Below are 51881 nucleotides of genomic sequence, written 5' to 3' on the forward strand. Positions count from 1 at the left end.
GCTCGCTTGTGTCTTTATCTGGTTGCCCCTGATTTGAATTCTATACACACCCTATAAATTTGATTTTTTTTGCTAGTAAGCCATTCACCGTTAAAAATAAAATAGATGCGCTGTAGATATGCAATATATATTAAGGGCAGCTGGACTATTAAAACAGTAGTGCAATGTATGAAAACGCAACGGTTTGTAAATAACTATATGTTTATGCATTGGTATGCACACATCATAATCACATAGTTACTGACTGGATAAATAACTTAAAAATCAGTTATTTATACTTACCTATCTTAATAAGCAAACATAGTCAAGTGAATGATATTCCTGCTTAATGAGCACTCATTTTCTAGTTTTTTATTCGTGGAACTGACGAATGCCTGCGACACTGACACCGCCGTGCGCTAATGCTTGGTCTATCATACTAGGAGCCAAGCCGCCCAGACCAATGACTGGCATGTCAGCTAACTGTGCCAAAGCTGACCACGCCTCCCAGCCAAGTGGCACCGTGTCAGGATGCGTCTGAGTCGCTAGTACAGGTGATAAAAAGACACCAATCACGGGGGGTAGTTGCTGCTTTATGCGCAGACTTGCCAGTTTGTTGGCAGCATGAATGCTGGCAACATCATGACAGCTGACTATTAGTGGATGCTCACTCGATACGTCGGCCAATTGCTCAGACTCTGTAATATCTTGAGTACCATTGAACCATGCCATTAATACTGAATGCGTCAGGTGTCTAGCGACAATCGAACCAGTCGTTTTTGCCTCTACCATTGCATCGGTACTTGTCGTCTTGGAGCGCTGACAGTCATTTTCGTACGGCAAAATCGCTAGAATATCTGGACGCACATCCATTAGCTGCTGGGCAATATATTCTAACTCAGATGCTTTTAGTCGGATATAAACCCAAGACTCTGTTGCTAACTGTTCTCGATGATAGTGCAACCATGCTTGCGGCGAGCTTGAATCTGTATCGAAATGCGCAAGAGGATAAGTAATCGCTATATTCTCAGGAAGTTTTAGCCATTCTAAAATAGTGCTATTGGCAACGGGCAAATGATAAGCTCCTGCCAGTAGCTTAGATTTTTCAACCCACGTCATTGCTTGGCCTTCTAATCCATACTCGCAATGCTTGTGCTGTTCATACTGCTGTGCGGTCAGCTCAACCTGATAAACCTGCAAACTCACTTGCTTATCACCATAGTCATGATGCAAACGCCCAAGCTTCACCATCATATTTTGATGAATATCGATCCCTGTTTCTTCAGCAACCTCCCGAATCAATGCCTGCTCTGCTGACTCATCAGCTTCTATTTTACCGCCTACAAACTCATAGCGATTGCCCTGATGCTGGGCCGCATCTCGGAACCCAAGCAAATACTTGTCTTCATAATGAATAACCGCAACCGCAACATTGACGGTGGTGATGTTTTTGGTTTTTGATTGGCCGCTCATCTCATTTGGCATAATTCTACCTTTCATTTCTCTCTTCATTATGACTTTTTAATCGCTTGCTTCTGCGTATATAACTTGGCAGCTATGATAACGTGGCGACTGTCTTTATGGTTCCTATCGTTTTTATGTATCTTATAAATTCCGTGTTTCTACAAGGAGAAAGTCCTCTATTCTCGCTTTGTGACAGTAGCCTTAGATAAGTTTACACAATGACTGCATTTTATTTTATCAATTACCTTGCAAATTCCGTCAATCTAAATGATAATGATTATCGTTAAAGTTCATTAGAACATAGCTAATTTATTAAGCCACTTCTTATCAAAAGGAATTTACCATGAGTATGGTTATCTCTCGTTATCTAAACTGCCGTGAAAACCGTCTACCAACGCTACAGTCGCAGCATCTATTTGCCCTGACCAAAGAAGTACGTATCGAGCATCAAGGCGAAGAGTATCGCTTACGCCTCACTCGCAACAATCGGCTGATTCTGACCAAATAATTTTAAACTAAGCTCACGCCATTTATAAAAAAACGCCTTCATTACAAGGCGTTTTTTGTTGGATAGCAATAAAAATCGTTTTCAAATAATGTCAGTTATAAATTAACCGTCTACCAAATGCGTCATTTAAAACTGCCAACTATAGACCACGTCTACCGCATTCTCGGCGGCTGAACTGGCTTCTACGTAGATACGGCGGGTCAACTGATAGCGAACAGATAAGCTATTTTGAGCATTAAAGACACCCACGCCGTAGCGGATATACAAGTCAGGGGTTACATAACCTGTGACATTGACATTGGTATCTTCACTGCTGCCTGAGGCATCCACTGTCAAGCTCTGTAAACCAAAGGCCTGTCCGATTTGATTGGTCAGACTGCGCGTACCACTCAGACCAAAGCTTAGTCCAGCAGCGGCTAGGTTATTGGTCACTTGTGATTTAAACCCTTGCTCACTGATTTGAGTGGCGCTCTTATTATTGATTCGTCCTGTCACCAGCGCATTCATCGCTTGCTGCTGCGTCAATCCTGCATTATTGAAAACGACGATATTGGGGTTTTCGGTATTGCCTTTTACGCGTAGACCCACTGTTTTACCGTTGATGGTTTTTGCCGCTTCAATACTCAAGTCGGGCTTCATGACATCGCCATTAAAGCGTACTTGACCATAATTTAGCTCTAGGCTTTGACCGAAAGCATTGATATTGGTACGACGTGATACTTGAACCACTCCTTTTGCACGCATGATGCCCGTGCCATTTTGATTGATATTAATTGCACCAGCCAATGGAATAACGGCACCAAAACCACGGAAATTGATGTCATCACCCAAATCAACACCGATATCGGCATTGATAGACCAAGGTTTTGATATTGCCAATACCTCATCAATGTTGCCGATCAAACGCCGATCCAACACAACCACATCTTCAGATTGAGTCACAATATCTTCGCTGGCTTCTGGTGGACGAATGGTAGCGGTTGGCACGCTGATAGCGCCTTTAATATCCACATAGCGATCCGTTGGACGTACGATGATGTCGATATCAGGATTGATCTCAGCCACGAGTAGTGGCGGCTGCGTAATCACGAGCCCTTCACCAACGATACTCAATTTGGCCTGTAGTTTTTGCTGCCAATTGACCGTACCGGTCAGTGTGCCTGTTCCTGTACCACTTTTGAACGTACCATCGATAGTCGCTTGCGTACCGCGGATTTTGGCCTGTGTATTGACATTGGTCAGATTCACTGGCAAATCCAGCATAGCGATACGGCCATCAGAGAGCTTGACGTCTCCGTAGAATTGCGGCTTGTCTAACGTACCGCCCAATCCACCAGCCATGGTGACATTACCTTTTAGTACTCGCATACCTGGGAAGAAAGGCTTAAATATCGCCAAATCAAGCTCATTTAATACAAGCGCACCAGAGATGGGTTTCGGTGTTTTATAAGGATCAACAACGACCTCAGCGTAGCCACGAGCACCGCGCCCCGTATTGATATCAGTACGCAGTTTGATACCTTCAGGTACAGACAGTGCAATGAGTGATACACGCTTATAAGGCAATGTAACCGGCGTACTCTCACCATCTTGAATCAAGCCGATTTTGCCATTGTCTGAATAGAGTGTCGTATTAATGGTTGGTGGACGACCACGTTGCCAACCGACAACCGCTTTACCATTGATCTTGCCGTGCCAATCAATATCTTTTGGTAAAAATACTGAGAATAGCGACGTATCTAAATTCTGCAATGCCACATCGACCTCACCACTGGCTGGAGAAGCCACTAAATTCTTGCGTAAGCATAGCTTGCCCGTTTGGTCCGTGGCTTGCCAACAATGTGCAGCCAACTGTACTTTGAGATCTGTATTATTGCCATTTTGATTATTAGGCAAATTCACAATCAGCTGTGCTGGCTGTAATTGATTTAAGGTAGCGTATCTGGATTCAACGCGGCCTTTACCGATGACCCCTGACCAGCGTAACGTGTTTCGATCGAACCCACCTTTAAGCCTAGCGCCAACATCAAGCTGCTGATTGGCTACATTTAGATCAACGATATGAGATTGCTCAGTCCCATTAAAGGAGGCTTTTACACTATCGAAGCTTTGTCCCGCAGCATCCAGACCTTCAGCGCTGACGATAAGCTGGCTTGGGCTATTGGCTAGATTAACCAGCTTGCCACGTATACGACCTTGACGCAAAATAAAGCCCGGTAGTGCAATCCGCTCACCGACCAAATCGATATAAATCGTTGGTAGTGCCTGACCTACTGGTTGAGACAAAGTCGCTCCACCAGTGACTTTGCCAGCAAGCTTATCTGACAGCTGATCTAGGCTTGTGATATTGATTTTGGTCTGTAGCTGTTTGGCATTGCCGTTGGCAGTCACATAATTGTCGCCCCAGCGCAGCACCAAGTTATCAGCATTCAAACTGTCCACCAAGGCATTCACTTGCTGATATTGCGCTTGGGCATCTTGCGTTTGTAGACGCTTAAAATAGCTGGCCAAGTCTTTTGGCAGGCGCAGTTTTGCAGCCAAGCTGCCTTTGGCACTGAGCGGCTGTCCTTTTAGCATACCACTCAGATTGACTTGTCTGATATTGACGGTCTGCTGCGTATCGCCCCAACGTCCATCTGTCTCAATCCTACCAGTGATACGGCTTGGGGTATCTTTTAGGAAATAGCCGATGTTGAAGCGATCCATCACGGCACTAATGTCCCATGCAACGCCTTGACGCACATCAACCTCTCCTTTGGCATCAATACTACCTGCCGCGCCCACATGACGCAGACGGTTGATACGGATCAGCTGACTATCACCGCTCGCGTTAATATTCAGCTTACCTGCTGGTAACTGCTCAGCGTCCAAAACACCATCGAAATCTACAGCGAAACTCTGTAGCGTGCCTACCGCATTTGTGTTGCCTTCGGTAGCAGGCTGCCATTCACCACTGGTTTTTAAGTCACCTGTGATAATTGCTGGATTATTCGGCAAAAAATACCCTAAATTAAACTGATCGAAACGTCCATCGACCGTCCAGCCAATATTACGACGCAAGTCAATGACACCTTTGGCATTCACCGCACCAGCTTCGCCATCATAATTCAATTTACGGATACTAATTAATTTTGGCGTACCAGCTGCGTCAATGGCAAAGCGACCTTTTGGTACATCCGCTGTGTCAACTTGACCATCGAAACGCGCATCAAATACGGACAGCTCACCACCCACGATATCGACACTGGCATCACCGCCACCTGTTATACCAATAGCGCGTCCATTTTGCGTGGCATCCAGTTGTGCTTGCAGGTCTGTACTATTAACCGTGATGATGTGACGTTGACCGCCAACGCCGTTTTTAGTGATATTTAACAAGCGACCACGAGCACTCACACGCCCTCTTAGACGCTCAAGTGGTAAGTCACTACGGTACTCTTTAGGCAATAAACCTTTGGTCAATGCATCGATTTTCCACGTCAGTGGGCGGTTTTTATTTGCTAGCCGAATCTGCCCAGTTCCTGATAGGTCGCCTACGATGCCATCATAATTGAGTCGGTTGATATCAATGACATCGCCCGCTTTACGCAAGCGCACATCATAGTTGCCTTTGGGCGCCGCATTGAGCTCATTAATCACGGCATTGGCATCTACTGAGACAGTAGAACCACGGACGATCACATCGGCCTGACCACGCGGGCTATTGATGTTACCAATATTAGGCACATCACGGCGGGTCAGGTTTTGCCATCTTGCATCAATATACCAAGGCGCTGTTTGTTTAGATTTAGCAGACGTCTTGCCGCGCACTAGGTTGGCGTTGACATATTCGCCGTCACGCTGACGTAGGTCTACATCAATCTCTGTATTACCTGTACTGTTTTGCTGCTGATAACGTAACGATAATCTACCATTGAGCGTTTGAGGAGCATACGCTTTAAAATCAGCATACTCATCAGGAATCGCACGTCGAATGTCAAAGTTACTACCAGCCGCACGTACTGTCGCATTAAAGCTCTCTTTCCAGCCTAAGATGCCCTGAAGCAGCAAACGTCCAGAGGGAACGTCGGCTTCTAAGCGGTCAATACGCAATTGACTGTCTGCAATGACGCCGCGCCCTTGATAATGTCCCGAAGGAATATCTTTAGAGGTCAGCTCTGTATTGATACGCAGCCGTATCTCAGAGATAACGCCTGATGCCGTAGCCATACCGCTTTTTAGATGAATATTTTGGTCATCTGCATAAGGCACCAAAATATCATCCCACTTCAGTTTTGCCTGAAACGGTGATCCTGTATCCAGACCCTGAACGACAAAATCGCCGCTAACGTCGCTGTCGTTATAGCGACTACGCACGTTACCAACCGTACGTTTTAGCGAGCCTGTTGCCGTGATATTCAATGGATCGATATAAGCTTTTTCAAGCGCCCTCACCTCTACAATCGCGCTCAGATCCAGTGGGTAGTCGCCTTGTAAATCTGCCTCACCTTGTAAGGCACTGACTTTTACAATATCAGCATATTGTAAGCTGCCTCGACCGACCGTCACAGTGCTGCCAACCCATGTGAGATCGCGAGCCGTAGTATTGTTGATAACAATAGGCTCTTTGGTCACTTGCTTATAAATAATTTTATTGATTTTTGCGTGATCAAAACGTAGATTGACTGGTAGCTTTAGCGTCTTATAATCAAACGGCTCGCCAGTCGGTGGTTTCTTATTGAGAATTTCGATGGTCTGTATATCGGCATCACTCAGGTGTACTTCTTTTGCAAATACCGCACGCCAACCTATTTTGACATAGGCTTTGTCTACTAATACCTCAAGATCTTCAGTGGCTTCAATATCGATATCTGTCACCCAAATACCGTCACGCAGATTACCACGCCCATATTTGAAATCGATACCTGTCTCAGCGCTGACTTTTTCTAAAATGAATTTAGTACCCGCATCAGTACCTGCTGCATAAAAGAATATCGCAAACATGATCGCTAATACGATAATGACCAGCACCAGTAGTTTGAGTAAAAATGATAGCGGATACCAGCGCCTAACCGCACGAGCATCGCGCTGTGCTGGATCTTCATCTGGTGCATTGTTAGGCGGGGTATTTTCTGTCTGCATGACACTCAACTACGTTAAAAAATGATGACCAGCAATCGGTACGATGGGTAATGAATAAAACGGTTCAAGCGATCTGTGTTCATATGTAGGAAGTAAGCTTTTACAATGGCGAGCCAATAAAGAAGTGTAGTCGCACAGGAATATCCTCTTCTGTCACACCTGCGGCGACATCGACACGCACCATCCCAACAGGAGAGGCCCAGCGCACACCGATACCAACGCCAACTTTGGTTTCAGCATCAAAGTCTTTGTCGTACGCATTACCAACATCGGTAAAAAATGCGCCACGAAAGCCCGGTTTGAACTCATAGTTATACTCTGCACTACCAACCGCCAGTACTTGCCCGCCTGTCAGATAGCCTTTATCATTTAGTGGCGATAAGCTCTCGTAATCATAGCCACGGATGCTTTGGTCACCACCTGCGAAAAAGCGCAATTTATAAGGCACGTCATAAAAATCATCTGCCCAAATATAACCACCATTCAGACTACCAAGCACTTGGTGTTTTTTGTCATCGCCAAAGCTATAAAGTCCGCTCACGCCAGCACGCACGATGGCCAAATCAGTATCACTCAGCGCTTTGTCAGCACCTGCTTCAATCGAATAATACTGACGCATACCGCGCGTTGGATTGGTCGCACTATCCGTGTCGGTTTTATTCATGCCATAGCCAAACAGCAATGCTTGCTGCTTGGGGTTTGACGAGGTAAAGCGGATAGGTAAATCATCCCGCGCAGCGCCGTCAACGCCAGTCTCTAGCTCATCTAAACGATACCGTACAGAGTAGCTACGATTCCAGCCATTGTCACGACGGATATTGCGGGCCAAAGCCGCTTTTAAAGTGGTGGTAGACAAATCAAAATTACCTTTGCCTTGGTCAATGACTTCTTCTTCATAAGTCAGACGCCCATCCAATTTATCATTGAGTGGATGATTCCAAGGGCGGCTCGCATAGACAGCGACGTTTTTGCTGATTCTGGACACTTCGGTTTCTGCACCTGCTTGATAGCCCTGACGGTTAAGCAAATTATAATCGATCTTGGCGGTTGCTCGCACGCCTGTGTCAGTACCATAACCCAAACCAACCTGAGCATCACGCGGCTTATCAGCGTATACAAAGACATACAACGGTACTTTTTTGCTTGTGGCAACGTCTTGCGGTGTTTTACGTCCTGCCAGCGTTGGCGGTACGAAATCCTCATCAACGGTAAAGTCTGCATCATCAGGGAATATTTTTTGGGCAACATTGCTAATTGAATCACTAATTTTGCCTAATAAGTTATCCGCTTCTTGGTCTTTTTCATCCAGCACACGGTCATCCGGCAGGCGGCTTAGACGCTCCGTTTTTTGCTTAACGGCCTGTAGCTTATCAAGCGTTTCTTCATCAGCCTCAAACTCGATAGCAGCAATATCAGCTTCGTTGACCGTCTCGCCACTACCGTCACCCAAGGCACTTTCACTCTCTACGCCAGTACTACTACCCGTATCTTCTGTACTAGCCAAACGATTATTGGATACTGCTAGAGTAGCATTATCTCCAGTCATATCTGAGATGCCATCATTATCAACATCCTCATCCAATATAGCATTGCTATTGGCAGGCGCGTTGTCAAATGCCAGTGTACTGGTCTCACTACGGTCATCTGGCGGCAATATTGATTCAACGTTGACAGCGTTGAAATAGCGAGTCGCTGATAAGTCATTACTAAACTTTGTCACTGACGGACGATAGAATGGGTCACCCGGCGCAAACTCATACAACTGCTGCAATAACGACAATTCTACTGGGAGTTTGTCAGGGTCTTGTGTCAGCGTATTGGTTTCTTTGTCATAGGTAAAAAAAACAACATCATCAAACTCATAGCGGTCGCCTGTGTTGTAGACCAAAGACATGTCCGCTTTGTTGTCTGGTAAGATAATATCGACAGATTTGTTCAACCAATACTGATCAAAATACCCATAGGTATTACTCAAAGACTCAAGCGCGGCTTTGCTACTCTTGTAGACACGATGATTAAAGACATCCCCTTCTTGCGGCGGTAATTCTTTTTCAAGCGCGACAAACTCTGCTTGCTCACCGCCCTCACCGCGGATATCCACGATACGACTATCGACAATAACAGGCTCGCCCAGCTCTTCGATCACCACATTGATCGTATCACGCGTAGGCTGACGCAGGCTGAGAGTGACATCATAATAACCCACTGCTTTGGCGGCATCCAATGCCGTTTGACGCAAACGTGGTAGCGCTGCGGTAAAATCAATGACCGACTGTACTGTCGTATCATCAAGGGCCGCTTTAATGTTTTTCATTGGCTGAATATCGTCGTCAGCTTTGATGAGTTTTGGTTGACCATTTGCCGTGTCTTCGGCGCCAGCTTGTTGTATATAAACTGTGGTCTCCACACTTGGTAACGCCATCACACCACCATTGAAAAAGCGATTATAGAGACGCTTGACAATGTTGCTTTTATTACGTGCAAGTGGTTTTGACTGGTCAGCTTGCTCGATGCTTTGATTGACGGCCTGAGTATCATTCTGATAATCCGGTAGGTAGTCTTCAGGATCAATCACATCTGAGGGCGCATCTCCTTGGTTAGGTATCGTGTTATTACCCGCTATTATCTCGCTATTGACTTCATTTGCTGTATTGACATTGCCACTACTGACAGTATCACTCACATCGATCGGGCGCGACATAATTTCAGTTGTGGCTGCCTGTTCTGCTGCGGCCTCACTTCTACCCAGTGTGTCAAGATTGCTAGGCATAGGCAAGTTGGTCGCATCTAAGTCAACATCTAGACCAATGGGCGGCGCAGTGTCATCGAGAGTAGCAACTGGGGCGTCAAAAGCACGATCATTAGTGCTATTAATGCGGTCGATATCTTGGGTGTTTTGTAAATCGAGCGCCGCCAGCTCACGGTCAATTTGCTCAGGCGTCATCATCTGATAGCCTTGCTGCTGTATGGCAGCGGCCTGCTGCAACAAGTCATCATTAGACGGCTCTATCGGTGCGTCATCTACCGTATACATATCATCATCGACATTATCCAAATCTTGTCGAACCTCATTTTGGACCGTGCCTTTTTGAGTGCCGCTGTTTTGAGTGCGATTATTTTGGGTAGATGGCGGATTAGCATCAGATTTTTTGATGCCCAAATTTTGCTCGCTATAGTCATCTAACACGGATTGATCGATGATGCCTTGTTCCACAGCCTTTTTGAGACGCAATGCATCTAAGGCCGCGTCTAGCTGGGTGTCGTCATCTGATAGTGTGGCTGATGTATTAGTAGTCGCTTGGCTATTAGAGCCTGGATTGCCAGTCGATTGATCAGCGATATTGGTCGTGGCAGTATCCGCCAATGCGCCCGTTGTCATACTAACCAGACTGGTGGCGAGCGCTGTACAGAGCGCGGAGCGCTTAAAACGAATACGCGACGCGTCAGTAGGAGAAGGTTGAATATTGGTACTGTGTTGAATATTTGCTCGGCTACGCTGCTTCATTGATAGGTGGCGTGCTCGAGTTGAAGACAGCTGTGTCATATTTACGTCCTATCCCCTCACGCGGCACACTGTGATTAACGATGATTGTCGTTAAGGCTGACCGGTGAATAAACTTATCGCAATTGGCTGAAATGAGTGGTTTACTACTACATTGCTTATCATGATGAACACTTCTAGTGCCAATGCCAGCACTCGATGTATACCACCATACGGACAGTATTCAGGCATAGAAGATTTTCACCTATACCGCCGCTCGCACCTTTTAATACAACCACATAAAATTTACAAATCATAACTTAGTTAATTATGAAATCATAGCGCAGATTACATGTATTTTTACCTAAGCCTTGCTATTATACGGCTTAATATTGATAAAACCTATGCTATATTTTGATAAGTTTTTGATAATATTGATGATTGCTATCAAATGGTAAGCGGCGGTTCGCGCCACCTCTTACTTTATCAGCCGCGTCTCATCTGTAGGAACGTTCATGTCCAATCAGTTTCAGCTATTTAAGCGCCGCCGTTTTAGCGCCATGTTTTTTACCCAGTTTCTGGGGGCATTTAATGACAATATCTTTAAGCAAGCACTCATACTGGTTCTGACTTATACCGCCGCTAGTCAGTTAGGCGTCGAAGTCAGTATTTTGAACAATTTGGCGGCGATGTTGTTCATACTGCCCTACTTTTTGTTTTCGGCGTTGGCAGGACAAATCGCTGATAAGTATGAAAAATCTAAGCTCACACAATTTATCAAAGTGCTTGAGCTGGTCATCATGGCAATCGCTGCGGTTGGTTTTGTGTTCGAATGGTACGCCCTTTTATTTGTTGCGTTGTTCTTGATGGGCACGCATTCGACCTTTTTTGGCCCGATTAAATACGCCTATCTGCCACAGGCAATGAAAGAAGATGAGCTGGTTGGTGCCAACGGTCTGTTTCAAATGGGCACTTCTCTAGCCATTCTTGTTGGGATGATTGTCGCTGGTATCTTAACCCAGTTATCACAATCGCTATATTGGATTAGCGCCACCGTCTTGATCGTCGCTGTGCTGGGTTATCTGGCAGCGCGCTATATCCCTAACATGCCAGCCATGCAGCCAGATCTTAAGGTTAACTGGAATATCGTTACCACCAGCTTGTCCACGGTAAGCTACCTCTACTCTCTGCCCTTCTTGTTTTTTGTCATTCTTGGCAACAGCTGGTTTTGGTTTTATGGGGCGACGTTTTTGACCCAAGTGCCTGAGTTTAGCAAAGTGATCTTGCATGGTGATGAGTCGGTCGTGATTTTTCTATTGACCCTGTTTTCAGTAGGCGTGTCGATAGGCTCACTATTATGCAAATCATTGACCAAAAACCAAGTCAGCCTGCGCCTATTGCCTTTTGGTATTGCTGGATTGAGTATCTTTGCTATTGATTTGTACTTTTCACTTTCAAGCCTAAACATAAACGTGAATAATGACACATTGCTTGGCATCAGTGATTTATTCGGTGTCAGTGGAAGCTGGCGCGTCTTTGCTGATTTGTTTTTATTGGGATTCAGTGGCGGTTTATATATTGTGCCTTTGTATGCTTCAATGCAGGCTTATGCGCCGAAAAGTCACCGTGCGCGTATCGTGGGTGCCAACAATATATTCAATGCCATACTTATGGTCACATCAGCGATTTTTGCGATTGTTATTTTAAATGTATTAGGGCTCAGTCTGCCGCAGCTATTTTTGGTGACAGGTATACTCAATATTGCTTTTGGTATCTTGTTATATCTTAAGCTAAATAGGCATATCAAACAGGCGGTCATCCAGACCCATGATGAAGTGGTTATATAAATAAGCCATATTGAGCTCAAATAACGATAGCAATCGATAGGTTATCAAGGTAATAATATTGGTGCCGATAATTTGGATTGTTTGCTATAGTAATGTACATAAGAGCTGTGCACAGGATTATTACCCTAGAGCAGTCACTAGTCTTATTTTATTGATAGAATTTAACGCCATCAGGAGTGAACCATGGCCCTGCGTCCCTTATCCAAAATCGATCAGCTATTGCTTGGGGTCGACAAAGCATTACGAGCTGTCGTGCCAAACTCAAACCCCAGTACGCGCCCATTGCCAGTGAGTAGTGACGAGATTCCTGAACTGACTATCACAGAGGCGCGCCATGTCGCAGGGCTGATGCGTATCAATCATACCGGTGAAGTGTGCGCGCAAGGTCTCTACCATGGACAAGCATTTGCTGCCAAAGACAGTGGCGTCAAGCAAGCCATGCAAAACTCTGCTGAAGAAGAAGTCGATCATCTGGTCTGGTGCGAGACGCGCTTAAATGAGTTGGATAGCCATGCGAGTGTGTTTACCCCGCTTTGGTATGGGATGTCTTTTGGCCTAGGTGCAGTCGCAGGTGCCATCTCAAATGAGTTTAGTTTGGGGTTTGTCGCGGAGACAGAAGCACAAGTTAGCGAGCACCTGCAAGATCATATCACTCAGTTACCCAAGCATGATCAGCGATCAAAAGAGATATTGGTTCAAATGGATATCGAGGAACTGCATCATCGGGAGCTGGCACTAGCAAGTGGCGGCGCTGCATTGTCACCACCTGTACGTCAGACGATGCGCTGGATGGCCAACCGTATGAAGGCGACCGCTTATCATTTATAAAGGCAAATAGCAATTTGATGTCTGAGATGACGAGCAATACTCGATTTGCTCAGCGCTAGCGAGTAACAATCCTACCACAGATAGCGCAAAGCTTAATTTGCTAGGGTATTAAAAATTTGTACGATTTTGCAGCGAACATATATCCTGACTATCAACCGATTAATAAATAAATAACGACTAAATAAGGTAATGATTTTTATGAAAGCAACTCTCTCTAATAGCGCGTCTTCCAAGTCACCGAAGCTTGCCACTTTGACTGCGCTCGCGGCCGCCTGTGCAATGATGCTTTCTGCGCCTGTGAATGCTGCAGAAGCTGACACTGCTGCTACATCAGCACCTGCTGTACCGAGCGCTATAGATTCCAGTAAACGCGTGATTCGTCTAGCAAGGCCAGGTGCAACGACCAGCACAGCTCAAAGCACAACAGATGCTACGCCTGCTAATAGCGCTCAGTCAGTTAATACTCAGCCAATGATGCCGTCAAGCAACACTCAGCCTAACCGTACGCCTTTGAGCACGGCACAGGCAGCGCAGATGATGCAATCAAACAGTACTCAACCAAATCGTGTACCTGTCAGCGCCGCTCAGCCACCAGCATCGCAAATGATGACACCTGCTGACGCTCCTGTGATGAATGGCACCACACGCGTGTATGAGCCCGGTCCGATGACTGCGACTGGCATTGATCTGCGTAGTGGTCAGCTTCCCAATATTCCAACGCCACAAGTACAACTCTCAGATCTGAGCTTTGTCAAAACTGTTTTGATTCCACAGCAAAAAGGCCTAGGTACTGACCAGCTTGATGTCAGCTTGCTTGATGATTTTATCGAAGATGTATCACCAAATGCTCGTCACTATCCTCCTAATTTTCCTAACCGTACTCAGCGCCATTACACGCGCGAAAAAATCAAAGTATTGGCGGACTGGATTGAGCCTTATGCCAAATCACCAGATGCCTCTTATGATGTATTAATTCGTGCAGCCAAACTCAATGGTATGGGCCGTAATCTGGACTTGGGATCAGACTATACAGTACGCGGCGGGCAGTATGTTGATCGTGCGCTCAAAATCCAGCCAGATAGCGGTGAAGCCAACTTTTTGTATGGCATGATGCTATCAGAGGGCGGTGGGTTTAAAGAAGGTCAAAAATATCTAGATCGAGCGGTCTCTCTTGGCTACACCGAAGCAGAACAAAGCTTGGCACAGTCAGATCTACTGAGTGATCGCCGCGCCAGTGCTTTGGAGCGTCTACGCCGTCTTGAAGGACAATATCCTAATAATAAAATCATTCCTCAGCAAATCAAACTGGTTGAAGATGGTAAGTTCTATATTTGGGATATCCCTGCGCCTGATATCAATGTCAAACCAGGTGCCTAAATTGGTCCTGTTTGTCTATACTAAAGATAAATAAATAATTTTGTAGCCTTAGAATACCTAGCGCCTTTGTTTTTATGAATATAAAGCAAAGGCGCTTTTTTGTGTCTCATAAAAATTTGTTTTGTAGACCTTCATTATTGCGCTTTTCGTCCTTAACTGACTTCTCTAAATAAAAGACATTATCAGCCGTCAAGTTTGATGATGCTCAGCAATCACAACCATTATTGAATGATATGAGCCAATACACAGATTATCGTTATGGTCTGTCAAATAAAATAGTTTAATCACAAAAGTTACGCTAAACTTATTATAACCAAAAGTATTTTTATTGCTGTCTCTTTCATAACTCCCTTTTATCGGACTCACCTATGACTTCTGTTAACCCTAGCAAAAACACGGTAACGCAAGCCAATAGAAAAACGCTTCCTCTCTCATCGATCATATTATTGGCAGCGGTAACCTTACTACCAGCATGTAGTGTTGTCTCGGTAGAAAAGCAAGCATCAGCCAAGACCATTTCTACCCAGCGGGGCAATATCGTGACTGACAATCAGTTGAGCAGCGATACGGCCTCTGCGCTACTCTCTGCAGGCCTCAATGAACAAGCTTGTATGCAGCGGTTTGATTTGTGTCTGACTCAGCTGACAGACAGTATTTTAAATAAGCACTATCGGCCAGCCCTAGCGATTTTTGCAGAACTACACTATGCAAAAGCGCGTCAACTTGCTGACTCACAAAACTGTCGAAATGCGCTTGCCCGTCCACCACTTGACCCATACTATGCCAATGCGCCTTTGAGCGACGACGATGCCAAAACGCAGCAAGAAGAGACCGACCTTTGCTTAAACAATTATCAGGACAGACTGTTTGATGCGGTTAAATATAGCTATACCTATTTGTTTTATGACAGTCTGACTCATGATTTTGAGGGTGCTGATGAAAGCTATAGTAGTGCTCACACACAAACCCGCATTCCAACTGACAACGATATCCAGACCCAAGATATCTATAATGCGGCTAGTAATGACGTTATCACACAGCTTTATCGGTCGACTGAGCATTCAGATAAGTTAATGAATGATACAAAAGTAGAGTACCTGCCAACGCCCTATACCAAGCGCGATAGCAGTGACAAAGCAGCCATTGCCAATCGTGCGCTGCTAAAAGGCAAAGCTGTTGCTCAAATCAAAGTCATGAAAGTACAAGTAGATGATTATGACCTCGGCATCTATTTGCCCAATGAAAACAACTATTTGCAAAATGCTCATAAGCAAGACTCTGCGCTTGCTGACTTAGTTTCTACTTACGAGCTACGTCTCTCTGGGCTGAACTCTGTTAGCAAACGTCCCGGTTTAGGTATCAGCTTAGTTGCCTCTCTCGATGATCGCTATACCACCACGATTCGCCAATTATTATCATCATCACTATCGGGTCGCTTCGCCAATGAAAGTGACAATACAAAGGATAGCGAGCCAAGCTCACGCATTTATCCTACTGGTCATTTACTGCTAACAGGTTTGATCAAACCCAGTGGCGATAGTGTATTAGATGTGCTGAGCAGTCAACAACTCGACATCCACTTATACAACCCGTACCGCACTGAAACCGTCAATATTCTTAACGATAACTATCCATTAGCAGCCAATTTCTCAGCAGGTTATGGAATGTGGCTGGCAGAAAACCAGTTGGATAGTGTGGGCTATCTGAACCTAATCACGCGCCAGCCAGATGCTCGTCTACCCAAACTGTTTATGCTCGAACCTTATGACCCTGACAAGCGTGTCATCATTATGCTACATGGTTTGGCCTCTAGCCCAGCCACGTGGGTCAATCTCACCAACGATATTCTCAATGATCACAAACTGCGCGACAATTACCAGGTTTGGCAAATATTTTATCCAACCAATTTGCCTATTTTAGAAAATCGCTATCAGATTCAGCAATTAATCAATACTACCTACGAGCAGACGGACCCAACAGGACAAAATCGCGCCAGCAAAAATAGCGTGATTGTCAGCCACAGTATGGGCGCGCTCATCGCGCGTATGATGCTATCCGATGAAAATCTGGTTGAAGACTTAGACCGACTGGATGACCAAGACATTCTCTCAAACAGTGAAAAGCGGCAAATACGCGACGCCCTCAAACAGTCTTTTGGCGAAAAGGAATTAAGAAAACGGTTTGAGCTTCACTCATTGCCCCAAGTAGACACTGCCGTATTTTTGTCTGCGCCATTTCGTGGCACTGACTATGCAGACCGCTGGTTCACTCGTGCGCTGCGCCGCATTGTCTATCTGCCAGTCGGTTTGGTAAAAACAGTGACTGACAACTTGGCAACGATTGCCACGCAAGGCGATCTGGCACAAAACCCGTTGGGCGCTTTGTATTTGCAAAACGGTGCCAGTCAGCTCAGTGACAAATCTTCTTTTATCGAATTAACCAAAGATCTGACGATTAATAGCCGTGTGACTTATCATTCAATTATTGCCAACAATGATGCTGATATCACCAAAGGGTTGGCTCAAGCACAGCCTGACGGTGCCAAAATTGATTTATCGCAAGCGCTAGAAGAAGACGCTAAAGACGAGCGCGCAAGTGTCAGCGTGTCAGATGACACATCAGAGCTGCCTCCTGAGCCACTGGTCGCTGCCGTCACTGTTGATAAAAATATCAGTCAGGCCCTAACCCAACGTTTATCAGATGGCATTGTTCCCTATACCAGTGCTCACCTAGATGGCGCCGCCTCTGAAACCATTATAAATGGCGGTCATAGTATTCAAACCAATCCACAAACTATTTTGACACTGCGACGGATTTTGCATAAACAGTTACAAGAATGATGTATGTTTTTGTTATTGGGGAACATTTTAATGCATGGGAAAGCAAGTAATAAACAGAACAGATGTTTTATGAAAAAATACTCGCTATTCCCAAGTCATTGTTATTCATAAAGTTAATTTTATTTTCAAGGGTGTTTTATGATTGTTTTTCTGACTCCTAGGTATGCAGCTGTCTAACCGCACGGGTTGCGTCACTATCTAGGGTTGCGTCACTATCTAGGGAAGCGCATAATATATACAGCACATGACTGTAATATATGAATTTATAGGGACATAAATTATTCAATTCAGCTAAACAGTGAATCGCAAGCTTAACCACAATTTATGCCTAATGTTGCTAAAGTAAAGTTTTGCGTCACTGAGCCATTGCCCGTAATCTTTGTCACCTTGATTTATGTACAGTTACGGACAGTTACTTAAGCGTTGTACGGAAGCCAGCGCTATTCAGCTAACAGATGAGAGTAACCGTTTATGTTCGCTACGTTTATGATTGACCAGCTCGATGCGCTGACACTCGCGCGCATCCAGTTCGCTTTCGTTGTCTCTTTTCATATCGTCTTTCCCGCTTTTTCTATTGGACTTGCCAGCTGGCTGACCGTACTTGAGTTTCGCTGGTTAAGAACAGGCAATCCTGTTTTTGCGGAAGTCTACAAACACTGGGTAAAAATATTTGCCGTGGTGTTTGGTATGGGTGTGGTTTCAGGGGTGGTAATGTCTTACCAGTTTGGCACCAACTGGGCAGTCTTTTCAGATAAGGCGGGTAACGTCTTAGGCCCACTACTCGCTTATGAAGTACTGACTGCATTTTTCTTAGAAGCCTCCTTTTTGGGTATCATGCTCTTCGGTTGGGGCCGCGTTAGTAAGCGCATGCACTTTGTCGCCACGGCGACTGTCGCTGTCGGTACGTTGATCTCAGGGTTTTGGATCTTGGCCGCCAACAGTTTTATGCAGACCCCGCAAGGCTTTATGATGGGCGCTGATGGTCTGCTCTATCCGACCGATTGGCTTGAGATTATTTTTAACCCTTCATTTCCTTACCGCTATGCCCACATGATGACCGCTGCTTTCTTAACCACTGCTTTTGTGGTCGGCGGTATTGGTGCTTATTATCTGCAATCCAAAAAACACATCGAACACAGAAAACATGGCCGCGTGATGTTGGGTATGGCGATGATTATGGCGATTTTTGTGGCACCTGCGCAGGTATTAATCGGTGATGAGCACGGGCTAAATACCCTTGAGCATCAGCCTGCCAAAGTCGCTGCGATGGAAGGTATCTGGGAAGATGAGCGCGGGGCAGCATTACGTCTCTTTGCGATTCCTGATCAAGAAACGCAGTCCAATAAATATGAGGTCAAGATCCCTTATGTCACAGGTTTGATTCTCACTCACTCTTTAGATGGTGAAGTGAAGGGTCTTAAAAACTGGGCACCAGAAGACCAACCACACGTTATTATTGTATTTTGGGCCTTCCGTATTATGGTTGCCATTGGTATGTTAATGGTGCTTGTGGGTCTATTTAGTGTTTATAAATACTTCAAAAAACAGCAATTCAATCCTGATAGTGTGTGGTTCCACCGTGCATGGATGATGATGACGCCGCTTGGCTTTATCGCGCTACTTGCCGGTTGGTTTGTCACTGAAACGGGTCGCCAGCCATGGACAGTCTACGGTGTAATCCGTACCGCTGAGAGTATGTCACCGGTTGCCGCGCAGCAAGTGGCCACCACGTTAATCGGCTTTATCGTTGTTTACACTTTTGTCTTTGGTGCCGGTAGCTTTTATATCCTGCGCTTGATTGGTCAAGGGCCAAAACCTTATACCGATCCGTCAGAGGACAATTTCTACGAGCATTCAATCACTGAAGGTCAAGGTCGTACATTAAGTGGGGACAGTGATCCTGCTGGTAATACCACCGAACCCAATATTGATGAACCTGCAAACGATAACGACGCTGATGATGGAGGGCTACGCTAATGTTTAACTTCGGTGATGTATTAGATTTACCCCTTATTTGGGGCGGCCTGATTGCGCTTGCGGTATTTGTCTATGTGCTACTTGATGGCTTTGATTTGGGCTGTGGTATCTTATTCCCTTTTGCAGGCTCAGACCAAAACCGTAGCCGTATCATGAACTCTATCGCCCCATTTTGGGACGGTAACGAGACATGGCTGGTGCTTGGCGGCGGCGGTTTATTCGCGGCGTTCCCTGTGGCCTATGGCATCATTATGACTGGGCTGTATCTGCCCGTCTTCTTGATGCTGGTCGGTCTGATTTTGCGCGGCGTGGCTTTTGAATTTCGCTTCAAAGAACACGACCACCGCTATATTTGGGACACCTTGTTTTTTGTCGGTTCGCTGATGGCGGCATTTTTCCAAGGGGTGATGCTCGGTTCATTGGTTCACGGCCTTGATGCGAGCAACCGTTTGTATACGGGTGGACCGTTTGATTGGTTTACGCCGTTCTCGATGGTCAGCGGTGTGGCATTGATTATTGGTTATTCACTGCTTGGCTCGACATGGTTGATTCTAAAAACAGAACACGATCTACAGGTCTGGGCCAGAAAAATATCAGGCTGGCTACTCTCGGCCCTTGTTGCGGCGATGATTGTGGTCACTATCTTCATGTATTTTTCAGACATTGATGCGCTTGAAGATTGGTTCACGCTTGCACGCTTACCGTACTTGGCACCGATGCCGATTATTGCCTTGATTTTGTTCTTTATCATGCGTAAAGACTTGACCACCGAGCGCGAATATCGTCCGTTTTTGCTGACAGTGATGCTGTTCTTACTGGGTTATATCGGTGTTTGTGTGGCCATATTCCCTTATATCGTGCCCTATCAGATGACCGTATACGAGGCGGCCGCTGCCGATACCTCGCTGTCATTTATGCTGATTGGTGCAGTGATTATGCTGCCGATCATCTTAAGTTACACCGCTTATGCTTACTACGTCTTTAAGGGCAAGAGTAATCACGAGCCTATGTATTAAGGTAGGTTTGGCGGAGCATCCCAGTCGCAGCCGTCATCCATGCTGATGGCGTCTGCAACCACGTTGTCAAACAAGAGGTTTTTATGAAAAATCTGAGTAAAAAACAAAGACAGTGGGCTTGGTTTATGGGCTTATATGGCGCAGGGTTTTTGACCATTTTTACGATTGCACAGCTTATCAAGCTCGCTATGGGCGTTTAAGTACAATGCTCATATCCATCAAGCCCTAATCGTCAAACCACAGGGCTCATAAAAAATGCCGTAGAGACAACGATACTTCTCGTTGTCTCTACGGCGTTTTTTTGTTCATAGTTTTGGTTGGCTTATCTGCCGAGGTGCTGGGCAGCACCTTTGTTTGCGATAAAATTATTGACCTGCTCTAGACGCTCAGGCGTACCGACATCGATCCAATTATCAGTCATCACTTCGGCAGTCACCTGAAATTTAATCATCGCTTGCTTGAGCAGTGGCGCAAGCGGCGCAGGCTGACCAACTGCCAAGCCATCGACCAAGCGCGGCGATACGACACTGATACCTGCAAAGGTATATTTGTCCGCATCGGCAATCGGCTGCTCGCTGGCCAAACCATTATTGATGGCAAAATCGCCACCGCTGTTGTGCTCAGGGTTATCAATGAGCACCAAATGCGCTTGCTGATCTGCGCCCAGCGTATAGTCTGTTAAACGCGCAAAATCAAACGTCGTCCAGACATCAGAGTTGACAAGTATAAATGGCGCATCTTGTAGCTTGCCTGACTGCAATGCCTGAAAAATACCACCTGCAGTCTCTAGCGGCTCATCTTCCTCTAGTGACCAATGCAAACGCACACCATACTGCTCACCATCACCCAGCGCATCCATCAACTTGTCTGCCAGCCATGAAGCATTGATGGTGATGTCGGTAACACCCGCCGCTTTTAGTGCCTTGATATGCCACACGATCAGCGGCTGACCGCCCACTTCGACCAAAGGTTTGGGCGTATCTAGTGTCAATGGGCGCAAGCGTGTGCCCTTGCCTGCGGCCAAAATCATGGCTTGTGTAATCGTCGAGCTAGACATGCTGACTCCTGTCTTTATTATTTATATCATTCATTTGGTTGAGCATCATCTACGCTGAGAAGAACTTGTCTTTGTATGCAGGCATGACCTTGTCTTGTAACCATTGATTAAAAGGTAGGACGGCACGCTTTATCGCGTCATCCCCTTGCGCCGCTAGCCAGTTTAATTCGGTAATCAAATCTCGCATGACTTTTGGGATATCAGCCAGATAGCGATCTTTGCCATCGCGTTCAGACAGTCTGACAAAAATACCCAGCACTTTTAGGTGACGCTGCACGCCCATGACATTCACATCATTTTCAAGCTGAACCCAACTGTCTGCTGTGGTGAGCGAGTGCTGCTTTTGTAGCTGCCAAAAATCCTGTATCCATGCAGATATTTGCTTCTCTGACCACTCAACATAAGCATCGCGTACTAGCGACACCAAGTCATAAGTGTAGGCACCGATCACGGCATCTTGAAAATCAATCACGCCCAAGCGCGAGTCATCTGCCTGATCGTGCATGAGGTTGCGGCTGTGATAGTCACGGTGAACGATCACTTGTGGTTGTTGCAAGATCTCAGTCATCAACGCCGATTTTAACGCTTCCCATACAGCGTCATTTAAACGCACGCCGATATAAGGGATAAACCACTCGCTAAACAGATCCATTTCACGATCCAATAACGCTTTATCATAGAGTGGCAGTGTATAAGGCGCTTGCACAGGCAGTTGTTGCAGTGCGACCAGCGTTTGCATCGCCATTTGATAATGAGCATCAACGGCTTCAGGCGAGGCATCAACCAGCAAGTGGGCAAATTCAACTGACCCAAAATCTTGCAAAACCAAAAAGCCTTGCTCTAAATTCTGCGCGATGAGCGTCGGCACATTGATTGCTGATGACATGAGCTTAGCCACGTGAATAAACTGGCGCATGGCCTCTTGCTCATCGGCTGAATCCATAACAATATAACGACGACTGTTTGCATCATCAGCCTCTGACAGTTGAATACGGTGATATCGGCGGGCGCTGGCGTCACCTGGCAAACTATCTAGGCTAAAAGTCTTTTCTACAAATACTTGCTGTAACCAATGCTCTAACTGTTGCTGGCGATTGTCGTTGTTATTCTCAGTCATGTCAGGCTCTATAGTGGTTTTATCAGTCATAAGGGGCATCGTTGGTTAAATATAAATCATAAATCATTAAAGTAGTGATAAGTCAGGTAAATACTTGCTAAAATAGCGTAATCTTAAGCCGCAACAACTGCGCCAATAGACGTATCAAGATCTCATTCATTATTTAGCGCTGAGCTAAATTTTTTAGTTCATTTAAAAGCCGCTTGGCTATGTTATAAATTTTGGTAAATAGTGTAGCTGATTTGGTTTTTTTTGACTATGATTAGTCGTCATTATATGTAAAACAGCCAAACTCTTGAGTCGACGCTATCGATGAGTAATTTTTTAGCTATTTATGAACATCATGATATGGTTCAATAATACGGCTATGCAATTCAGTATCGCAATTTAATAGGCTCTGCAATCATAGGTGTGCCCTTGTTATATTCTCCGCTTTACCAAAGCATTCGCGTGATCTTATTTGGCACTTTAGGCTTATCTAGCCTGACAGTCAGTGCTGCTATCAACGATGCTGACACACAAAAAACCGAGCCATCAAGTGCTACCAGTACAAGCAACTATGCCTCTGATACTGTCAATAGATTTGCCGAGCAAGACGTCAATGATGACGATATCGGTGATATAGAAACGCCAGCACAGACTGATAATTTTCAAGAGACTGCTCCGGTTTCTAATATCAATAATACCCGCTTCGCAAACGATAGTACATCAAATAGAAGCATACCTGATGATACTTTGACCATTACCGAAATCAACGAATCCTCTGATACGGTCGCTATGCAGTCATCGGATATGATAGATAGCGACCAAGTCGATAACGACATACGTGCCAACACAGCGCCTGATACTCAAACAGCAGATAGTGTTGCGCTTGATAGTAGCGATGAGAGTATTCAAACCAGCTTGATGCGCCTAGCAGAATTCTACGAGCTCACCCCAGAAACAGAGCCCACTACCGTCAATGATATCGATACAGTAGCAAACATTGAATCTGATGATACACAGAGCACCTTAGCGCCTACAGCGCAGACCATTCCAAAAGTCGGTAAAAACTTACGATTATTGCCAAACGCTATAGATAGTGCACAACGCTGTGAAGGTCAATGGGTCTATCCAAAGAGCAACCCTAATTATCAGCGTGCTGTGAATGAAGCGGGCGGTGCAAATGGACAACCCGTACCTGATGTTGACAGTATTCCCAACAATCAAGCACCTTTATTCACAGAGTCAGACTACGGTTATTACAATAATATCAACTATGCTGAGCTATCAGGTAATGTGAAAGTCGATCAGGGCACCCAGCATATCGAAGCAGAGAAAGTTGTGATTGATCTAAGCAATGGCGTGGCTGCTGCACAAGGTAGAGTCATGTTTACCGATCAGGCGACAGGACAATCACTGCAACGTAGCAATGCACCGAGCAACGCTCAAGCCAGCTTTAATGAAAGAGCAAAAAAAGGTGGTTTGATTGGGGTTGCAGACAGCTTAAATTACAATACTGAAACTGGACAATCAACAGCCAACGATGTGGCTTTTGCTAGTGTTGGGCTACAAGCACACGGCTACGCTAAACGCTTGAATAAGCCCAATGATAGTGAGTACGAGTTGGACGAGGTAATGTTTAGCACCTGTCCACCCACCAACCGTAAATGGCAATTTGATGCCAAAAGTATCGATTTGAATACTGATACAGGGCGCGGTGAAGCCTATAATACGACTTTTCGCATTGCTGACGTACCGGTCTTTTATCTGCCCTACTTTAACTTCCCAATAAACAGTCGTCGTAGCAGCGGATTTTTATTACCAAGTGCGAGCGTGAGTAGTGAGAGCGGTGTTGAGATTGATGTTCCTTATTACTTCAACCTAGCGCCCAACTACGATGCCACGCTCAATACGCATGTATATACTGATCGTAATCCTATGCTCTCAGGTGAGTTCCGTTATTTGACCGAAAACTATGGAGAAGGCATTTTCAACGGTTCATACTTGCCTAATGACAAAGAATATAATGACGAAGATCGTAAAAGCTTTTTTTATGATCATTATTGGTCATCCAAAAGTATTCCGCGGTTAAGTGGTGATGCCAAGTACAGCTATGTATCAGATGCAGATTATCTTGATGATTTTGATACCTTAGGTTTATCAGATAACACCATCAATCTACCAAGGCGTGCTCGAGTTAATTATTATAATGATTACGTCGATGGTGAGTTAAAAGTAGAAACCTTTCAAACGTTAGATGCGTTTACTGATAATGGTGAGGCTCTAGAGGATAAAGACAAACCCTATTCACGCCTACCACAACTAAAGCTCAACTATCGACTGCCGTGGGCGAAGAATTTTGATATCACTGGTGTACATGATTCTGCCTATTTTAAGAAGTCTATTGATGATGGCTCTGAAGACGAAAAAAGCGGTGTACGCTTTTATAACAAACTAAGCGCTGTCTATCCGATGGAGAAATCTTGGGGCTATATTAGACCCAAGCTAAGCTTGCAGCATCTTTATACCTCGTATGATGAAGATAGCTTGGCAGATAACGATCTGAGTGAAGAAGATGGTAGTCAGTCAGTATTTGTGCCACAAGCGAGTATTGATGCAGCGCTGAACTTCTACCAAGCAGGCTCACCATTTGGGGCGTTTGATGACACCTTGGGCGGTTATCGTCTGCTGAGTCCACGGGTGAAATATACTTATTCACCCTACAAAAACCAGAACGATATTCCCAACTTTAACACTCGTATTGCCTCTATCAACTATGAGCAACTGTTTTCAGACAGCTGGTTTTTAGGCCATGATCGCTTGCAAGACTTGCACTCTATCACGCCTGGTGTCAACTATCGTTACATCGATGCAACGGGTGTGACACGTTTTGATGGTAGCATTGCAGAGCAGTTCTATATTGATGACGGCCGTGTCACGCTTGATGATGAGCAAAGAGTATTCAACTCTTCTTCCTCAGGCATGGTATGGGATACCAGCACCCAACCTTATAACAATTTTTGGGTTGATGTGAGCGGTGCGCTGACTAACGACTATGATTTGAACTATATCACGACTGAGCTACGTTATCAGCCATCAGACAATAGCTTGTTCAATGTGGGCTATGTCAAACGCCAGCGTGATGAAAATACGGATCAGTTGCCATTGTCCGCATTTACCGCCTCCGCTGTTTTCCCTATAAACAATAGCTGGCGGATATTGGCTCAGGGTCAGTATGACTATAATCGCAACAAAACGCTTGATTCGCTCGTTGGCGTTGATTATGAAGACTGCTGTTTTGGCTTTGCAGTTTATGGTCGCCGTTACTATAATGACTTGAATGTCAAAGACAAGCCAACACAAGCTATTATGGCAGAGATTAGATTAAATGGTCTTGGCAGTGGTAGCAGCCGCCTAACGCGGTTACTCAGTGACAAAATATTAGGCTTTGAACCTGTCCAAACCGCATGGAAAGACTAAAGGGCTTTTTTGAAGTAAAATATTATTTATATAAAAATGTATAAAGCACTATCTACAATCCAATTATGGACAACACTGTCGAGTATTTGATGATTAAAAGTATTGGATCGTGTTGACCAACTACCATCCGATGCGATGACATTGATGAGGAGCATCATGAGATTTTTTTCTTTACGTCAAACTAGCCGCGCTGTACTACTGTCTATAGGTGCCAGCCTTACGCTCGCTTTGAGCGCTCAAGCAGCCACGGTGGCACCTGCAGTAGCACAAACGTCGAATCCGGCTGGACAAAACACCGTCGACCGTTTGACACCTGCCAATAGTACTGATGGCATCGTGGCTTTGGTCAATGAAAACGCTATCTTGAAGAGCGAATTGGTTGATGCAATCCAGCAAACCCAAGCCCGTGCACAAGCGGCAGGCGAGCCAATTGCAAACTCAGCACAACTACAGTCTGAGGTACTAAACGCGCTTATCTTACGTGAGTTGCAACTATCCATGGTCAAGCGTGTCGGTCTGTCTCCTGACAAAGCAGATATCAATCAGCGACTTGGTCAAATCGCTCAAGCTGAAGGGTTAAGCAGTCTATCAGAGTTACAGCAGCGCCTTGATGCCACGCGCCCCGGCAGCTATGCCGCATTGCGTGCTCAACTGATAGAAGATGCTGCTATTCAAGAACTACAACAGCGTCAGATCAGTCGCCGTGTACGCATCAGCGAACAAGATATTGATGCATTTTTAGCCTCACCCGAAGCCAAACGCCTAAACCAAAACGAGTATCAAACGGTACATGTACGTGTACCCTATATAGATGACTATAGTCGTCTCTCAGACGCGCAGCGTAAAGAAGCACTACAAGTGGCGCAGACCTTACGTGCGCGCTTACTTGAACCAAATGTCAATGTCTCTGAAGCGATTGCGGCAACTCAAGGTAGCTATCCCATCCCTATCCAAGGTGGAGATATGGGCTTTCATAAGGCAGCGTCATTGCCCACAGAGCTGTCGAGCAAAATCACCAACCTCGAGGTTGGGACGGTCAGTGAACCATTATTGACGCCTGAAGGTATCGACATCATCAAACTGGCTGACAAAAAAGCCAGTGAAACGATGCTGATACCTCAGTGGCATACCCGTCATATTTTAGTGAAAGTTGATGAGCTTCAAACTGACGCGCTGGCTGAACAAAAAATCAATGATTTGTATGAGCAGCTGCGCGGTGGTGCTGATTTTGCTGCTTTAGCATCAACCTACTCAGATGATCCAGGCTCAGCGGGGCGCGGTGGTGACCTTGACTGGGTGAGTGAAGAGGATATGGTAGGTCCATTTGAAACCATGATGAAAAACACCGCCGTGGGTGACTACTCTGCTCCATTCAAAACTCAATTTGGTTGGCACATTCTGAAAGTTGATGGTAAGCGTCAGCAAGATGTCAGTGACCAATACCGCCGTAATATGGCACGCCAAGCCCTCTATCAACGCCTAGCGCCTCAAGCAAAAGAAGACTGGTTACAAGAGTTACGTGCAGGGGCTTATATCCAAATAATAGGCTAGAAATAATAGGCTAGTTACTGACATGCGCTAACGATAAAATATTCATTTGGCTATACAAAATAGTGCTTTATGACTATCAATAAAAAAGAGGTTATGCTTGGGCATAACCCCTTTTTTTTGGCGCTTCACTACTGACCGCTCTAAATCATGAATAGCAAACTGTCTACGTAAAGACAACCCCTCCATGCTCAGCTTTATAAACAGACGTATTGCCATACGTTTTTTATGTACTTTTTGGTACACAAAGAAAAGCCCCGAACCTAGGGCGATTGGTTCGGAGCTTTAGTGCTTCATATTATTGTTATTATCTCTCTTCCATGTTGACTCATCCTAAGTCATAAACAGTAACGTATAAGACAGCGGGCTGACCTGTTCTTTTATTGATACCGTCTCAACACTGCATCCTTGCGTATCCTTGTGTTGATGAATGTATTATAGGACAATCAACTGAGCACGAATATAAGCTAAAGACCTTATTTGACGTAAGCATATGCTTACGTTATGAAAGCAAATTTTTCTTACCTTTTATCTCTACTATCAGTCAAAGCTACATTGTGCCTCTCTGTGCTCATCCGACATTTTCTTGCCTTCTTTTTTGCCCTCTTCAATCTTGTTGTCAGCCTCTTCAACATCCTCCGCTTCTGCAGTCGGTGCGTTTTCCTCTTGATGACGGGTTTCTTCTGGCTCGTATTGCAAAGTCGTCATCACTGGAAAATGATCTGACCCAATAGATGGCATACGTTTGATATCTACGACGGTAAAGCAAGCACTATGAAAAATGTGATCCAAGGCCCAGCGCAAAAATGGATATTTGACATGAAACGTATTGATAAAGTGTCGACCAATTCGCGGATCTAGCAGCCCAGAGATACGCTGAAAACGACGAGTGGTTTTTGACCATGCCACATCATTGAGATCACCAGCCAATATCGCGGTTTGACTGTTTTCTTTGATGTGTTTGCCAACCATAAGCAATTCAGCGTCGCGAGTGGTCGACTTGTCAGCTTCGGTTGGACTTGGGGGCATGGGATGCAAGCAATACAGCCAAATCACGCGGCCGCCTTGCAAGCGCAACTGAGTATGAATAGATGGTATGTCATCAATCATTAGGTACTTCACTTCAGGATCTATCAGCTCAAGTTTAGAATACAGATGCATACCATATAGATTGTCCAACGGCACTTTTACGGCATATGGATAATCAGACTCGACTTGCTCTAAGGCTTTTTCCCATTTTTTATCAGTTTCGAGCGTGATTAAAATATCAGGCTGTTTTTGATCCACCAAGTCAACCAGTTTTTGAGTGTCATCGTTGGGTGTTAATACATTTGACACCATGATTTTTAGGTCATGTGCTTCCCCTTCTGGCTTATTTTTCGCTTTTTGAACTTCTTTTTTCCACAGCTTTGTATAGGGCAATACCATTCTGAGTTGAAACGCTAATGTGATGCTAAGCACGATGAATAATAACCACTGACCTAATTGCCATTCTGAAAAGAATAAGATCATGCCAATCCAAGCAATCACACCCAGCACCATTATCTGAATACGTGGAAACTCAACGCCGCGTACCCACCAATTATCAAGCGGCAACCATCCCCATATCGTGACAAATGCGATGAATCCTGCGAGCCATTGTAAGCCGTAATATAATAGTGAGAAATCCATAGTATGTACTAACCGTTTATTGAAGTGATAATGACACACGTCATTTGTCCTATAGCTAAGCACATTATAGTTTTAACTTAACTGGTGTCAGGTAATGGTATTAGAGACTTACTTTAGCATCTCGTAAGATTATCGCCTACCGGTGAGTTGCGCTTATGCGACAACTGCCATAAAAAATTACAATATTATTCAATATAGTGAATACACGACTAAAGGCTCAATCATCTCTGAGCGACCAAACTCCATTTATCAAACCTGAAGCATGGCTAGAATAATAACTGAAAGTTATAGCGGGCATAGTTAATAGTGTACAGAAAACGACCAAATAATAGGCAAAACGCCTTGCTTTTTCTTGCCATTCACGGCATTGTTATTGGTTGATGAGGTAACACATTATTGTAAATAGGATTGAATTTCATGAGTAATTTGACAGTAGGCTTGGTAGGCTGGCGCGGCATGGTAGGGTCAGTATTGATACAACGTATGCAAGAAGAAAACGACTTCAACGATATCACGCCTGTCTTTTTTTCAACCAGTAATGTTGGTGGCGATGCGCCAAAGTTTGATGGTATCGAAACCGGCCAATTAAAAGATGCTCATGATATTGACGCGCTTGCCGCGTGTGATGTAATTATTACCTGCCAAGGTGGCGACTACACATCAAAAATCCATCAACCACTACGCGATAGTGGCTGGAATGGCTATTGGATTGATGCGGCAAGTACGCTACGTATGAAAGACAACAGCATTATCATTCTTGACCCCGTCAATCGCAGTGTCATTGACGATGCGCTAGCAAATGGCAAAAAAGACTTTATCGGTGGCAACTGTACGGTATCACTGATGCTGATGGCGATTGGTGAACTGTTCAATAAAGGCTGGGTTGAATGGGTCAGTGCCATGACGTATCAAGCGGCTAGCGGCTCAGGTGCGAATAACATGCGCGAGTTGATCTCAGGCATGGGTGTGTTACGTGACGCGGTACAAGACGAGCTTGCTAACCCTGCTAGCGCCATCCTTGATATCGACAAAAAAATTGCCCAAACTCAGCGCTCAGCAGACTTCCCAAAACAGTACTTTGGTGTACCGCTTGCTGGTAGCTTGATTCCTTATATCGATGTGCAGTTAGATAATAAGCAATCAAAAGAGGAATGGAAAGGCGGCGTTGAAACCAACAAAATCCTTGGTAATGATGAGGCCAGTACCATTCCTATCGACGGTATGTGTGTCCGCGTTGGTGCCATGCGCTGCCATGCACAAGGCCTGACCATCAAACTCAAAAAAGATATCCCTCTAGAAGAGATTGAAGCCGCCCTAAAAAATAGCGGCAATCAGTGGTTGGACTTAGTCGAAGATGACAAAGAAGCCACTATGAACCGCTTAACACCGGTTGCCGTAACCGGCACGCTTACCGTGGCATTAGGTCGCTTGCGTAAATTAAACATGGGCCCTGAATATCTAGGTGCTTTTACGGTTGGCGATCAGCTACTGTGGGGCGCAGCCGAGCCATTGCGCCGTATGCTTAATATTGTTCGTGAGCAAAACAGCTAGACAAATTGATTCAGATATCACATAAAAAAGACAGCAATGGCTGTCTTTTTTTATATTCTTAACTTGTGATTGAAAGCCCTATTATCTACCGATCATACGATTACTTTTGCTCATAAGCGATCATCACTTCATTACGACGCATAAAGGGTAATGTCCAAGGCGGATTATAACGGGCCAATTCAGGCTCGCCCGTGATGGTTACGTTTTGTTCTTCCATCCACGCTCGCAATTCCTGCGTTTTAGTCGCAACTTTTTTACTACCCGTCAATCCTGAAAATTTGATCACACCATAAGTTTGTACAGGTACTTCTATAATTTCAACGTCTGGATTGTTCGGCTTCGGTAAGGTTTGCATTGTGTATTTGCTGGGCATCGTAAACTGTACGCGCCATTTGCCGTCATCTTGTTGCATGCTCACTGGTGCGGTCATCGCAATTTTCTGTGACTCACCCGCCTCTTTTTGACTATCGGCCTGCATCGTCACAGGCGCGGTCATACTAATTTTGCTACTACCGCCCGTGGGCGCGGTATTGTTACCAAAAATATAATCTGCCAGTACTTTGAATCCTGCACGGCTAGCATCCTCTTTGTCACCACTTATCCATGTCTGAGCGACCAGTTGCGCCTCATAACGACGCAGCTCAAAATTACCCTTTTGTGCCAATAGCGCATAGTCAGGTTCTTCTGTTTCGGCCGCCATAGCGCTTCTTGATATCAATACCAAGCCGCCCAGTAGTAATAAATAACCTGTCTTTTTCATATTATTTTCCTAATTACTGGAAGTGTGCCCTGATGATTGTGAAACTATCACCCTTGTGATTTTACTGTACCAACTGGGCATGACGGTTGTCTGTGTCTTTTGGTTATGCGAAGTGATGCTGATTCATGACACAGGCAAGTGTATGAATGCCCGTAAATATCCATGTCCAAAAAAACCCCTAACAATGCTATAATTGGCCACATTTTCATAGCTCATATATCGGTTATCATATGCAATTTGTCTTACATAAAACGGCCAGCGGCAATACGCGTGCGCGTCGCGGCACCGTTCATCTCAATCATGGCGATGTACAAACGCCAGCTTTTATGCCAGTTGGCACTTATGGTACCGTCAAAGGTATGCTGCCACGTGATATCGAAGCCATCGGTGCAGATATTATTCTTGGCAACACCTTCCATCTATGGCTGCGTCCAGGTACGGAAGTGATTGACAAATTTGGTGGCCTGCATAAATTTATGCATTGGGACAAGCCCATTTTGACGGACTCAGGCGGCTTCCAAGTCTTTAGCTTGGGTGCAATGCGCAAAATCACTGAAGAAGGCGTGAATTTTAAATCTCCTATTGATGGCGCTAAGGTATTTCTGTCTCCAGAAAAATCGATGCAGATTCAATACAGCTTGAATTCAGACATCGTCATGCAGTTTGATGAATGTACCCCTTATCCAGCGACGCACGATGAAGCCAAAAAATCTTTGGAACTCTCATTGCGTTGGGGGCAGCGCTGCGTGGAAGAACACAAGAGACTCGGCAGCACCAATGCCTTATTCGGTATTATCCAAGGCAGCATGTATCCTGATTTACGTCAACAATCACTTGAGGGTCTGCTCAATATTGGCTTTGATGGTTATGCGATCGGTGGTCTGTCGGTGGGTGAGCCAAAAGATGAGATGATGGATGTACTCGACTATATCCCTGATGCCATGCCAGCAGATAAGCCGCGCTACTTGATGGGTGTTGGTAAACCTGAAGACATCGTAGAGGCTGTGCGCCGCGGCGTCGACATGTTTGACTGCGTCATGCCAACGCGTAACGCCCGTAATGGTCATTACTTTGTGACAGGTGACACAGAAAACGCGGGTGTGGTACGTATCCGCAATAGCCAATACCGCAATGATGAAGGCCCACTCGACCCTGAATGTGATTGCTACACTTGCCAAAATTTCAGCCGTGCTTACTTATACCATCTTAACAAATGTAAAGAGATGCTGGGTGCTCAGCTAGCCACCATTCACAACCTGCGCTACTACCAGCGTTTGATGCAAGGGATCAGAGATGCCATCGAGCAAGATCAGTTTGATGAGTTTGTCAGCGAGTTCTATAGCAAACGTGGCCAAACTGTCCCTGAGTTAAACTTGCGTTAATCCATTTTAGTATTTATTGATATTATTAGATATAAAAAGGGCTTAAGATAATTCTTAAGCCCTTTTTATGTGTGCTGCTTTTATCACTTAATGATGCAAATAGAGTCTATTTTGACTACTATCACATCAGTGAGGTAACAAATACCACGATCACAGCGATTGGCGCGATGACTTTTGCAACAATTTGCCAAAGCTGCCATGTCGCATTAGATAAACCAAGCTCTTGCTGAATACTACGCTGATCCATTTTCCAACCAACAAATACGATGGCCGCAAGACCTGTTAGAGGTAACAGGAACTTACTGGTAATCTTGTCTAGTGCATCAAAGATACCGTTACCCATAATAGTAAATTCAGACCATAGGTTAAACGATAGCAATGCGGCAATACCTAATAGCCAAATCACAGTACTGGCAACGATAGTCGATACGGTACGGCTCATCGACGTACGCTCTTCTAGCAGCTCAACCGTTGGCTCTAGTAATGAGATAGATGAGGTAAAAGCTGCAAAGGTAATAAGCAAAAAGAACAATGCACCAATGATAGTACCCGCACTCATGCTACCAAAAGCAATCGGTAAGCTGACGAAGATCAGACCAGGACCTGACGCAGGATCTAGACTATTACTAAAGATAATTGGGAAAATGGCTAAACCAGCCGCCAAAGCGATAACCGTATCCAAAATAACAACGGTACGTGCAGTTTTTATCAAGTTCACTTCACGGCCCAAATACGAACCATAAGCAACCATGATGCCCATACCAATCGATAGCGTGAAGAAGGCATGACCTAATGCTGCAAGCATAACGTCAGCCGTCAGCTTGCTCATGTCTGGCGTGAACAAATAAGCAACTGCCTCACCAAAACCGCCATTCATTATGTTATAACCAACGATAACGAAAAGGATCACACCCAATAGTGGCATCAAAATTTTGGCTGTTTTTTCGATACCACTCGTTACACCAATACCAACGATAACGGCCGTTAAAACCATGAATACGGTGTGCCAAATCGTCAATGTACCGGCTGATGCTAGCATCGCATCAAAGGTCGCAGCCACAGAATCACTATCTTGACCTGTAAAGCTGCCTGACGCCACTTTGGTGATATAGTTAAGTGCCCAACCACCGATCACACTATAGAAGGATAGAATTAAAAAGCCACCCAAAATACCAGTAGCACCAACGATGGTCCAGCTACGAGATTTACCTTCGCTAGCAGCCACATCCGCAAACGTGTTGACTGGGTTTTTTTGTCCACGGCGACCAATGAGCCATTCAGCAACTAATATTGGAAAACCGACTAGCGCGATACAGAATAAATAAGCGATAACGAAAGCTGAACCACCGCTCTCACCCACCATATATGGAAACTTCCATATATTTCCCAAACCTACTGCTGAACCTACTGCCGCTAACACAAAGCCAAAACTTGAGCTCCATTGTGCATGTTCTTGTTTATTGATAGCCATTTTTTGCGTCCTCGTACTTCAAATAACGCTACTGACAATCCTCCTTGATCATCATAAATAGTCACTACTACTATCAAACTATTTAGTAAACACTTCAATGTGGAGTGCCCCGTAACATTAAGAAAGAATTGTTTACAATATCATAAACGCTCAGTTTCTGCTAAGCGACCAAAAAAGTCAAGCACTCATAAATATAAAAAGCCATAACGATTGGTTATGGCTTTTAGCAATATTATCTTTTATTAATAAAATTTGAGCAGATTAAAACTGTAAAAAACGACTATCTAGCCTAGCTTCTATCGTGGTTCAATATTCGTTTAACGCACCACGCCGCGACGGCTTTTTTGCAATGAATCAATCAACAATTGAACTTTTGGCTCTTGAGATAGTAGCTCACCTTGCAGAACCTCCAACGCTTTTGCTGTGGTCAGACCCGATCTAAAGACGGTACGATACGCTTGGCGTAAGACATCAATGGTTTCTTTCGACCAATCTTTTCGGCGCATGCCTTCGATATTTAGACCATGAGCTTTTGCTGGATTACCAGACACCATCGTAAAAGCTGCCACGTCTTTCAAAATCAAGCTGGCGCCGCCAACCAGACTATAGTCATCTACCGTACAGAATTGATGAATGCCTGAGTTACCACCTATAATAGTATGACTACCGATCGTTACATGACCTGCCACACCGACATTATTTGCCAATACATTGTTGTCCCCAATCACACAGTCATGCGCCACATGCGTGTTCACCATCAATAAATTGTGATTGCCTATCTTCGTCAATTCACTATCCTGTGCTGTACCGCGGTGCAAGCTACAAGCCTCTCGAATGGTATTATGATCACCAATCTCAAGCCAAGTACGCTCACCTGCATATTTTAGATCTTGCGGATCTTCGCCAATACTCGCAAACTGATAGAATTGATTGTGTGCACCGATACGCGTTAACTTTGTGACAACGACATGCCGATGCAATACAGTATGTGGCCCAATTGACACCTCATCCCCAACGATACAGTAAGGACCGATGACGGCAGTCTCATCGATCTGTGCTGATGGTGAGATGAGTGCTGTAGGATGAATCTGACTCATGATGTGGGCCCTTGTATCATTTAATGCGAATAAATAGTCAGCCAAATGCGACCCGTTTAGCATTATAAATAGTGCCAATACCAGTCGCTTTATTAAATATCAATATAATAGCTTATTGTAACGCTGAAGGTCGATTCAATATAGCGCTTTATGAAGACCCGCTTATTACAAACTTAGACACCTTTTGTGCCTTTGACTTTTTGCTGCTCTTGACGTGCAATCATAATTTGAGCACTCGCAGCAAGCTCATTCTCAACATGTACTGTGCAGTCAAACTTATAGATACCATGGCGCTGCATCACTGTCTTAGCACGAATAATGAGCTGGTCACCAGGAATAACACGGCGCTTAAACCGCACCTTATCGACACCAGCAAACAAGTACAGATAACCATCTTCTGAAGTTAAGCCTGCTGTAATAAACCCAAGTATTCCTGACACTTGTGCCATTGCCTCTACCATCAGCACTCCTGGCATAATCGGCTCATCAGGGAAATGCCCATTAAAAAACTCTTCATTAATGGTCACATTTTTAATACCCGTAATGCATTCGCCAGGCGTACAAGCGACAACTCTATCGATCAGCATAAAAGGATAGCGATGCGGCAAATAGTGTTTAATCGTATGATACGTTAGTGGTAATGTAAGACCCTGCTCAGCCAACTTTGCAATGTCTTCGTCAGTTGGAGTATCTATGTAGATATTGCTCATAATGAGGCTTCCTTGCAGTATTTAAAATATTGATTGTTTGTATTCGTATTAGTCACGGCCCATCTGACGAAAACGCACCGCCGCACGTCGCCAGTGCGCAGTTGGCATAGCAGCTGTTCCAGAAGAGTATGAGCCAGCCGTTTTGATCGATTTAGTGACCATGGTCATACCAGATAAGACAACATCATCTGTAATTTCGATGTGCCCTGTGATACCGACAGCGCCGCCGATGATACAGCGTTTGCCAATTGTCGTACTACCTGCGACACCAGTTTGGGAGGCAATCGCCGTACCATCTCCAACACGTACGTTGTGGGCGATTTGGACTAAATTATCAATAATCACATGATTGCCAATAACCGTATCATCAATGGCGCCGCGATCGACACAGGTGTGACTACCAATGCGTACATGATCACCAATAATCACACGGCCTAGCTGAGCGATCCGCTCCCAGCCTGAAACACTAGGGTTGTTGGTAGGAGCAAAGCCAAACCCTTCAGCACCGATACTCGCGCCCGCATGTAGTCTGACGTGATTACCAATGAGACAATTATGTCCAATAACGACTTGCGATTTGATAACACAATCAGTCCCAATCTCAGTATGTGCCTCGATGACCACATGCGCCTCTAGTGAGCTACGCGCGCCTATCTGCACATAATCTCCAATTACACAAAAAGGACCAATATTGACCTGATCACCAATGACCGCACTCTCAGAGATGACAGCGCTTGGATGAATGCCTCGAGATAGTGAACCACGAGCAAACAGCTGGCTTGCGCTAGCATAGGCCAAATACGGATTTGACACTACCAATGCGATTGCTGAGTCAGGCACTTGATCGCGAAAGTTTTCTGTCACCAAAACCGCGCCTGCTTGGCTGTTGGATAAACTAGCAATATAGTGAGGATCTGCCAAAAAGCTCAATTGTTGCTCATTTGCAGTGGTCAAGCTCCCGACACTACTGAATGGTTGATGCAGCGCTTCAGCAGTAAGATTGGCCTTATTGATGATAGGCTGACGCTGCTCAATTCGAGTGATAATGTGCTCAATCGTTATCATAATGGCTATTAATAAAATATGGTTGTATATAAAAGGGTCGTCAAAATAACAATGCGTTTTGACGACCTACTGGGGACTCATGGTATCTTGATTTACTCAAAAAAGCACATAAGAGTAATGAGAAATACTTAGATAATATTGGTGATTTAGAAGGTATTACCAATCTGGAACTGAACTTTTTCAGTCTCATCGCCTTCTTTATCGTTGAACGGTACAGCATAACTGAGTGAGATTGGACCAATTGGCGTATACCACGTCACACCTGCACCTGCACTAAAACGGAAATTATTATCTTGAGTTAGTAGCTTTATCTCAGAACCATCTGCATTCACAGCAGGATCACCAGTATTAGGGTCAATAAAAGTACGATCTTCTTTATCACTCGTATCGAAGACTTGACCACCTTCAGCAAATAGTACTGGGCGTACCTGATCTGCCCAATCTCCTTTAAACGGCATCGGTAAAATCAGTTCACTACCAAAGGTAACTAACGCATTACCACCGACCTCTTCATCTTTAAAACGTCTATCAGAATTAATGGCATCGAAGTAGCCTTGTGACTTAGGTCCTAATGTTGAAGATTCATAACCACGTACTGAACCATAACCACCCGCGTAAAAATTCTCATAGAATGGTAAGTCGTTACCATAACCCAGTTTGGTATAACCACGCGCCACTAAGTCTTTGTAGAGCGGATAATACACGTTACCGCTATAAACAAGTTTCTGATAGTTAGCATCGCCAAGACCAATGGTAGCATCAACAGTGTGACTCATACCCTTGGTTGGAAACACGGGGCGATCTAATGTGCTGTAATCCCATCCAAACAGCAAGTTGTAAGTCTGATAGTCGTTTTTAAAGCCAGTACGACCTTCAAAATCCCCAGTAAAGTTTTCAACAGTACCACCATCATCGATGATTTCTTGCGCGTTTGATATACCAAGGAAACGACCACCACGAACTGACGTATTATCAACATTGAGACCAGCACTGACACGCTTGGTCTCATCGACAGGGTAGCTGTAATTTAGCGTAGCACCATAAGCATCAGTGACATAATTACTAACGTTTCTATCATCGTATTTGGTTTCGCGATAGTAAGCACTCACGCCTTGCGAGACACCATTTTCTGTAAAATATGGATCGGTGTACCCTAAGCTATATGAATCACGTGTCTCTGAACGTGATAGTGCGGCTTTAACGCGGTTACCTGTACCCATAAAGTTGTTTTGCGTAAGATCTAACTGAAAAGTAACACCGCCGCTTTGTGAGTAGCCCGCTGCAATGGTAGAGCTACCAGATGGTTGCTCTTCTACGGTATAGTTGACATCTACTTGGTCTGGCTGATTAGGAACTGGTTTTACATCGACATTAACCGTTTTAAAGAAACCGGTACGCATAAGACGCGTACGCGATAGCTGGATTTTTTCGCTAGAGGCAAGAGAGCCTTCTAACTGACGCATCTCACGGCGCAATACTTCATCTTGCGTTTTAATATTGCCAGTGAAGTTGATACGACGTACATAGATAGGACGTGCAGGATCGATGTAATAGTCCACATCGACCACTTTGGTATCGTCATTGATACGTGGCACAGGTCTAATCTGAGCCAAATAATATCCTTCATTGCCATAGCGTCGTTTCAGCGCGGCTGTTGTATCATCCAGCTTAGCCTGAGAGTACTTTTCCTCTGGCGCAAAAGTCACCAATTCTTTTAGCTCATCGTTCTCAAACGTTGGCTTACCTAAGAAATTGACGTCACCGAACTGATATTGCTCGCCTTCACTCAAACTGATTTCGATAAACACACTGCGCTTATCTTCACTAATATTCAGTACGGCATTATCTACAGCAAAACGCACATAACCATCGTTTTGATACAGCGCCTTTAGATTTTCTAAGCTGGCAGCCAGTTTCTCTTGTGCGTAGCGATCAGATTTTGATAACAGACGCGTCCATGAAGATTCTTTTACCGCAAAAACATCTTTGATTTCTTCATCGCTAAAGTGTTTATTGCCAATGACATTGATATCGACCACTTTGGCAGGTTTGCCCTCAATAAAGCGCACATCTAGCTTGACACGATTGCCATCAAGTAGGGTCTGGTCTACTTCAATATCACTGTTGTAGTAACCTTGGCTGATATATTGCTGTTGTAGCTCATTGGCAACCCCTTGCAGCGTTGACTGCTTTAACACATTGCCGACCGACAGACCAGCATTATCCAGTCCTTGCTCTAGACCTTCTTTGGGAATGAGCTTATTACCTTCAAAATTCACTTCGGCAATGGTCGGACGTTCAATAACATCAAATCTGAGATTACCGCCGTCAACACGACTTTGTATATCAGCGAAGTTTTCAGTGGCGTATAGTGCCTTGATACTGGCCGCCAAGCTACTGTCATTGACCGTGTCTCCTACCGTGATGGGTAGAACCGGATAGAGGCTATCAGGGGTTAGGCGTTGCAAGCCATTGAAACCAATATCAGTGACTACAAATTCTGCAGCCTGCACCGGCATACTCATCATTGCTACAACTAACGGCAACCCAGCCGCGCTCATAAATAAAGGCGTACGCATAAACACTATCCGTCAATAAAAAACTTGCTAAAGTTAAGGTAAAAAGCACATTTTGTCTAGCCCGTTTTGCGCGAAGTTGTCACTCCACACTCGGCTGACTCAGAACACTTTATATAAAAAGCATCACAAAATAAACTAAAAATTACGATTAGTACAGAGGCGATGACACAAAGCATCTTGCGTATGATACCAACACTCGGCACGTAAGAGCCATTAAACCTTTAGTATATCGCGCTTTACTGCTTGTATTTGTCATTCAACTATCAAAACAGCCGACTGATGTCATTACCAATTGCTAACACCATGAAACCTGCCAGTAAGAGTAAACCGATATTTAACCCAACCATCTGCACCCCTTCCGAGAGCGGCTTACCACGAATCAGCTCGATGAAATGATAGACAATGTGACCACCATCGAGAACGGGAATAGGCAACAGGTTCAATACAGCCAGACTCAAACTAATCAGTGCAGCCGTCGATAAAACCATCTGCCAACTGATATCAAAGCTTTGCTTGGCAACTTTAGCAATGGTAATCGGGCCAGATAGGTTGTCCAAACCGATCATCCCTGAGAGCATTTTTCCCATTGAATCCACCGTCATCACCGCGAGTTGCTCAGTCTTCTCAAACGATTTGACTAATGATTCGCCAGGTCCGTACACCACCGTGGTTTTATAAGCATCAGGGATGACAATCTCCGTTTGATCTACCATCGCACCAATTTGTCCGTAATCATTACCTAGGTTGTCTTTTTTGCCTTGCGGCATAATCTGTAACTGAACCGTATTGTCATCACGCAACACGGTAAAATCTAGTAAGACCTCAGGATTATCACGAATCATACGCGTGGCACTGATCCAATCGTCAATTTTTTGATGATTAATAGCGATAATACGATCGCCCACCTGTAGACCTTGACGGCTAGCCGCACCATCAGGCGCCAATTCACCAACGATCGGTGCAATCTGTGGCTGCCACGGTAACATACCAAAGCTGGTTAGCGCGTCTTTACCTTGTGCATCACCTTGCATAAAATTTGTGACAGGCGCTTGATAGGTCTTAGTTTGATTCGGTTGATCCGCTTGATTGGCTGATTGCAACGTAATGCTTACATTGTCCGTCTCACCCATACGTCCAGCAAGACGATAATTGATGCCTTCCCATGTCTGCACCTCATGCCCATCAATCGCGACAATTTTATCACCAGTCGGTAATTGTGCCATCGCAGCAGGCGTATCTGGTAATACCTGCCCGATTTTGGTGGCCAATTGCTCAGATGGTGTCATAAACAGCACCCAAAATAAGGCAATGGCGATGATAAAATTCATGATAGGACCAGCTGCAACAATCGCAATTTTCTTGAGTGGATGTTGGTGGTTAAACGCCAAGTGCTGCTCGTCTTCAGCAACTTCACCTTCACGCTCATCGAGCATCTTGACATAACCGCCAAGTGGCAATGCTGAGATACGATAATCAATGCCACTTTTTTTGCTGGTCCAGCCAAATAGTTTAGGGCCAAAGCCGATAGAGTATGTTAATACCTTAACACCGCAAATGCGTGCCACGATGTAGTGCCCCCACTCATGCAAGGCAATGAGTGGACCTAAGACAAATATTGCCGCAAGAAGCGTTAATAAAAACGTCATGATCTTTTCTCAGTATGGTTTCTTGGCATTTATATTGAGGTCGTTTAGTGAATAGACCATCTACTATTACTACCTATCGATGCTTAAGCATCCGCCAGCTTTGCCACAAGCTTATCAGTAAGGTGACGCGCTATCTTGTCAATGGCTAATATATCTTCTATGTCAGCCGTTTCGCTCAATGGTGGCAGCTGTATGTCGTTTAAGGCACGCTCATTGATATCCGCGATATCTGTCAAGCGAACGTGGCCATTTAAAAAGGCAGCCACTGCAATTTCATTGGCTGCATTGAGCACAATAGTCGATTGTGTTCCTGCTTGCATGGCCTGACGAGCCAAGCGCAGACAGGCAAATTTTTGCAGATCAGGCTCAATAAACTCTAGACCGCTGAGCGCAAACAAATCTAAGGGCTGCGAGCCACTGTCGATACGATTTGGATAACTAAGCGCATGAGCAATCGGCGTCTTCATATCTGGGCTGCCTAATTGCGCCAAAAAACTGCCATCACTATATTCTACCATTGAGTGAATGATACTTTGCGGATGAATGACCACGTTTATTTTATTTTCAGGCAAATTAAATAAATGACAAGCTTCTATCAACTCAAGTCCTTTGTTCATCATGGTGGCTGAGTCTACGGATATTTTTTGCCCCATTGACCAGTTAGGGTGTTTGACCGCTTGGGCAACGCTGGCGTTTTGCATGTGCTCAAAAGACTGCTGCAAAAACGGGCCTCCAGATGCCGTCAACCATAGCTTTCGGACGCCATGATTTGGCTGATGAATTTGGGTACTGTCTTGCTGAATAGCGAGTGGTAGACACTGAAAAATAGCATTGTGCTCAGAATCAAGCGGCAACAATGTGGCATTGTGTGCCTTGACCGTATTGATCATGACTTGTCCTGCCATGACCAATGCTTCTTTGTTGGCCAATAAGATACGCTTGCCTACACGCGCTGCCGCTAAGGTCGATGGCAGTCCAGCTGCGCCTACGATAGCAGCAACAACCGTATCTGTTTGGGTATCAGTTGCAATATCTATCAGACCAGCCTCGCCCCCGACCACCTCAATATCAAGCCCTGCCACACTAAGCCGTGCAGCAAAATCATCCACTGCCGATAGAGGTACGCTCACACGTTTTGGTAAAAACTGCTGACAAAGTCCAAATAGCTTGTCTAAGCGGTGGTGACCAGATAAAGCGTAAACTTCATAATCTTGCAGCTGCGACGCTAATATTGCTAACGTGCTATCGCCAATTGAGCCTGTCGCGCCTAATACGGCGATGCGTTGCGTCATAACCATTGATGCCTATGATATGTAAGAAATGATAAGAGAATAAATAAGGGGTGGACAATACAAAAGGTAATGAGGCGGTTTTATATGGTAATGACCTATAACACCTTCAAAAAAGCGGTTACCTAGCTTGCCTATACCCTTATCAAACAAGCTAAGTGACTGATCTATTTGCGGCACTAGTCTATCTTGTGACACTGCGCCGACTTATACCACAATAAAGCCAAACTGCTGCATTGCCCAAAAGCCAAGCGCAAATATCGGCGTGGCAGACAATAACGAATCAATACGATCGAGCACACCGCCATGTCCAGGCAAAATAGTACCAGAGTCTTTGACACCAGCGCGGCGCTTGAGCATCGACTCAAACAGATCACCGAGTACAGAGGCAAGAATCGTCAGCGCCGATAGTGCAAAAAAAGCGACTAGAGACGCTCCTGTCAGTTGCAGTTTAAATACGCTAATCGCAACAACCACCAGTAGACCAGTCACCAAACCCCCAGCCAAGCCTTCCATGCTCTTATTTGGTGAGACATTGGGTGCCATTTTTCGGCGACCAAGCTTACGGCCCACAAAGTAAGCCCCACTATCAGCACACCATACCAATAAGAATACATACAGTAGCCACCATGCTGATAGCTGCCAGAGATAAAACATCGCAGTGATAGCGGCGGTCAAAATAACCACACCCAACAACGCCAGATGTTTTCCGTACCATTTTGTCTGTGTTGGAAAGACACGTACCCAAGACAGCGCCATCACCCATATGACAAGCGAGGCCGTCCACCAGAATAACCAAGTCACCTTAAACATAAGCGATACGACAGTTATCACTAAAACTAGTAGCACAAAGACAATAGGTTGACGCCACTTCGGCATCAACTTCGCCCACTCATGAGCAGCGATAATGACGCCTATAGCTAAAAGCGGTGCGAATAAAATAGGGGTTTGGCTCGCAAACATTGCAATACCAACGATAATAACGAGAACAACTGCCGTCTTAATTCGTTGCCACATACTGATTGAGCCTTATAATGATAAAGAAGGTATGGTCAAAAAATACATTATAACAGTTAATCGACCATCGCCCACTAGTGGCGATCGACCCTCATTAAAACGGTTTATCACCTCGCAAGCAAGCAGTATTGGCTGTTTATGACGTCATAACTCGCATTTTATGCCCAGTAACATTGTCGCGATATTATCTTGCTGCTGTTATTTGCTCGCTGGTTTTACCAAAGCGGCGTTGACGCTGAGCAAAATCCGCCAGCATTTTTGCCAGCTCTTCTGCGGTAAAGTCCGGCCATAAGGTCGGTGTAAAGAAGAGCTCAGCATAAGCGGACTGCCATAATAAAAAGTTGGAGATCCGATACTCGCCGCCTGTGCGTACCAACATATCAACCGCAGGCGTATCTGCTAATTGCACATACTCACCAAGCCTCTCTGCACTGATGTCTTCGGCATTCAACTCACCTGCCTGCACTTGATGCGCCAGCTGTTTGGCAGCATGGGCGATATCCCACTGTCCGCCGTAGCTGATCGCAATCACTAATGTCATGGCATCAAACGCCGCTGTTTTTTCCTCAGCCTCTGCCATCAAAGTTTGCAAACTCTCACTAAGCTGACTGCGATCACCAATAAAGCGTAAGCGAATACGATATTCATTCATGCGCGGCATTTGCTCATGAATCGTCGATGTCAGTAGCTGCATAAGTAGCGCCACCTCGCTAGGAGGCCGCTGCCAGTTCTCACTAGAAAATGCAAATACGGTCAGAACCTCAATACCCGTTTTGACACAGTATTCAACGATGGGGTCTAGTGCTTCTTTACCCGCCACATGTCCTTGGCCTTTGCCCAACAGATTGGCTTTACCATAGCGATTATTGCCATCCATAATAATGGCAATATGACGTGGAAGCAGATCAGGAGCCAAAACGGCTGAAGTAGACATAGGCAAGCTTGCTTATTGTTGAGGTAAAATAATAATAACGTGTGCGCCAAGATTTAAAAAGTCTTGCAAATACAATTCACAAACTTATCATAATGGTTTTATCCATGCTTTCAATAGACGACAGGGTTGTATACCCTATCGCGGACGTTTCTTTGATAACGCGCAAAAACCATAGAAACCGTCATGGGCAATATCAATTTACCCAATGATAAACAGCCAATCGTGATCACGTATTGGCTGCTAAATTATAAATAACATTTCAAACTGCATTTGCCACAAATGACAAAAAGTGGCGTTTTAGACTTCCATCAAATCGCTTTCTTTTTTGCTGAGGCGACTGTCGATGGTGTCGATGTACTTATCAGTGATTTTTTGAATGTCGTCATTAGCGCGGCGCTCGTCATCTTCAGAGATCTCTTTTTCTTTTGCTAGATCTTTGATGTCATTCATCATGTCACGGCGGATATTACGGATAGATACACGGCTACTCTCTGCTTCTCCGCGTGCAAGCTTTTGCATATCGCGACGTGTGTCTTCGGTCAGCGCTGGCATGGGGACACGAATCACATCAGCAGTCATGGGGTTTAGGCCCAGATCTGCTTCGCGAATGGCTTTATCTACCGCTTGTACCATGGTACGGTCAAATGGCTGAACCAATAGCGTACGCGAGTCTTCAACGTTGACGCTGGCGACTTGGTTTAGGGGGGTTGGTGCACCATAGTAGCTGACCATAACACCTGACAACATACCTGGATGCGCACGTCCAGTACGAACCTTGCTAAAAGTGCTTTCAAGCGCTTCTAGCGTTTTTTGCATACGCGCTTCGCCGTCTTGCTTAATCTCTTTAATCATTGTGTGTCCTTATTTATCGCTACCGACAAATTTTTTATGTGCTATTAGAATATTCATTATTTTGTATTGACTGAAAAAAACTGCCTACGCATGATTCATTAATGAAAAACGCGTGTGCCTTCGTTTTCGCCCATGATGACATTTAACAATGCATTAGGTTTGGTCATATCAAAGACTTGTAGTGGTACATTATGCTCACGGCATAAGGCGATTGCGGTTAAGTCCATAACACCAAGTTTTTGCTCTAACACTTCATCAAAGGTGAGCCCGTCGTATTTTTTGGCATCAGTATGGAGGCTTGGGTCTTTGTCATAAACCCCATCAACCTTCGTTGCTTTGAGAATCAAGCCCGCTTCGATCTCGATACCGCGCAAGCAGGCCGCCGTATCCGTGGTAAAGAAGGGGTTGCCCGTTCCAGCCACGAAGATACACACTTCACCATTTTTGAGATAACGGATCGCATTACGACTGCTATAGCTTTCGGTGACTTCGCCAATCGGTAAAGCGGACATTAAGCGCGTTTTGATATTGCGGCGCTCAAGGGCATCACGCATCGCCAGACCATTCATCACAGTGGCCAGCATCCCCATCTGATCGCCCGTCACACGGCCAACCAAACCCTCTTTTTGTAATTGGGCGCCGCGATATAAATTACCACCGCCAACCACGATACCAACCTGAACCCCAAGTCCGCGCAAATGAGCAATAGATAAGCTCATTTTATCGAGCACTTCGGTATCAATACCCATGTCTTTGCTACCAGCCAAGGCTTCACCAGAGAGTTTTAGCAAGATACGAGCGTAACGCGGGTTTTTATCAGACATGAGGTCACCTTATTATCATGAAATTATAAAGAAAGTTAGCGGTAAAATACAAATCGAGTTTGCACGCAACGCTATCCAAAAGGGGAAGCGTATTAAACAGGCTAAATTGCGCCAATTGTAGCAAAAACTGCCCGCCATTGGGCAATTTTCACTCGTCTATTCTATTGAATACCTAACTTTGATAACTGGCAAACAGATCGTATTCACTGGCATCATCAATGGTCACGCTCAAGAACTGCCCAACTTTGACTTGAGCGGTGATCTCATCAACATAGACATGACCGTCAATCTCAGGCGCATCCGCGTAGCTGCGACAAATGGCAATGTTTTCGTCATTATCGATCTCATCAACCAGTACGGTTAAGGTTTTGCCGACTTTCTCTTGTAGTTTTTGCGCTGAGATCTCTTTTTGTAGCGCCATCAAGCGCTCATAGCGAGACTGCTTCACGTCCTCAGGCACATGATCAGGCAAGTCATTGGCAACGGCGCCTTCTACTTCTGAATACGTAAATGCACCCACGCGGTCAAGGCGCGCCTCGACCAGCCAGTCAAGCAAGCACTGAAAATCCTCTTCAGTCTCGCCTGGGAAGCCAACTACGAAAGTCGAGCGAATCACGATATCAGGGCAGATATCACGCCACGCTTTGATACGCGCCAGCGTGTTTTCGCTGTGCGCAGGGCGTTTCATTGCTTTTAGAATACGATGACTGGCGTGCTGAAACGGAATATCTAAATAAGGCAGGAGTTTCTTTTCGCCCATCAGCTCAACGACTTTGTCTACATGCGGATACGGATAGACATAATGCAGACGCACCCAAATGCCTAGATCATTCAAGGCTTGGCATAAATCATAAAACTTAGACTTGAGCGGCATGCCATTCCAAAAGCTGGTCTTATATTTGAGGTCCAGCCCATACGCTGAGGTGTCTTGCGAGATGATAAGCAGCTCTTTTACGCCTGCTTTTTTGAGCGCCATGGCTTCGTTCATGATATTGTCAATCGGACGAGACACGAGATCACCGCGCAAACTTGGGATAATACAGAACGTACAGCGATGGTTACAGCCTTCTGAGATTTTTAGATAAGCATAATGACTGGGCGTCAGCTTGACCCCCGCTTCATTGATCAAGTCTATTTTTGGGTCGTAATTGGCATCCAAGCTGCGATTTGGCTTTGGCACGTGCTGTGCCACTGCTGTGATCACCTCATCATAAGCATGAGCGCCCGTCACTGCGAGTACAGCGGGGTGCATCTCACGGATTTTGTCCGCCTCTTTGCCCAGACAGCCTGTGACAATCACTTTGCCGTTTTGACTAATTGCTTCGCCGATCGCATCAAGTGACTCTTGCACCGCTGACTCAATAAAGCCGCAGGTGTTGACCACGACCAAATCTGCACCGTCATAGTCGCTTGCAACTTGATAGCCATCACGGCTAAGCTCAGTGATGATACGCTCACTATCGACCAACGCTTTTGGACAACCTAATGACACAAACCCAATCTTTGGTGCGGCGCTCACTGGCATCATCGCCGTGGCGTTAGCCGTCGTTACATCACTGCTTTGAGCAACGCTACGATTTTGATTGTGGTTGGCTTTGTGGTGATAAGGCTGGTCAGTATTTGCTTGACTGATATCTGTCTGGCTCTGCTCTTGCAATGTTGATGGCTTAGCAGGATTGGAGATGGTGGCAGTGTCTTGTACAGCTGACGTAGGGGCTGTCGTTGTCGTGTTCACTGACTCGGTAGAAGTTTTGGACATGGCTGACCTTGCTAGAGATAAATTGGCTGAGCGCATTGTACGTTTTTTTTGCAAAAATCACCAGTTTTGCCGCTCTATAGTCTTGATTTATGGTTAAATATTGAATTGAACATCTTACTTTTTGAGCTCTATCCATGACTGCTGATTTTACCGCCGCCAAAACTACCCCCGATCTTGCCTTTGTATCCCAGCATCTATTCACCGCTATTTTGTGGGTGAATGATGAGTTGTCAATCACTCGCCTGAATGCCCAAGCAGAGCAGCTACTTGCAATTAGTAGTGGCAGGTTGATCAATCAGTCTATCTTAACGCTGTTGGCACCAGATGAGTTAAAATCAAAACAAAGTTTTTCTATCGACAACCTCACGCATGATGCCAGTGAAAATGGGCCCTTAGATGAGCCCATCTACTCTTTGACAGAGCGCTTTAATCAAGCACAAAACTACCAGCAACCTTTTATTGACCATGATCATGTCATCATAACTCCGCTGAATGGCAATTTGTTACTCTCAGTCGATTATAGCGTGACCCCAGTCATTTATGAGCAGCAGTCGTATTTCATCATCGAGATGTGGGGTAAAGATCGTCAAAGCCGTATCTCAGAGGAGCAGCGCCAGCAGCAGCAATACGCGGTTGCTCGTCATATGCTAAGGTCGGTTGCGCACGAGATCAAAAACCCACTTGCTGGAATTCGAGGTGCCGCGCAACTACTGCAGCGCCAGTTTATTAAATTCAGTGATGCAGCGACTGCCAACCATGATACGCCCGCTATCAGCGCCCCATCGAACCCAAGCATTGATACACACGATGATTTACATAAGATGAATCAAAAACTGCGCAACTATACCGATATTATTATCTCAGAGACCGATCGCTTGACCCATCTGATTGCGCAGCTGCTTGGCTCTAACCAGCTACCAAACTGGCAGACACTAAATGTTCATGAGCCATTAGAGCATGTCTTAACCTTGGTCATCAGTCAGTATCCACAAGTAACGATTCAGCGTGATTATGACCTCTCATTGCCTGAGCTATGCGCTGACAAAGATCAGCTGATTCAAGTATTTTTAAATATCATTAACAATGCGTGCGAATCGATGACTGAATTTGAGCAAACACTGCGACAGCATACGCTCTCTGAATCTACAGAGTTACCGCCAACGGACGCACAAGCTGACAATCACATAGATTACGAGCCCACCCTACAGATCCAAACCCGTGTGGCCTTTCAGCATACGATTGTGGGACAGCAGCACAAGCAAGTGCTACAAATCACCATTACGGATAATGGATCGGGCATTGATCCGGCACTCATCGGACAAATATTTTTTCCGATGGTGACCAGCCGTGCGGCAGGTACTGGGCTTGGCTTATCCATCGTACAAGATATTATCAGCCATCACCATGGTATGATTGATGCGAGCTCTACAGAGGAGGCGCATGGCAGACAAACTCGCTTTACTTTATATCTGCCCTTTACCCAGCCCGTCACTGAAACGTAGAACACATTGCGGCATAAAACTGCTAAGTTATAAGGCAACCAATTCCAAACCTACCATAATAATTGCTCATTAGGCCTGATACATGACTCAATATAACGACCACCAAAAACCTAAAAGCGATGCCGTATCCCCGATAGTCAGCGTAAACAACACACCCAGCGAGCAGCCTGCAACGCTTTGGTTAATCGATGATGATGCGGCGCTGCGTATGGTATTGGCAGATACCTTTGAAGATGCTGGACTGACCGTTATCAGCTTTACCCAAGCTCAGGCGGCATGGACTCGGCTCAATGATGTCTTAAAGCAGCAAGAGTCAGCCGCGCAGTTACCCGATGTGATATTAACCGATATTCGCATGCCGATGATGGATGGATTGTCCTTTAGTGACTGGGTACATCAGCATTTTCCTGATATGCCGATTGTGATCATGACGGCGCATTCAGATCTTACCTCTGCTATTAATAGCTATCAGACTGGTGCATTTGAATATCTACCCAAGCCCTTTGATTTGGATGATGCAGTCGCCACTATTTACAAAGCGATCAACTATCAGCCCAATATGGCAAGCGCTCAGTATTCAAGCGAGCCTGATGCTCAGGTTATAGCGGACATCTCCACTCACAAGCAAGTCAAACCCACAGCGGCAACACCTGTCACTAAAAACAACAAAAGCAAAACCGAGGTGCCAACCGAACCTAAAGGTAATGGCAATCCAAGCGGTATCATCGGTCAATCACAAGCCATGCAAACGGTGTTTCGCGCTATTGGTCGATTGGCACAGTCCCCCATCTCAGTCTTGATCACAGGAGAGTCTGGGACGGGAAAGGAATTGGTTGCTAGTGCCCTGCATCAGCATTCACCGCGTAAACAACAGCCCTTTATCGCGCTCAATATGGCAGCCATCCCCCATGACTTGATTGAATCTGAGTTATTTGGTCACGAAAAAGGGGCATTTACTGGGGCCACAACGATGCGGCAAGGGCGCTTTGAGCAAGCTGACGGCGGCACGTTGTTTTTGGATGAAATCGGTGACATGCCGTTCAGCACTCAAACACGCCTGCTGCGGGTATTGGCTAATGGCGAGTTTTATCGCGTTGGTGGTCAGCAACCAATTCAAGTAGATGTCCGCATCATCGCCGCCACTCATCAAAACTTAGAAGCATTGGTAAAACAAAATCGTTTCCGTGAAGATCTGTTTTATCGTCTTAACGTTATCCGTCTGCCATTACCGCCCCTGCGCAAGCGTCCCGAAGATATTCCTGCATTAGCGACCTACTTTATGCAGTCGGCAGCTGAGCAAATGAATACCACACCCAAGCACCTGCATCCTGCAGCGATACAAATGATGCAAACCTTTGACTGGCGCGGCAATGTGCGTCAACTTGAGAACGTTTGCTTATGGCTGACGGTGATGGCCACGGGCGACACCGTGATGGCCACAGACTTGCCACCAGAGCTGCTAACAAACACATCATTAGACACAGAGCTGCATCAGGAGCATGAGCTGTCCTCACAAGCAGATTCGCCAAATCCTCAGCTATCAAGTCACCATACGACAAATCATCATAACCATGACGCTCAAACCAATCACACTCCTGCCAGCCTTAGTTGGCAAAAAGCGCTCGCTATCTGGGCTGAACAATCTCTCAATACTGGCGAAACTGATATTCTACAAACCGCTACTCCTGAATTTGAGCGAGTCTTGCTAACAGCAGCACTCAATCATAGCGGCGGCAAAAAGATAGAAGCGGCCAATTTACTTGGTTGGGGACGCAACACCCTAACCCGCAAATTACAGCAGTTAGACATCTCTACCCCAAGATTGCCATCCAAGGAGTAATTAAAGCCTGAACGCATCATATTTAAACCCTATTAAAATCAAATATTTATAAAATCAGGTAAAAATAAATGCAAAATAATTAAAAATAATCGCAATTAGGGGTTGACCAAAAATTCAAACTCTATATAATAGCCAACCACTGAGACGCACTACCGAATCAGTTAACTGTCTAGATAGCGTTTGAATCTAATCGCTTTTGATGATAGAGTAACGAAAATGGGGCTGTGGCGGAATTGGTAGACGCACCAGATTTAGGTTCTGGCGCCGCAAGGTGTGAGAGTTCGAGTCTCTCCAGCCCCACCATTTTCGG

General features: G+C 45.2%; 32 protein-coding genes and 1 tRNA gene. 14 read left to right on the forward strand and 19 right to left on the reverse strand.

What is annotated here, in order from left to right; translation table 11 throughout:
• Positions 1–351: 351 nt before the first annotated feature.
• Positions 352–1479, reverse strand: coding sequence for an NUDIX domain-containing protein (locus L0G63_RS04395; RefSeq protein ID WP_301449537.1), 1128 nt, complete (start codon positions 1477–1479; stop codon positions 352–354).
• Between the two features lie 307 nt (positions 1480–1786).
• Between L0G63_RS04395 and hemP the strand changes: the two genes are divergently transcribed.
• Positions 1787–1951, forward strand: coding sequence for a hemin uptake protein HemP (gene hemP / locus L0G63_RS04400; RefSeq protein ID WP_083328959.1), 165 nt, complete (start codon positions 1787–1789; stop codon positions 1949–1951).
• 126 nt (positions 1952–2077) lie between these two features.
• On the opposite strand, the gene L0G63_RS04405 is transcribed toward hemP, so the two are convergent.
• Together L0G63_RS04405 and L0G63_RS04410 are read right to left on the reverse strand one after the other, a co-directional pair.
• Entirely contained in the window at positions 2078–7072 is a 4995-nt protein-coding gene (locus L0G63_RS04405) for a translocation/assembly module TamB domain-containing protein (RefSeq protein WP_301449538.1), read from the reverse strand.
• A 100-nt stretch (positions 7073–7172) separates the two neighbouring features.
• Complete coding sequence (locus tag L0G63_RS04410) at positions 7173–10616, reverse strand: autotransporter assembly complex family protein (protein WP_301449539.1); 3444 nt, start codon at positions 10614–10616, stop codon at positions 7173–7175.
• A gap of 452 nt (positions 10617–11068) precedes the next feature.
• On the opposite strand from L0G63_RS04410, the gene L0G63_RS04415 reads away from it, so the two are divergent.
• The 6 genes from L0G63_RS04415 to cydB all read left to right on the forward strand — a co-directional run bounded on the left by L0G63_RS04415 (position 11069) and on the right by cydB (position 20438).
• Positions 11069–12400 (forward strand): MFS transporter, encoded by a 1332-nt coding sequence (locus L0G63_RS04415; RefSeq protein WP_301449540.1) that lies wholly within the window; start codon positions 11069–11071, stop codon positions 12398–12400.
• A gap of 189 nt (positions 12401–12589) precedes the next feature.
• Positions 12590–13228: a 2-polyprenyl-3-methyl-6-methoxy-1,4-benzoquinone monooxygenase gene (coq7, locus tag L0G63_RS04420; RefSeq protein ID WP_301449565.1), complete on the forward strand. Its 639-nt coding sequence runs from the start codon at positions 12590–12592 to the stop codon at positions 13226–13228.
• 198 nt (positions 13229–13426) lie between these two features.
• Positions 13427–14605 (forward strand): M48 family metallopeptidase, encoded by a 1179-nt coding sequence (locus L0G63_RS04425; protein WP_301449541.1) that lies wholly within the window; start codon positions 13427–13429, stop codon positions 14603–14605.
• Between the two features lie 368 nt (positions 14606–14973).
• Entirely contained in the window at positions 14974–17445 is a 2472-nt protein-coding gene (locus L0G63_RS04430; RefSeq protein ID WP_301449542.1) for a triacylglycerol lipase, read from the forward strand.
• A 486-nt stretch (positions 17446–17931) separates the two neighbouring features.
• A complete protein-coding gene (locus tag L0G63_RS04435) occupies positions 17932–19422 on the forward strand; it encodes a cytochrome ubiquinol oxidase subunit I (RefSeq protein WP_301449566.1) in 1491 nt (496 codons plus the stop codon).
• A complete protein-coding gene (cydB, locus tag L0G63_RS04440) occupies positions 19422–20438 on the forward strand; it encodes a cytochrome d ubiquinol oxidase subunit II (RefSeq protein WP_301449543.1) in 1017 nt (338 codons plus the stop codon). Before L0G63_RS04435 ends, cydB begins: the two co-directional genes overlap by 1 nt.
• A gap of 322 nt (positions 20439–20760) precedes the next feature.
• On the opposite strand, the gene murU is transcribed toward cydB, so the two are convergent.
• Both murU and L0G63_RS04450 read right to left on the reverse strand, forming a co-directional pair.
• The gene (murU, locus tag L0G63_RS04445) at positions 20761–21495 is read right to left on the reverse strand and encodes an N-acetylmuramate alpha-1-phosphate uridylyltransferase MurU (protein WP_301449544.1); all 735 of its coding nucleotides are present in this window, start codon (positions 21493–21495) and stop codon (positions 20761–20763) included.
• A gap of 49 nt (positions 21496–21544) precedes the next feature.
• Positions 21545–22642: an aminoglycoside phosphotransferase family protein gene (locus L0G63_RS04450; protein WP_301449545.1), complete on the reverse strand. Its 1098-nt coding sequence runs from the start codon at positions 22640–22642 to the stop codon at positions 21545–21547.
• A gap of 381 nt (positions 22643–23023) precedes the next feature.
• Here L0G63_RS04450 and lptD point away from each other — a divergent pair, with 381 nt between their 5' ends.
• On the forward strand, positions 23024–26074 hold the full coding sequence (lptD, locus tag L0G63_RS04455; RefSeq protein WP_301449546.1) for an LPS assembly protein LptD: 3051 nt from the start codon (positions 23024–23026) through the stop codon (positions 26072–26074).
• Between the two features lie 156 nt (positions 26075–26230).
• Positions 26231–27625: a peptidylprolyl isomerase gene (locus L0G63_RS04460; protein WP_301449547.1), complete on the forward strand. Its 1395-nt coding sequence runs from the start codon at positions 26231–26233 to the stop codon at positions 27623–27625.
• 537 nt (positions 27626–28162) lie between these two features.
• Here L0G63_RS04460 and L0G63_RS04465 read toward each other — a convergent pair.
• Entirely contained in the window at positions 28163–29293 is a 1131-nt protein-coding gene (locus tag L0G63_RS04465) for an endonuclease/exonuclease/phosphatase family protein (protein ID WP_301449548.1), read from the reverse strand.
• Positions 29294–29710: 417 nt separating this feature from the next.
• Here L0G63_RS04465 and asd point away from each other — a divergent pair, with 417 nt between their 5' ends.
• Positions 29711–30844, forward strand: coding sequence for an aspartate-semialdehyde dehydrogenase (asd, locus tag L0G63_RS04470; RefSeq protein ID WP_301449549.1), 1134 nt, complete (start codon positions 29711–29713; stop codon positions 30842–30844).
• A gap of 100 nt (positions 30845–30944) precedes the next feature.
• Here asd and L0G63_RS04475 read toward each other — a convergent pair whose 3' ends face one another.
• Positions 30945–31604 (reverse strand): heme-binding protein, encoded by a 660-nt coding sequence (locus L0G63_RS04475; protein WP_301449550.1) that lies wholly within the window; start codon positions 31602–31604, stop codon positions 30945–30947.
• Positions 31605–31834: 230 nt separating this feature from the next.
• Between L0G63_RS04475 and tgt the strand changes: the two genes are divergently transcribed.
• Positions 31835–32986, forward strand: a complete 1152-nt coding sequence (gene tgt, locus L0G63_RS04480; protein ID WP_301449551.1) for a tRNA guanosine(34) transglycosylase Tgt — start codon at positions 31835–31837, stop codon at positions 32984–32986.
• A 121-nt stretch (positions 32987–33107) separates the two neighbouring features.
• On the opposite strand, the gene L0G63_RS04485 is transcribed toward tgt, so the two are convergent.
• The 12 genes from L0G63_RS04485 to rimO form a co-directional block, all read right to left on the reverse strand.
• On the reverse strand, positions 33108–34457 hold the full coding sequence (locus L0G63_RS04485; protein WP_301449552.1) for a sodium-dependent transporter: 1350 nt from the start codon (positions 34455–34457) through the stop codon (positions 33108–33110).
• Between the two features lie 317 nt (positions 34458–34774).
• Entirely contained in the window at positions 34775–35554 is a 780-nt protein-coding gene (gene lpxA / locus L0G63_RS04490) for an acyl-ACP--UDP-N-acetylglucosamine O-acyltransferase (RefSeq protein WP_301449553.1), read from the reverse strand.
• Between the two features lie 173 nt (positions 35555–35727).
• Positions 35728–36264 (reverse strand): 3-hydroxyacyl-ACP dehydratase FabZ, encoded by a 537-nt coding sequence (fabZ, locus tag L0G63_RS04495; protein ID WP_301449554.1) that lies wholly within the window; start codon positions 36262–36264, stop codon positions 35728–35730.
• A 48-nt stretch (positions 36265–36312) separates the two neighbouring features.
• The gene (lpxD, locus tag L0G63_RS04500; RefSeq protein WP_301449555.1) at positions 36313–37329 is read right to left on the reverse strand and encodes a UDP-3-O-(3-hydroxymyristoyl)glucosamine N-acyltransferase; all 1017 of its coding nucleotides are present in this window, start codon (positions 37327–37329) and stop codon (positions 36313–36315) included.
• Positions 37330–37475: 146 nt separating this feature from the next.
• Positions 37476–39908 (reverse strand): outer membrane protein assembly factor BamA, encoded by a 2433-nt coding sequence (gene bamA, locus L0G63_RS04505; protein WP_301449556.1) that lies wholly within the window; start codon positions 39906–39908, stop codon positions 37476–37478.
• Between the two features lie 263 nt (positions 39909–40171).
• Positions 40172–41554: an RIP metalloprotease RseP gene (gene rseP / locus L0G63_RS04510; RefSeq protein WP_301449557.1), complete on the reverse strand. Its 1383-nt coding sequence runs from the start codon at positions 41552–41554 to the stop codon at positions 40172–40174.
• Between the two features lie 83 nt (positions 41555–41637).
• On the reverse strand, positions 41638–42852 hold the full coding sequence (gene ispC / locus L0G63_RS04515; protein ID WP_301449558.1) for a 1-deoxy-D-xylulose-5-phosphate reductoisomerase: 1215 nt from the start codon (positions 42850–42852) through the stop codon (positions 41638–41640).
• A 198-nt stretch (positions 42853–43050) separates the two neighbouring features.
• Entirely contained in the window at positions 43051–43860 is an 810-nt protein-coding gene (locus L0G63_RS04520) for a phosphatidate cytidylyltransferase (protein WP_301449559.1), read from the reverse strand.
• Between the two features lie 184 nt (positions 43861–44044).
• Positions 44045–44794 (reverse strand): polyprenyl diphosphate synthase, encoded by a 750-nt coding sequence (gene uppS / locus L0G63_RS04525; protein WP_301449560.1) that lies wholly within the window; start codon positions 44792–44794, stop codon positions 44045–44047.
• 297 nt (positions 44795–45091) lie between these two features.
• Positions 45092–45646, reverse strand: coding sequence for a ribosome recycling factor (gene frr / locus L0G63_RS04530; RefSeq protein ID WP_301449561.1), 555 nt, complete (start codon positions 45644–45646; stop codon positions 45092–45094).
• Between the two features lie 98 nt (positions 45647–45744).
• Positions 45745–46470 (reverse strand): UMP kinase, encoded by a 726-nt coding sequence (pyrH, locus tag L0G63_RS04535; RefSeq protein WP_071003450.1) that lies wholly within the window; start codon positions 46468–46470, stop codon positions 45745–45747.
• Between the two features lie 172 nt (positions 46471–46642).
• Positions 46643–48229 carry a 30S ribosomal protein S12 methylthiotransferase RimO gene (gene rimO / locus L0G63_RS04540; protein ID WP_301449562.1) on the reverse strand — a complete coding sequence of 529 codons (1587 nt, stop codon included), beginning with the start codon at positions 48227–48229 and terminating at the stop codon, positions 46643–46645.
• Between the two features lie 134 nt (positions 48230–48363).
• Between rimO and L0G63_RS04545 the strand changes: the two genes are divergently transcribed.
• The 3 genes from L0G63_RS04545 to L0G63_RS04555 all read left to right on the forward strand — a co-directional run bounded on the left by L0G63_RS04545 (position 48364) and on the right by L0G63_RS04555 (position 51874).
• Positions 48364–49731: a nitrogen regulation protein NR(II) gene (locus tag L0G63_RS04545; RefSeq protein ID WP_301449563.1), complete on the forward strand. Its 1368-nt coding sequence runs from the start codon at positions 48364–48366 to the stop codon at positions 49729–49731.
• 82 nt (positions 49732–49813) lie between these two features.
• Positions 49814–51571, forward strand: a complete 1758-nt coding sequence (locus tag L0G63_RS04550) for a sigma 54-interacting transcriptional regulator (protein WP_301449564.1) — start codon at positions 49814–49816, stop codon at positions 51569–51571.
• Positions 51572–51789: 218 nt separating this feature from the next.
• Positions 51790–51874: transfer RNA gene (locus L0G63_RS04555), tRNA-Leu, on the forward strand.
• Positions 51875–51881 lie beyond the last annotated feature (7 nt).

Origin of the sequence: Psychrobacter sp. (assembly GCF_030454045.1) — a bacterium.
Lineage (GTDB): Bacteria > Pseudomonadota > Gammaproteobacteria > Pseudomonadales > Moraxellaceae > Psychrobacter.

What these genes read in the sequence shown, in the direction of transcription:
- L0G63_RS04395 (WP_301449537.1), bottom strand. Translation starts at nt 1,479, where the DNA reads ATGAAAGGTAGAATTATGCCAAATGAGATGAGCGGCCAATCAAAAACC.
- hemP (WP_083328959.1), top strand. Translation starts at nt 1,787, where the DNA reads ATGAGTATGGTTATCTCTCGTTATCTAAACTGCCGTGAAAACCGTCTA.
- L0G63_RS04405 (WP_301449538.1), bottom strand. Translation starts at nt 7,072, where the DNA reads ATGCAGACAGAAAATACCCCGCCTAACAATGCACCAGATGAAGATCCA.
- L0G63_RS04410 (WP_301449539.1), bottom strand. Translation starts at nt 10,616, where the DNA reads ATGACACAGCTGTCTTCAACTCGAGCACGCCACCTATCAATGAAGCAG.
- L0G63_RS04415 (WP_301449540.1), top strand. Translation starts at nt 11,069, where the DNA reads ATGTCCAATCAGTTTCAGCTATTTAAGCGCCGCCGTTTTAGCGCCATG.
- L0G63_RS04425 (WP_301449541.1), top strand. Translation starts at nt 13,427, where the DNA reads ATGAAAGCAACTCTCTCTAATAGCGCGTCTTCCAAGTCACCGAAGCTT.
- L0G63_RS04430 (WP_301449542.1), top strand. Translation starts at nt 14,974, where the DNA reads ATGACTTCTGTTAACCCTAGCAAAAACACGGTAACGCAAGCCAATAGA.
- L0G63_RS04435 (WP_301449566.1), top strand. Translation starts at nt 17,932, where the DNA reads ATGATTGACCAGCTCGATGCGCTGACACTCGCGCGCATCCAGTTCGCT.
- cydB (WP_301449543.1), top strand. Translation starts at nt 19,422, where the DNA reads ATGTTTAACTTCGGTGATGTATTAGATTTACCCCTTATTTGGGGCGGC.
- murU (WP_301449544.1), bottom strand. Translation starts at nt 21,495, where the DNA reads ATGTCTAGCTCGACGATTACACAAGCCATGATTTTGGCCGCAGGCAAG.
- L0G63_RS04450 (WP_301449545.1), bottom strand. Translation starts at nt 22,642, where the DNA reads ATGACTGATAAAACCACTATAGAGCCTGACATGACTGAGAATAACAAC.
- L0G63_RS04460 (WP_301449547.1), top strand. Translation starts at nt 26,231, where the DNA reads ATGAGATTTTTTTCTTTACGTCAAACTAGCCGCGCTGTACTACTGTCT.
- L0G63_RS04465 (WP_301449548.1), bottom strand. Translation starts at nt 29,293, where the DNA reads ATGGATTTCTCACTATTATATTACGGCTTACAATGGCTCGCAGGATTC.
- asd (WP_301449549.1), top strand. Translation starts at nt 29,711, where the DNA reads ATGAGTAATTTGACAGTAGGCTTGGTAGGCTGGCGCGGCATGGTAGGG.
- L0G63_RS04475 (WP_301449550.1), bottom strand. Translation starts at nt 31,604, where the DNA reads ATGAAAAAGACAGGTTATTTATTACTACTGGGCGGCTTGGTATTGATA.
- tgt (WP_301449551.1), top strand. Translation starts at nt 31,835, where the DNA reads ATGCAATTTGTCTTACATAAAACGGCCAGCGGCAATACGCGTGCGCGT.
- L0G63_RS04485 (WP_301449552.1), bottom strand. Translation starts at nt 34,457, where the DNA reads ATGGCTATCAATAAACAAGAACATGCACAATGGAGCTCAAGTTTTGGC.
- lpxA (WP_301449553.1), bottom strand. Translation starts at nt 35,554, where the DNA reads ATGAGTCAGATTCATCCTACAGCACTCATCTCACCATCAGCACAGATC.
- fabZ (WP_301449554.1), bottom strand. Translation starts at nt 36,264, where the DNA reads ATGAGCAATATCTACATAGATACTCCAACTGACGAAGACATTGCAAAG.
- lpxD (WP_301449555.1), bottom strand. Translation starts at nt 37,329, where the DNA reads ATGATAACGATTGAGCACATTATCACTCGAATTGAGCAGCGTCAGCCT.
- bamA (WP_301449556.1), bottom strand. Translation starts at nt 39,908, where the DNA reads ATGCGTACGCCTTTATTTATGAGCGCGGCTGGGTTGCCGTTAGTTGTA.
- rseP (WP_301449557.1), bottom strand. Translation starts at nt 41,554, where the DNA reads ATGACGTTTTTATTAACGCTTCTTGCGGCAATATTTGTCTTAGGTCCA.
- ispC (WP_301449558.1), bottom strand. Translation starts at nt 42,852, where the DNA reads ATGGTTATGACGCAACGCATCGCCGTATTAGGCGCGACAGGCTCAATT.
- L0G63_RS04520 (WP_301449559.1), bottom strand. Translation starts at nt 43,860, where the DNA reads ATGTGGCAACGAATTAAGACGGCAGTTGTTCTCGTTATTATCGTTGGT.
- uppS (WP_301449560.1), bottom strand. Translation starts at nt 44,794, where the DNA reads ATGTCTACTTCAGCCGTTTTGGCTCCTGATCTGCTTCCACGTCATATT.
- frr (WP_301449561.1), bottom strand. Translation starts at nt 45,646, where the DNA reads ATGATTAAAGAGATTAAGCAAGACGGCGAAGCGCGTATGCAAAAAACG.
- pyrH (WP_071003450.1), bottom strand. Translation starts at nt 46,470, where the DNA reads ATGTCTGATAAAAACCCGCGTTACGCTCGTATCTTGCTAAAACTCTCT.
- rimO (WP_301449562.1), bottom strand. Translation starts at nt 48,229, where the DNA reads ATGTCCAAAACTTCTACCGAGTCAGTGAACACGACAACGACAGCCCCT.
- L0G63_RS04545 (WP_301449563.1), top strand. Translation starts at nt 48,364, where the DNA reads ATGACTGCTGATTTTACCGCCGCCAAAACTACCCCCGATCTTGCCTTT.
- L0G63_RS04550 (WP_301449564.1), top strand. Translation starts at nt 49,814, where the DNA reads ATGACTCAATATAACGACCACCAAAAACCTAAAAGCGATGCCGTATCC.